Here is a 57,671-nt window from a genome sequence, read left to right on the forward strand (position 1 = left end):
CGACTCCTGAAAGCCGTGAAGGCGATTAGCTCCATTTTTGAACGTAACTGGGTGCTGATAAAGGGTGAGTCAGCCGCGAGATTCTATCCCAGCGGACACTTTCGATACTATTCAGATTTCGATATTGTCGTCGATGAGTATTTTTCTCGAAGTCTTTCTTCTGCCGATCGTATGCTCTTACGGACCGCGAATATCGATCTTCATTTCGGTCTCAGGCATCTAGATTCTTTGCCGTGGGAGAACTTTCTCGAAAGGTGTGAGGAAACTAATGTTCGCGGGGATCGAATTCGCCTTCCATGTCCCGAGGACCATCTCCGAATCATGGCTGTTCATTGGCTGACGGATGGCGGCGAATACAAGGAACGGCTTTGGGATATTTATTATGCGGTGGCAAACCGGCCGGCGGAGTTTGATTGGAACAAGTGTCTTGATGTCGTCAGCCCGACCCGGCGTAAATGGGTGATAACAACCATCGGCCTAGCACATAAGTATCTTGGGCTTGAGATCGACGACCTCCCGTTTGCCGAAGAGGCAAAGCAGATCCCGCAGTGGATCATCGATACTGTCGAGCGAGAATGGGCTCGTGATCTTCGTCTGATTCCGCTACGTGTTTCTTACCGCGACCCCAAAAAGCTCGTACAACAGATCCGAAAGCGCTTGCCCCCAAACCCCATCACGGCGACAATCGACATGGAAGGCGAGTTCGATGACCGCTCACGCGTTTGGTACCAACTTGGCAGCATCGCCAAGCGTATTCCGCCTGGGGTGAAGCGCTTCGTTGACCTCGCTAAAGCTCGATTGGGCCGCAAGAATGCCGATCAACCACGATAGAAATTTAACGCTCTGCCTTGAAAGCGGAATAGCCGGCGGAAGCATTGCCCTTTTTGACGGCGATCTAGTTGTTGCCGGCCGTGTGGGCGAGGGAAACACGTCACGAGCCGAAGCTCTACTGCCCTCGGTCGAGGGCCTGCTCTCCAATTCCGGCTCAACGCTCAGATCGATCGGCCGGATAGCAGTTTCGGTCGGCCCTGGAAGCTTCACCGGCCTTCGTATCGGCATTGCGTCCACACTCGGGCTCTCGCGGGCACTGGAATGCGAGGTGGTTGGCGTCCCTTTGCTGCCTGCAATGCTTGCTCTCGGCGATGGCTCGCAAAATGCCGCTGCCGTGGTTCCAATAGGGAAGACGGACCGAGCTTATCTCGTTGGCGTAAACTCGGTCCCGGCCGTCGTTGATATGCAGAAGATCCATTCAGCACTGTCGTCCGCGAGCTCAGTGGTGGCTCCGCTCGACATCGTATCCGAACTGCGAGACCTGGCGTGCGATCTTGTTGATACGGGATCTAATCTTGCTGTGATGATCGGAAAGGGCATTTGTTCGGGCTTTGCAACTACGGACCTAACGCCGATATATGTCCAGAACCCCGCGCGAACCCGCGGCCTTTATTGAATGTCTCAACTGAGCATAAAGCCCGCCAACGAAAGTGATCTCGCCGCGATCGTCGAACTCGCCGATCGGAGCGGCTTGGCGTTCTGGAGCCTTGGCGATTATGCCAATGCAGCTGCCTCAGACGTTCATCTTTTGTTAGCGTCGAAGGCCAAAACGGGTGAGACCATCGGCTTCATCCTGGTTCGGCTACTCGCCCGCCTCGATAAAACCAACGACGTAGAGATATTAAACATTGCGGTCAAGCCGAAGCATCGCCGTGCAGGGGTCGGTGCGGCTCTCATCCAGGCCGCGGTTCGGCGTTCTCACACCGGCCCTGAATCTAATGTGTTACTTGAAGTTAGGGAGTCAAATGTCTCGGCTATCGAGTTTTATCGCCGATTGGGATTTGAATTGCAGTCCATCCGGCGGTCTTACTATCGCGACCCGGTCGAGGATGCTCTTCTATTCGCTGCGACGGTTAGTAAGCTATTTCCGGACACAGCCAACGACCGATAGGCCGCCTTGCGGGCAACTCGGTTGAGAAAATTCTTTATCCTCTTACTTTTTCTAGACAAGATTTGAACTTTGTTCGAAAGGTGCTTCTTGTAAATTGAGAGCGAAGTGGGTTAAGATTCTGTTTACACCGCAGGCTTTGAGCGAAACAACAACGCCAACGGTGTAAATCTTTTGATAAGCGAGGAAAAGTGCCATGGACCTTTCAACTCCTGATCCGGTGCGTGATGAGCTTTTGAAGACGAACGCATCATTCCGGGATCTTGTGCACCAACACGAGAATTTCGAAAAACGCCTCAATGAACTTGCAGCGATCTCCTTTCCAAACGACGACGAACAATTCGAAGAATCGACCCTAAAGAAAAAGAAATTGATGATCAAGGATGAGATCCACGCGATCATGAACGAGTACGCGACGTCTCATTAAAACGTAAATTCAACTGCAAAGGGCGAGGAACATCCTCGCCCTTACTCATTTTTGCCGCAGCCCGCGGAGCTCGAATAAGCTCTCAGCCCGCGAGAAGTGAGGAGCGCCAAACCACCGGGCTGCGTCTCGAGCACACCGCCTGGCTGGACTTCTTCATTTTCCTCAAGCTGGATAAAATTCCGCACTTTTCCGTTGGAAAGGTCGATAATAAAGATCCGCTCCTCGCCAAGAACACCAATAGCAACGCTGTCATCTCGCAACACCCTTCCGGTTGAGGGCCGTCCGGGAAGCCGGCTCCGCCAGATCACGCTCCCATTTTGCTCTCCAAGTAAATAGAGAAAGTTATCGTTTGATGCGATCAGGATCTTTCCGTCGAAACTGTCGGCAAAAACGATCTCACCGCCGGTCTTAAATTTCCAAACACGTCCATTTACACCTAGCTGTTCCGAGCGTATCTCCCCTTTGCCGTTTCCGGTTATCAACCGGCCATTTGCTGTGATCAATGCACTTGCAACCAGTCGATCTGCCGTCGGTTGGTATGACGGCATAGTCGCAGCTACCCAAGAAACCACTCTGGAAATGCCGTTCGTCGATACTACAAGTAACTGGTCGTCGTCCGCGAAAAGGACCCGATCGCCCGTGGACCAAAAGGCGAAGCGCCCGGCTGGAGTGAGACCGGAGCTATCGAGCATTTGAGGCGCACCAGCCTCGGGGACGACAAGTACACTTTCGCCGGCTTTCTTGAGCAAATACGACTTGGAAAACTCGAGATCATAAGTGTTTCGGGTCAGGCCAGTGTTTAGGTTGATCTCGCGAAGCCTCGAAGCTGGCTCATCGGAATCGGTATTGGCCGTTACAAAAAGAGAGTCCCGCGAGAGAAGGAGATTTGAAACGATATTGCCGCCAACCTCCGCTGACCAGATGGTTTCGAGGGTTTTTTGATGCAGCAGGCGAACCCGGCCACCGGTCTCGGCAAGAAAAACACCCCGATGGTCGCCCACGGCTGAACCGATGTTGCCGGTCTGCGGAAAGTAAGACGAACAGAGCTTAAATGGCTCTCCGACAGTAACATTCGACTGTCCACTTGCATGCCAAAAGGAGAAAAGCATCCACCCGGCCAGAACTACGGTCCGAGTCCACGATAGAATCTTTGGACCCCGCAATAACTTTTGATCTGATCTCATTCAAACGCCAATACGCGAAAACGAAAATTCTAGCACGTGCACCTTGACCGCGATAGAATGATGAATGTAATATCCCGAAAGTTTCCAATTAAATTCTATTTGATTCCCAAGGAGGAACTCCACAGCACAATGTCTTTCAACAAAATCATCCTTGTCGGGAACCTGGGAAGGGATCCTGAACTCCGCTACACACCCCAGGGCGATGCCGTTTGCGACTTTTCAATGGCCACAAATGAGCGGAAAAGAGATAAATCGGGTGAATGGCAGGATGTCCCCACATGGTTTCGCGTAACGCTTTGGCGTAATCAAGCGGAGAATGCAGCGAAATATTTGAAGAAGGGAAGTCAGGTCTATATTGAAGGGCGCTTGAGCCTTGAAGAATGGACCGATCGGGAAGGCGCCACCCGGCAGACGCTTCAGGTATCAGGAACGGATATGCGTTTTATTGGTTCTCGTGGTGATGCTCCGGCTGATCGCGGAGGATCTGGTTCAGAACCAGAGTTTGCCGGGCCTTCGGACCAGGCGTCTTCGTCATCGTCCTCATCCGCGGCACCCGCCAAAGCGGCTTCGACCGACGACGATATACCGTTCTAAACTCGTCCAAATGGTAAAGTAGAAAAGGGCCGCGTCCGTGGACGCCGGCCCTTTTTTTATCCCAACCAGATGCCCATTTTTCTGAACTTCTGAAATCTTCGAAGGATGAGTTCGTCCGAACTGAGTGAGCGAAGTTCCTCCAAGTGGCGTTTTAAAACGGTTTTCAGCGATCTGCCGACCTCTTCAAAATTTGCCTTTTTAGCATCGTCACCGTCCATCTTCCAGGCTGTTTTCTCGGCAACGATCTCGTCGATCAATTCAAACCCGAGCAGGTCATTTGCCGTCAGCTTCAGGTTCTCTGCTGCACGATCCGCCATTGCTGAATCCTTCCAAAGAATCGCGGCGCAGCCCTCCGGCGAGATCACCGAATAGACCGCATTTTCCATCATCAGCACGCGGTCGCCAATTCCGATGGCAAGGGCACCTCCTGAGCCGCCTTCGCCGACGACTACCACAATTATCGGCACTTTAAGCCCTGCCATCTCGCGAAGATTGAAGGCAATAGCCTCGGCCTGGCCGCGTTCCTCGGCATCGATACCCGGATAAGCACCCGGTGTGTCGATGAAAGTAATGATCGTCCGGTTGAACTTTTCAGCTAGCCTCATTACCCGCAACGCTTTTCGGTAGCCTTCGGGTTTGGGCATTCCGAAGTTCCGCATCTGCCGCTGTTTCGTGTCTCGCCCTTTTTGCTGGCCAATGACCGCGACTTCGAGCCCATTTAACCGGGCAAACCCGCACACGAGTGCGTTGTCGTCGGCATAACGGCGGTCGCCGTGGACCTCAACAAAATCCTCGAAAACTCCGTTGAAGATATCCAGTGCATACGGCCGTTCCGGATCGCGAGCGTTGAGTACGCGAACAAATGCTGTAGTTGCAGCAGTGTTTTCTGCCATATCAAATTTTCCTTAGTGATTCCATGTTACCGCGCAACCGAGAGACCTCAGCTGTTCTTCGAGCTTTCGAGAGCCCTGCACTTGCAGAGCAGGAGCTTTGAGTGTCAAATCAAATCCATCGATCGGCAATATGAGGGTAACATCACACATCCCACGGTCAGAAGCGAGCAAAGCGTAGAGGTCGTTCATCAGTTCCTCATCGAGTGCCGATTTCGGCAACGTAACGACAAGATTGCGGGCCTGCCTCGAAATGACATCCGGTAGAGAACGGGCCTCGGCCGCAACTATCGTGATCTCTCCGCCGTCGTTGTTCTCGATCTTCCCATCAACTATTAGGAGAGCGTCATCCGCTAACATGTTAGCGATCCTCGTGTAGGTTTCGCTCCATACGAGAATTTTCACATTGCCCGCCCTGTCTTCGAGCCGGAACTGCGCGTAACGGTTTCCAGATTTGCTCCACCGCACTAGCAACCCCGAAACGATGCCTGCGATCGAGACCATATCCCCGATTCCAGCCTCTCCCAGTGCGTCTATCGAAGTAACGCCAATCCGGTCGACCCTTGTATCATAGGCATCAAGCGGATGCACGGAAAGATAAAAGCCGAGCGCTGCTTTCTCACGTGCAGCCATCTCTTCCCGGGTCCAGGGAGCGGCTTCTGCCAGATCAACCTCGAGTGTCGATCCCTCGCCGGCCGCCGCGAATAAGCCGGTCTGGCCCTGCAGCTTGTCGTTCCACGAACTCTGCCCATAGGCAAGAATGTCGTTGATTGATGTAAACAAACGAGAGCGCCAAGCGTTGGCTTCAACGCCGTCGGGGATCATTGAATCGAAAGCGCCTCCAGCGATGAGGCTCTCAAGCATTTTTCGATTCACGCCGTTTTGCCCGACGCGGCTGACGAAGTCGAAGATAGACTTGAACTTCTCGCTTCCGCGGGCTTCGATTATTGCACTAGCCGAAGAAGCGCCGAGTCCCTTGATCGCACTCAATCCGAACCGAACTGAATCGTCCGTCGGCGTAAAGCCTTCGTCGCTTTCGTTCACATCCGGCGGAAGCAACCGAAGCCCCATCGAACGCAGCTCGCTCGAATATTTGTAAACCTTCGAGCTGTTATCCGATTCGTGCGAGAGGACGGCTGCATAGAAATAGGCCGGATAATGTGCCTTTAGATAGGCGGTCTGAAAGGCCAGCATCGCATAGGCGATACTGTGGCTTCGGTTGAAACCGTAGTCGGCAAACTTTGCCATCAGGTCAAAGATCTCTCGAGCTGTTTTTTCCTTAATGCCTCGTTCGACCGCTCCGCCAATGAACTTCACCTCATGCGGGGCCATCTCTTCGGGCTTCTTTTTACCCATCGCCCGTCGCATCAGATCGGCTTCCCCGAGCGAGTAGCCGGCAAGCCGTTGAGCGATCTGCATGATCTGTTCCTGATAAACTAGAACGCCAAACGTGTTCTTTAGAATATCCTCCATTTCGGGAAGGATATATGTGACCTCTTTTTCGCCCCGATGCCGTTTGATGAAGTCCTCGACCATTCCTCCATCGAGCGGGCCCGGGCGATAGAGTGCGTTCAAGGCGGCCAGATCTTCAAGTTCCTTTGGCTTAAGTCGCCGGCAGATCTCCTGCATTCCTGAAGATTCGAACTGAAAGACTGCCTCGGTCTTCCCGTCGCCGAAGATCTTCATTGTCTTTTCGTCTCGGAGTGAGACAGTTTTCCATTCGACCTTTTTCCCGGTCCTTTCACGCAGACCTGCAAGGCAGTCGCTAATAATAGTGAGCGTCGTTAAGCCGAGGAAGTCCATCTTCAGCATCCCGAGCTTCTCGAGGTCGCCCATCGGATACTGGCTCGTCAATTCGTTCTTTGCCGAAATGGCGATCGGCACCATTTCATGAAGCGGTTTTGGCGAGATAACTACGCCCGCGGCATGGACGGAGGAATGCCGGGAACAGCCTTCGATCCTAAGAGCTAGTTCCAAGAGTTCGGCGACCTTCGGGTCCGACTTCTGTGCCGCTTTGAGTTCGGGAACGTCCTCAAGAGCCTTTGAGATGCTTGTTATTCTTCCACGGAACGGCGGCGGGATCATTTTCGCAACGCGTTCAACGTCGCCATACGGCATGTTCAGAGCCCGGCCGACGTCCTTGATCGCCGCTTTCGACGCCATCGTTCCAAACGTGATGATCTGGCAGACCGATTCACGGCCGTAAAGCTGCACGACGTGGTTAATGACCTCGCCCCGCCCGCGGATGCAGAAGTCGATGTCGATATCGGGCATCGAAACGCGTTCCGGATTCAGGAACCGCTCAAAAAAGAGATCGTACTGCAGCGGATCGACGTCGGTTATTTCGAGAGCATATGCGACAAGCGATCCCGCCGCAGAACCGCGGCCCGGCCCGACCGGAATTTTATGCTCCATTGCATAGCGAATAAAATCCCAGACGATCAGGAAATAGCCCGGGTAGCCCATACCCTCGATGGTGTCGATCTCAAGCTGGAGCCTTTCGTCATATTTCTCGAGCGGGTATTTCAACTCGCCTGCATCGCGTGAGGGGATTAGAACCTCGATCTTTCGGCGCTCGAGTCCCGCGCGTACAACCTTCTCGAAGTACTCTTCAATTGTTGAGCACCCTGATTCAGCAGGGATCGGAAACGTCGGTAGCGTTAGGTCACCGCCAATGGGAAGAACAACGTCACATTGTCCTGCGATCTTGACGGTATTTGAGAGAGCTTCCGGGAAGGACTCAGCGAAGAGGTCTCGCATCTCCTGCGTGCTTTTCAAATAATATGAATCATTCGGCAGGGAAGGTCGGCCTGGATCATTCAAGGTCGTTCCGGCGCCGATGCTTAGCAGCACTTCCTGAGCTTTCGCGTCCTCCTGTTCGAGATAGAAAACGTTGTTGGTAGCAACTAGAGGAAGCGAGGCCTTATTTGCCACGGCCATGACCTGTTCGCGGGTCGCAACATCCTCGGGTATTCCGTGGTCCTCGATCTGGACGTAGATGTTCGCACTACCGTAGATCTCCGTGAGCGTCGCTATGTGCCGCTCTGCACGATCAATATCGCCGCTTGAAACATAGTGCCAAAGAGCCGATCCCGGAGCCCCAGTCAAAACGAAGAGATCAGAACTTTTTTCTCCGAGAAGCTCTATATCCACCCGTGCCTTTCCATTGTTTGCCCCCTCGGTAAATGCTTTCGAGGCGATATAGGAGAGATTAAGGTAGCCTTGGTAATTTTTGGCCAAAAGCACCAGCTCGTAATACGCGAGTTCACCGGCCTCGAGCGCCAAAGACTTGTCAAAACGGCTTCCCGGAACGACCGAGGCCTCATATCCGATGATCGGCTTGATACCCGCATATTTCATTTCCCGATAGAACGACGCCGCACCGAACATATTTCCTTTATCGGTGATCGCGCAGGCCTTCATGCCGAGTGTTTTCAGCCGCTCGGCAAGGCGTTTTAGTTGGATTGTGCTCTGCAACAGGCTATAATCCGAGTGCAAATGAAGGTGGACAAAATCGTTCTTTTCGAGGGGTTGGTATTCCATTTTCGTGGTCGTTTATGAAGAAAGTCTACCTTGAAACTTTCGGCTGTCAAATGAATGTTTCGGATTCCGAGCGGGTCGCATCGTCGCTGGCCGCCGAGGGCTTAGAGCTCGTCCGAGACGAGCATTCGGCCGACCTAGTTTTGATAAATACTTGTTCTGTCAGGGAAAAAGCCGAGCAAAAACTCTACACGCGGGTCGGCAGGGTCAGGCACCGTGAAGGAGCCAAACCGGTCATCGGGGTTATGGGATGCGTTGCCCAATTGGAAGGTGAAACGCTTTTCAAAAAGATCGAAGGAATCGACTTTGTACTCGGCACACGAGCGGTCGGAAGGGTCAATGAGGCGATCCGTAGGGTTCTCTCGGATGGTCCTGGCTATTCCGATCTAGGCGAGAGGGAAGTTGACTATGATTGGTCGGTCGCTGATGCTCAGCGGCATTCCCGTTCGGTCGCATTTGTTCCCATAATCGAAGGGTGCAACAAATTTTGCACATACTGCATCGTCCCATTTTCTCGCGGCAGGGAAACGAGCCTTTCCGCTTCTGAGATCATCCGCCAGATACTCGAGCTAAAGCGAAATGGCGTCAAGGAAGTTCATTTGATCGGACAGAATGTCAATAGTTATCGACCGAAGACCGAATCCGGGCTGGAAGGCTTCAATGGCCGCACGCCTTTCTCGCGGTTGCTCAGGGCCGTTTCGGCCACAGGCATTGAAAGGATCAAATTTAACACTTCTTTTCCGCGTGATTTTGATTCAGATATCGTCGATGCGATCGAGGAGAACGAAAATCTCTGCAACTGGGTGCACCTTCCGGTGCAGTCCGGGAGCAACAAAGTGCTTAAAAATATGCGGCGGCTCCATACGGTCGAGAGTTACAAGAAAAAGATCGATCGAATTAAGTCATCGCCGAGAGAGATCGCTTTGACGACGGACATAATCGTCGGATTTCCGGGTGAGACGGAAGAAGATTTCAGGGATACGGTTGAACTCTTCGAGTATTGTGAATACTCAATGGCTTATATTTTTAAGTACTCGCCGCGGCCGGACACGCCTGCTTTCGATATGCCCGACGACGTGCCGCCCGAAGAGAAGACACGACGATTTCTTGCGCTCGAGCGGGTGCAGAAACGTCTCCAGGCAAAGGATCTCGCAGGATATACGGGAAGAACCGTCTCGGTTTTGGCCGAAAGGCGCTCGGCCAAATCGTCGTCCGACCTTACCGGACATTCGACGAGCCACAAGGTTGTGAATTTTCCGGGAACCGATGATATGCTAGGGAACATCGTCGATGTCCGCGTCACTAAGGCAAAGGCAAATTCGCTCTACGGAGAAGTGGTCTGATCTATCGTGAACGAAACTTCCGAACTAATTGAAATGCGAATCGGGGCCCTGATAATGGACCCGAACACGAACTCGCCGATCGTCGTGCTTAAGGGGATCGAAAGCGAGAGCGTTCTTCCGATCTGGGTCGGTGCGTTCGAGGCAAATGCGATAGCGCTCGAAATAGAAAAGATCGTCCCGCAGAGGCCGATGACGCACGACCTTCTTAAGAACTTAGTGTTGGCCTGTGGGTTAAAGCCAGGAAAGATCGTTGTTACGGACCTGATCGACAACACTTTCTTTGCCAGGATCGAGCTTGAAGATGACGAAGGTCAACCGATAGTCTTTGACGCTCGGCCTTCCGATGCTATAGCCCTAGCGTTAAGGCTCGACTGCCCGATATTTGTTGAGAGCCGTGTCTTGGAACTTTCCGCGACCTCGACCAAAGGCGACGAAAGCTCCACCGATGATGAAGAGAGTGGGCAGTCAGTCGAAGATTGGCCCGAAGTCATCGGTTAATCCCAATTTTTTAACTTTAATGATAATTGCTATCACCAACCAAAAAGGCGGTGTCGGTAAAACCACCACCGCGATAAATCTGGCAGCCGCATGTGCCGAAAAGGGAAAGCGCGTGCTTCTGATCGACCTCGATCCGCAAAGCAATACCTCCCTCTCGTTCATCGATCCCGCACGCGTCTCTCTGGGATCCTATGAATTCTTTACGGAAACGGATAAGTCGTCTGATGACTATATTTACGAGACCTCGGTTGAGAACTTACATTTGATACCAGCGCGTATTAACTTGGCGAAACTTGAGGCAAAGCTGATCGGCGATTTTGACTCCGCGTACAAACTGCGCGACCGGCTTGCCCCGGTCATCTCGTCGTACGATCTTATTTTGATCGACACCCCGCCAACGCTCGGCATCATTACGGTAAATGCTCTTGTAGCAGCGAACTACGTTCTGGTACCGATCCAGGCCTCATATTTTGCATTAGAGGGAACTGACGACCTGCTTGAGACTATCGATAAGGTTCGCTCGCGGCCGAATCCTGATCTCGACCTGCTCGGAGTGCTCGTTACGCTTTTTGACCGGCGGACGTCGTTATCAAAAGATGTCGAAGCACATATTCGTAAGGTTTTTGGAGCAAAGACGTTCAAGACCTTGATAGGACGAAGCGTCCGCCTCGAGGAATCGCCCGCTCACAAGCTTTCGATTCTTGATTACGCTCCGCGTTCTTCAGGCGCGACCGAATATAGAGAATTGGCTAAGGAGGTGCTTAAGCGTGTTGAAAAGAGGACTACCAACCGGCGTGCAAATGCGGCATGACGCACATTACGTGGATTCGCTCGGGGCACCTGTGTCCACGATCGGCCGCAAGATCGCGATAGATCTGATAGAGCCGAATCCCGAGCAGCCGCGTTCCGAATTCGGTGACCTAACTGACCTTACTGCTTCAATAAAGGAAAAAGGCGTTTTAGAGCCGCTTCTGGTCAAGCCAATCTCTAAGTCGGGCCGGTGGATGATCATCGCCGGCGAACGACGCTGGAGGTCAGCCAAACTTGCCGGACTAACTGAAGTGCCTTGCATCGAGATGGATCTTGATGAGCAAGGCGTCGCGGAGATCGCACTCATCGAAAACCTTCAGCGGAAAGACCTCAATCTTTGGGAGGAAGCGGACGGCCTTGCCGCACTTCAGCAAAGATATGGCTACACCCAGGAAGAGATCTCAAAAAAGATAAGCAAGAGCCGTACGACCGTAACAGAGTTTCTCACGATCGCCGGACTGCCGGCTGAGATCCGCGAGCGCTGCAAAGCGCTTAAAGTCACCACAAAATCCTCACTTCTCGAGGTCGCCCGCCAATTCGACGAGCCGGCAATGAACGAATATCTCGATACACTCGCAGGCGGTCCAAAGCGAACTACGAGCGATCCTAAACCTAAGCGTACCAAACTAGCTGAGACCCCGTCGGTTGAATCCTCGCCGTCAGAAGGCAAAGCTTCGGACTTCAAGTATCAATCGCCCGACGGGTCGTTTACGGTGTCTGTCTCATTTGCCGGCAAAGCCTCTGGCAAGCGAACTGAGGTGCTTAAAGCACTTAAAGCGGCCTTCGATGCTGTGAAGGGGTCCTGAGCCTGGGATTCCTACGCCTACCGCGTTATTACATAATCCTTATTATCAGACGCAGTATATTCGCGGCCATCGGGGCGGCTTTTACTATGTCCCCCTTTGTACGTCCTCGGTTCTTGTTATTCTTTCAGATCAGGAATTCAATCCGGTTCGACTCAACCACTTCTCTGTAGCAACACCGGTCGTGTCTGGTCGCTTACTCGCCCGGTTACGGTTCTTTGACACTTTTATCCAGAAAGCTTACACTTTTGAGTTTGTTGTTAGGACAGAAATTTATTCTAGTAAACGTTAAGGAGCTTCAATTTTGAGGAACGGAAACTTTCTATTTACTTCTGAATCTGTGACCGAGGGACACCCGGATAAGATCGCGGATAATATTTCCGATGCCATTCTCGATGCGATTTTCGAAGTGGACCCGATGGCCCGTGTCGCGTGCGAGACTCTCGTGACTACAGGTATGGCCGTAGTCGCCGGCGAGATCACGACCACTGCAGAGGTTGACTACAAAAAGATCATTCGCGACACGGTGCATGAGATCGGCTACAACGATGCCGAGTTCGGATTTGATTCGAACACCTGTGCGGTCATCGATGCCATCGGCAAGCAGTCGCCGGATATTTCCCAGGGCGTTGACACCGGCGGTGCGGGCGACCAGGGGCTGATGTTCGGTTTTGCCTGTGACGAAACCCCGGAGCTTATGCCGATGCCGATCCAGATGGCACATAACCTGACTCGCAGGCTTTCGCAGGTGCGTCGTGATGGGACTGTTCCCTATCTCCGTCCGGATGGAAAATCGCAGGTTTCTATCGAATACCGCGACGGCCGTCCATTCCGAGTTGAGGCTGTCGTTATTTCGACCCAGACAGCTGACCTTGAGATCGAGGACATTCGCCGCGATATCATGGAGCACGTCATCAAGCCGGTTATCCCGGCCGAACTCCTCGACGAAAACACAAAATACCACATCAACCCGACCGGCAAGTTCGTTATCGGCGGCCCGATGGGCGATGCCGGGTTGACCGGACGCAAGATCATTGTCGATACCTACGGCGGTTATGCACCGCATGGCGGCGGAGCTTTCTCGGGCAAGGATCCGACAAAGGTTGACCGTTCGGCGGCATATATGGCTCGTTATATTGCGAAGAACGTCGTCGCTGCAGGGCTTGCGAGCCGCTGTACGCTACAACTCGCCTATGCTATCGGCGTTGCGGAGCCTGTTTCGGTCCTTATTGATACCGAAGGAACCGGTAAGATCGATGACGAGCGGATCGCCGATATCGTCCGTGAGAATTTCACGCTGACGCCGAACGCGATCATTGAAACGCTCGACCTTCGCCGGCCGATCTACAAGGCAACCGCCCGCTTCGGCCACTTTGGCCGGACGAACGGCGAATTCACTTGGGAAAAGACTGACAAGGCGGAGGCCCTCCGGCTTGCTGCTGAAAAAGGAGCTGCAACAAATGGCTAACCCCGGAACCTCAATGCAACACGATATTAAGGACATAAATCTCGCCCCGCAGGGCAAACAGCGTATCGAATGGGCCGACCGCGAAATGCCGGTTCTCCGGCTTATTCGTGAGCGTTTTGAGCAGGAAAAGCCGCTTGAGGGCGTCCGCTTGGTTGCGTGTGCCCACATCACCACCGAAACTGCGAACCTCGCCCGTACGCTGCAGGCCGGCGGAGCCGAGGCACTTTTGATCGCTTCAAACCCGCTTTCGACACAGGATGACGTAGCGGCTTCGCTGGTTGCCGATTGGGGCATTCCGGTGATGGCGATAAAGGGTGAATCTACAGAGACTTACGTCAGCCACGTTAAGGCTGCACTTGAAACGAATCCGAACCTCATCATCGATGACGGATCCGACGTTGTGGCGACGATGATCAAGGAAAAGCCGGAGCTTATCGGCAACCTGATCGGCACCACCGAAGAGACCACGACCGGCATTGTTCGCCTTAACGCGATGGTGAAAGCCGGCGTGCTCACCTTCCCTTCTATCGCTGTAAATGACGCTCAGACCAAGCATTTCTTCGATAACCGCTACGGAACGGGCCAATCGACACTTGATGGCGTTATCCGTGCGACCAACATCCTGCTCGCGGGTAAAACGATCGTCGTCGTCGGCTACGGCTGGTGCGGAAAGGGCGTCGCGATGCGTGCCCGCGGAATGGGTGGCAACGTCGTCGTTTGCGAGATCGATCCGATCAAGGCGATCGAGGCCGTTATGGACGGAATGCGTGTGCTCCCGATGAAGGAAGCCGCCAAGATCGGCGATTTCTTCATCACCGTCACCGGCAATCGCCACGTGATCGACAAGGAACATTTCGAAGTGATGAAGGACGGAGCGATCGTCTGCAACAGCGGCCACTTCGACCTCGAGCTCAACCTCGATGCACTTCGCGAAATGAGCGAGCCGATGATCAAGCGTCGTCCGTTCGTTGACGAATACATCAGTCGCGATGGCGGAAAGAGCGTTATCGTTCTTGGCGAAGGCCGTCTTATCAACCTCGCCGCCGCCGAAGGCCATCCGGCTTCCGTGATGGATATGTCGTTCGCAAACCAGGCCCTTTCGGCTGAATATCTCGTTAAGCAGAAAGGAAAGCTCGGAGCAGGCGTCCATGTCCTCCCGGCCGAGGTCGATCAGGAGATCGCTTCCCTCAAACTCCGAGCAATGGGTATCAACATCGACGAACTGACCCCCGAAATGATCGAATACATGGGCAGTTGGGAAACCGGAACCTAGTGCGTGAATCGTAAATAGTAAATCGTGAATAGTGAAAAGGCTCGGCATTTTGCCGGGCCTTTTTCTATTTTGCCATTCGAGAGTGTGTGGAGCGGCGTGAGATTCGCGATCGTTGTGTCGCGTGTTTCACACGCTCGGGCAACCGGGTGTAAACTGTCTACACATTTCGCTTCGCTGCATGTGTAGCTAAAGTTATCGCCGCGCGCTCCGCACGCTTCGGAACGTAAATACGCCAGCCCGTAAGGGGTACACTCCTTCTAGAAACTACCAAATGGAAGCCCGAAGATCTCCATTGCCCGTGACTTGAGAAGTAAATAAATGAAAAAGGCAGCGATGGCGGCGTGGATGCCGATGATCCACCAGCCGGCTCGGTCAAAGCGTTTTGTCTCCATCCAGCCGTCCTGGGCGCTCTGCAGGAAGACCGAGAGAAAGAGGCCGGCGTATGGCACGAACCGCAGAAACATTAGCCATTGGCTCGCCCCGATGTTCCTGAGCCGCATAACGTCGAGCACGACACCGGCGACCGAGAGGATCAGCGCAAGATAGCGAAAGATCGAGCTTTCCGGCCCAAAATACATCACTGCGAAAACAGCAGTGAACATCATCATTACCCGCAAAGCAAAGTAACTGATCCGGTCCACGCCCGGATATTTGTTTTCGAAACTCTCTCCCGCCATACCTCAGGATTCTATCAGAAACTGGCTAACGCCGAAATATTTTTTTCTTAGTGCAAAATCCGTCACCAGCGTTTTCCCGGCATTGGTTTTGGGCCGAAATCGCTCCGGTTTCGGCGTTTTTCCGCCCGGCGACGCGCTTTTCGCCCGCGGGTGACGGGTAATTCTCAGCCGGAGAATATCGGAGCCCGGAGGCCGGCCATTCGTCAATGCTTTCAACTGAACTGCTTTCCCAGATCAGAGCCCGCGTCGAGGGTGGAAAATGTTGCGTCCAGGACCGGCCAAAATTGCAACAGACCGCCAAATTCCCGCATGCCCGATATCGACGAAATCCGCGTGCCACAGCCCCTCGACGCAACCACCGACAAACCCCATGAAAACCGCCGACGCAACCACAGACATTTCTAAGACCAGGCGATTCGGCAAGATGGGATCGAACGAAATAAGCCCTTCCCTGTAAACGGTGATCTAATGGTCGGGCCGATAAGTTGATACGGAGAGCGGGCGGAGCCTGCGGCATTAATGTAGCCCATAACGTGAGTTATGGGAAAAGCGTTTTTCGATGGGGTGAGTCGTCAGGAGACGACGTCATTAGCTCCATTTCCAATGCCACCGTCTTCGACGGTTTCGATTCGATTTGGCGACCACCCACATCTTGCGATGTGGGCTACATCAATCGCGTCGTCTTCGACGACTCCGGCATTTCGCGAATGCAGCGGACGCCCACGGTACCTGAAGACTATCTCGAAAGCGATTCGGCCCAAAACGTCTCGAATTCGGTTTGGCTGATCTCATCGCTATTTGTTAGGCCGATCTCCGACAACGGCTGATCCGCTAAACCTGGTCCGAGCTCAATGTGGTAATCATGCCGAGACGTGAACCACCTATCGCCGTAGATCTCGATCTGTCTCGTTGCCCACTCGCCTTCAAACTCAAAATACACGACCCCAGTGCCATACTGCGATTCCGCCGTGTGCTTAAAATACCTCTTCATTCGAATATTGAAAAACTTCTAATGCACTCAGCCGTTACTTGATTCCGGGATTTCCGGAAAACACCTTCCGATCGCCCAAAGCCAAAATCAAAGTTTGAGCTAACTCGAACGCCCGAAAAGTCTTACTTGTTCCTGAAACAGTAGATATATGTAGTGGCACGCCGCATCTTCTGATGCAAAAACCTTTGTGTCGCTCTTGTTGCCTCGTTCGTCTAGATCGAAGACAGTCCACGTTCCATACGATTCTTGCAGGACAATCCCCGCAATCGACAAATGTCCGTCAAGCGAATAGAAATTAGGATTGACGCCCAGCTCGTCTAGCTTCTTGCGTAGTGTGTTTCGGTTCATCCCTACTCAACTCAACAACGTGCGCAACTGACCGTGAACTGTCCCCTATTTCGCGGATTCTAGCCGCCGGCAGATTAGGGTGTAGTTGACGCCGCTGTGTGCGGGTTCGTGGGTAAAGCCCGCAGAAAAACCATCCTTTTGCCCCCGCACCGAGATGGTGTTTATACCGGACTGTTCGTAAACATCCGTCCATCCTTCGCGGTTGAAAAAATCGACGAAGATATCGCGTACCTTTTCGTACGGTTCATCGGCAAGATACCCATACTCAAGAAGGTCTACATCGGCACGAAAGCTGTTGCGCATGAGGATCAAGCGGAACGAATCAGTCTTCGGAAGCGACTCACAGACTCGGTTTACCTCATGCAGCGACGGCGATTTGCGGATCGCTTCCTTTGTCGCCTCGGTTTTTCGCCGCTCACTCTCCAAAGACTCTGTCGGGGGAAAGTAACCGCAACCGCTCAAAAAGACGACAAGCAGCAGAAAGCATCGAGGAGAACTTTTTCTGCCAAAATGTTTCAATTTCCGCCGCCACCACGGCTTGCGGCGTCGGGTACATTAGTCACGTCGTCTTCGACGACTCCGGCGTTTCGCGAATGCAGCGGCCGCAAAGGCGGAAACCGGATCGATATGAACGGTGATCTAAAAATGAGGCGCGACAAGGGCATTTCAGTTACGGAAAGAATTCTCTAATTCAAGTTGCGCAAAACTGTCCAGCAACTTACGACCGCCATCGCGCCGCCGGTAAGAACATAAGCAATTCTGTTGATCATAAGCATCTTTTTATGCTTCGACGTCGGATGATGTTTGAGCGTAGAAAGGGCCAATCGCTTATTGAAGATGATTGCATAAAGCCCAGCCAAACAGACGATTAGCCCCATTATAAGAATCATAGTTAATCAGGTTCCTAAGTCATCGGGGAAAGAGTTTGCAAAAACCGTCAGCGGTCGACCTCAAGGCTTAATTTTAGCAGGACTGTCAAGAGGACTACCAGATTCTGAATTTGGATACCACACCCTCCCTACAGGTCGGGTTTCCGCCTTAAGATTCCATATTCATGATTCCGCACGAATGTAGAGTGCTTGCAACGGTGTTGCATGTGTGCTACGTTTGTGGCTGGAGGTGGAACGAGCGTTTTATGGAACTTGAGTGGAAGATATTGCCGAGGGGAGATGTGGCGCCGCATTGGTCGGGGCTATATGTGACGATGAACGCCCGCGGGGCGATAGCGATGAGCCGCGTTACGCACGAGCGGATCGGGGCGCCGGAGGCGGTGCTGATAATGTACGACGCGATGCATTCCCTGCTCGCACTCCAGCCGGCGAAACCGGGCGCGGCAAATGCATATCCGGTGCGAAACTACGGCCGCCGCGGCGCGCGGATCGTCCGGGCGTATCGGCTGCTCACCGAGTTTGGCATACAGCCCGCCGATACCATCGAATTTATGAAACCGCGGATCGACGACGAATCCCGCCTTATCCTACCGCTAAGGGACATTCGCATCTCGCCAAAGGCTCATTCGCAGTGCAGGTGAGAGGCCAGTAGCCAGAAGTCAGAAGCCAGAAGCCAGAAGTCAGAAGTCAGAAGTCGAAAATCTGAAGGTGGAAGGCTTTGTGGTTAGAACGCGGTTCTTTGGCACATATATATTTTTGCCAATGTGGGACATCTAACATTCAGGACGTGAAAAGAAGAGTACGATTGTAACGGGTGACGCTCTGTGCGTCGCGGGAGATTCTTATGTCATTAATAAATTGTCCTGAATGCGGAAAGGAAGTTTCAACGACGCCGCCGCTTGTCCCAATTGTGCTCGTCCGTTGCACGCACCACCCGTCGAACGGAAGGTCTTCGTTACTCCGCCACCGGAGCGGGAGGAAGGCTTCCCGACCTGGGCTTTGATCCCGATCGGGTTGATGGCGGCGGTCCTTATATTCGTCGCGTATCTTGCCTTCCGCGATACGGACGATACGGCGAACAGATGTGAACTCGGTCCCGATAGGACAGGCGGTCACCAACGACCAGCAGTGTCCCGTCGACCTCGACCTCATCGGCCCCGGTAACGCAGTCGGCCGAGCCCCAGTCGCCCTCGCAGACGACGACGGTCCCCGGTTCATCGACCGATTCGCCATCAGCTCCGCCCGATAAAGGCAAGGTGGTTATAGGTGTAAAGACCGTGGCGGCAAACGGCTCGCCCCAGGCGGTCCGCGGAACAAGATTTTATTTGCTCGAACAGGACGTCGAGACCGTGCTTCGCGAAGCTCGGGTTGAGCCGATCGCCGGCAACTCTCTGGGGCCCGGGCTCTACTGTTTTCCCGAACTACGGCGATTTTCACCCGCTGCGGGGCGATCGCCGCTAATGCGAAATACTCAGGAACGACCGATGGAAGCGGCGGGGCAAACCTCTCGAGCGTGGACCCGAAGGGCTACTACCTCTTCGGAATCGCGAAGATCGGACGTGGCTTCGCACTCTGGAATGCACCCGTCTCCGTGATCGCCGGCGACAATATGCTCAACCTTAGCCCGCAAAGCGTGACCGAGATATCCGATCCAAACAGCTAGTTACAAAGCAACCGTCATCGACGGTTCCCAGGCTCTTGAATCATGAAGCCCACATCTCGCGGTGTGGGCTTTATCATTTTCATGGTCTCCCAGACCCCGAACTCCGAAACTCTGCAACTCTACAACTATGAAACTCGATCACGTTCGGACGCGGGAGAGGAGGAAGAGGCCGGCGGCGGCGAAAAGGAGCATTGGCGCCCAGATGGAGAGCAAAGCGGGGATCGAACCATTAAGCCCAAGCTGCTCAAAAGCGGCCGAAATCCCCATAAACACAAGCCAGACAGCGACGGCATATCCGACCGAGACGACCTTCCCTTTCCGGCCCAGCGAGATGGCAAACGGGGCCGTGAAAAAAGCGACGACAACCGGTAGAAAAAGCAGGCCGATGCGTTTGTGGTAGGCGACGGCGAGGCTCCGCTTTTCCGATTCGGCCCGCGACACTCCAGATTGCTGCGAGATCTCTGATAATGTCATCTCGCTCGGCTTTCGGACCGTGCCGAGCACCGGATCGACCAAAAGGCCAAAGCTTTCTGCCGAACTTCCCTGCCGGATCTGCCCATTGGCCCCAATCTCGAGAATCTTCCATTCACTCTGCGAAGAGAGCTCCGAGCCATTCCAGTTGGCCAAATCGGAACGGTACAGAGTTTGCGCTCCTCCTTCCTTACCACGAACCAGAAGAAACGCATCCGGCAGCGAGCGCGTGGAATTGCCATCATAGATTTCAGACACTCCGTTATCAGACGCACCTGTATTATGGCGAAAAGAAATAACCCGATCTTGATCGATCACCCAGACCCGGCCGGCGCTTACTACCCGAGTGCTGGTCTCGCGCAGTTGTCGACGGAGGTCTTCCTGAATTTTGTTAGCACGTGGCGTTATGTTGTCCGATAGAAGCAGTAGCAGGACACCTAGAAACAACGTGAAGATAATAGCCGGAAGTAATAGACGATAAATGCTTTGCCCCGATCCGATCCAGGCCACTATTTCGTTTTGCCGTGACTTGATGACGTACGTCGCGAGTATGGCGAGCATGGCGGCCGAGGGGGCGATTTGCAGGAAAACGAAGGGTGCGAGGAAGAAGAGATACTTCCCGAGAAGTAGAAACCCGCCCGACTTCCCTGCCGCAAACCGCCAGAGCTCGAATGCCGTGAATACGAAGAACAGGACGCTCAGAAATGCGAGCGTAATGCCGAAATACTTAAGCAGGTTCGAAAAGATGTCAAAATCGCGGAGTCCGGTGGTCAGGTCCATCAGGATGCTGCTCCGCTGGACGCCCTTTCGCTCGAAGATCCCAGTCGGCATAAGCTCGCCGAGCCGTTCAAAGCGAAGTCCCGAGCCCGCCATTCGCTGGCTTGCGAAGAGCCAGATCACAACGCCAATGCTCGCGAGTAGCGGCAAAAGCGACGCGCTTACAACCGGAAGCGTACCGGCACGAGCGAATTGCTCCGCGATCATTGAGAGCAAATAGAAGCCTAGTAGCGTGACCAACGCCAGAAAAATGCCGACTCCGCGGCCGCCGCGGTTGAAGCGGAGCACCATCCCTGCCCCGAGGAATGCAAAGATGAGCGGTGCAAAGGAAAGCAGCAATCGCCGTTGGACGAGTACCTCGGCCTCGCGCCGCTCGGCCCCATCGTTCGCGCTAGCATAATCGACCAGTTCCCCGATGCCGAGTTCCTGCGGCGAAAGCTCGGCACTGTTAAGCCGCTCGATCAATTCCGATCGACGCGTGCGGATCGCGATGCGGATATCGCCGAGATTCTCGGCCGTGACTTTTTCGCCTTCGGTTCCCTTTCCGAGCGTGATCGCCCGGGCCTCTTCGAGCACCAGTTCTGAGTTTTCATAACTGGAATCGATCCGGCCTCCGCTACTCGTTATCAGACGCACGTCTCCCGTCTTCGGGTCCTCGGCGTAAATGAAGAGGTCACGCCATTCGCCAGTGGCCGTGTCGCCGCGGCCGGCATATATCGTGAACCCGGCGAGCTCGGTGTTGAATGTGCCAGGCTCGATGGGCGACTCGAGTTTCAGGATAGCCGCCCGAATGGCGATGTTTCGTACTGCTCCCGCAGCCGCCGGAACCCCGTAAATATTGACGACGAGAGCGAAGATCGAAAGCCCGAGGCCGAGCAGAGCGATCGGTGCGACGATCTGCACGTTGCCAATTCCGGCTGCCCTCATGGCGACCAGTTCGCTATCGCCCTGCATTCGCGAAAGGCCGATGATCGTCCCGACCAGCACCGCCATCGGGCATGTGAAGGCAATGACGCTCGGCAGGAGAGCCGAAGCAAGCTGCCAGACCAAACCTGACGGCAGATTGACGCTGAAGAAGATCTCGTAGAACTTCCCTGCCTGTTGGATGAAGAGCACGACGCTGAGCAGTAGCCACGAAAAGAGGATGTAAGGGCCGATGGCCCCGAGAATGTAGCGTGCGATCTTTGGTCCGAATGACATCCTTATCTAAATATTCGGGCGGGCGGTGGCCTTTGCCTGGTTCGGGCCGGCCGCCTGCGAGAGCATTTTGAATACGATAGCAGAAAGCTCGCGGAGTATCTCGCGGTGGCTTTCGACGTCTGTTAAAAATTCAGCAGGCGATAGTCGCAGGATCCGCAGCAATGTATTCCGCACGCCCGGGGCGATCGGCCGCCTTCCCTTTACCGAGCAGCGCGTGCATTGAAGCCGGTCTTCGGCATCAAGCTCTGCGGCCTCGACCGGGTCGAATTCCCTTCCGCAGCGGGCGCATACGGACCAGTCTGGCAGGAAACCTTCGATCCTGAGCAGCCAAACCTCGAAGTAAAGCTCGATCGCCGTAAGATCCGCGTCCTTCTCGGCGGCAATAATAATAAGCGCCCGCAGCATGCGGTAAAGCAGCGGAGCGGGCAGGTTCGGCTGGGCAAATACGGTTATCAGATCGGCGAAGCGGGCGAAGACCCTTAGAAAGGGCGGCTCGCTTGCGGCCTCGAACGAAGAGACGACCAGCTCGGCCTTCTGGATCGAAACAAGCTCGCGTTCGTCCTTTTGAAAATACTCGAGATTGACTATCGAGAATGGCTCGAGCGAACTGCCGAACTTGCTGTGCAGCCGTCGCGAGCCCTTTGCGACGCCTCGGACGATCCCCGCCTCGCGGGTGAGAAAGAGCGCGATGCGGTCCGCTTCGGCGAGGTTATAGGTCTTGAGGACAATGCTTTCAGATTCGTGCAGAGGCATCCGGCATTGCACTCCTTAAATGTCCGACCTACCAGGGGATGAAATAGAGCAGCCAGGCGATCGCGAGACTGATCACGACAAACTGCAGGAACGACTTTGCTCCGTAGATCACACGTTCGCGAGCGGTCCCGTCCGAGAAAACGGCGAAGAGCACGGAGATGAAAAACGCGAAGATAAGCAGGAAAAGAAAATGTGTCATTTTTTCCTCCCGTAATAGATATCAAGTGCATCGACAATGGCCAAGAAGTTGAGCAGGCCGGCCGCCTCGAGCAATCGGCCGCCGTATTCAAAGGTCGCGCTTGCCGCCGCATCCGGCGAAGGCGTTACGGAAAAGAGAAAGGAGATGAAAGCCCCAAGGCCGTTGCCGAGCTTCGCAAAAGCGTTGAGCAAGTAAAGAAGCTGGCCGTCGCGATATTCGAATCCGGGGTAATAAGCGCCGCCGGTCGCTATCGCGATGATGAACATTATCCAGATCGAGGCCGCGATAATGATCCCCCGACGATTCTTCTTTTGAATAAAGTGGCCAGCACCCGGAAATATCCAGGAAACGATGCCGATGACGATTGGATTATCCATTTCTTAGCTGAACCAGCGCTTTAAGAGTCGGTACCCGACCCCTAAACAAACGCATGAACTCAAACTGCAACTCACTGTAAACACGACATTTGCCAGGCCCTTAAGGTGATGGCTGAAGCCCTAAAGTTTTACTTTAGGTGCCCGCTTCGAGCGTCCGCCCATGGCAAGCCTCGACAAATTGCTCAAATAGCTCCCGTGAGAACCGGTCAAACCCCCAACACAACTCAGGATGCCATTGCACGCCGATCTGAAATCTGGAACGGTCAGTTCCCTCGACCGCTTCGATAACTCCATCTGCCGCCCGGGCCGAGATCTGCAGTCCCGAGCCGACTGCCTTGACCGATTGATGATGGTGCGAATTTACTCGACGTTCGCCGTCTTCCGCCGACGCGATCTCGGCAAGCACGCTTCCATTCTCAATATCTATCCGATGCGAAAGCCGTTCGAGTGGCATTCCCTGCTCGTGCTTTAAAGCCTTCGGCACTTCACTTGGGATGTCCTGAACAAGCGAACCGCCGCGGACGACGTTCAATATCTGCATTCCAAAGCAAATGCCGAGTATCGGCAGCCCGAGTTGATCGGCGGCAAGGATCGCAAGCCGGTCAGTCTCGTCCTTCTCAAATATCACCTTCTTCAGCCCGATCGCAGGCTCCTCGCCGTAACGTGCCGGATCGGGGTCGGTATCGCTTCCGGGCAATAGCAGCCCGTCAAGTGTCGAGACGGCCGCGTCGATAAAACCCTTTTCTGCGATCAAAGGCAGCATCACAGGAACCCCACCGGCCGCCCATACAGCTTCGGAATAATGCCGCCCTAGATAAAATCTTCCGGTCTCAAGCTCGAGCCGTGTTGTTATTCCGATTCTTGGCCGCGATGCCATATAAACTTCAATGTTCAGATAAAACCTAAACAGTGTCAATTTGAGCATTTGGGTTTCAACTCTTATGATTCAAGATATGGTTCAAGGACGCGACGAGCGGATCCGCTCTACAACGATATTGCTTGTCCAACGCGAGGGTGCTGTTGCGATGGCCGGCGACGGTCAAGTCACGCTCGGCGATACGGTAATCAAGTCCTCCGCCCGCAAGGTCCGCAGGCTTCACGAGGGCACGATACTCGCTGGATTTGCCGGAGCAACCGCCGATGCTTTCACGCTGCTGACGCGGTTTGAGGCCAAGCTGAACGAGTTTCAGGGCCAGCTCGAACGAGCGGCGATCGAGCTAACAAAGGAATGGCGGACAGACCGATATCTGCGTCACCTTGAGGCTCTGATGATCGTTGCCGATAAGCGGACGGCGTTTCTGATCTCGGGCAAAGGCGACGTTATCGCATCGGATGACGGACTGCTCGCGGTCGGTTCCGGCAGCAGCTATGCGCTTGCGGCCGCACGGGCTTTGATTAAGCACACGCCGCTTTCGGCCCGCGAGATAGCCGAGGAATCGCTGCAGATCGCCGGTGATATCTGCATTTATACAAATTCGAGCGTGATAGTTGAGGAGCTTTGATCCGCAATACTTTTTAAGATGCCGATATATTTAAGCGGAGAAACAGACCTGAAAGAAGCGACGCCGAGGCTCGATGATATGACGCCGCGGCAGATAGTTGCCGAGCTGGATAAATACGTCGTCGGTCAGGCTGCGGCAAAGCGTGCCGTCGCGGTCGCATTGCGAAACCGGATCCGCAGGCAGAAACTACCGGCCGAGATCGCTCGCGATGTGCTGCCGAAAAACATCCTGATGATCGGCTCGACCGGCGTCGGCAAGACGGAGATCGCCCGAAGGCTTGCCCGCATTGCCGATTCGCCGTTCGTTAAGATCGAAGCCTCAAAATTTACCGAGGTCGGCTATGTCGGCCGCGATGTCGAAAGCATGATCCGCGACCTAGCGGACGCCGCCGTTGAAATGGCGAAGCAGGCTGCATATGACGACGTTCTGCCGCGGGCCGAGGAGAACACAGAAGAGGTTTTGCTTGATGTGCTTCTGCCGCGGACGGATCTTGGATATTCATCAACGCCGGACACAACCGACGCCGAAGCCCGCCACACCCGGACTCGAGAAAAGCTTCGCGAGCAGCTCCGCCGCGGCGACCTCGACGACCGGCTGATCGAAATGGACACGCAGGAGAAGCCGAACACGACCATTGATTTCATCGGCGGCCAGGGGATGGAAGAAATGGGTGTGAACATAAAAGACATGTTCGGCAACCTCTTTCCTAGCAAGACCGTCCGGCGAAAGATGAAGGTCGCAGAGGCCCGCAAATACGTGCTCCGCGAACAGCAGGAATTGCTCATTGATAGCGAACAGGTCACTCGCTCTGCCCTTGATAAAGCACAAAACTCGGGCATCGTTTTCCTTGACGAGATCGACAAGATCGCCGGACGCGAGGCCTCAAGCGGGCCCGACGTTTCTCGCGAGGGAGTCCAGCGCGACCTGTTGCCGATCGTAGAAGGAACGAATGTGAACACCCGCTACGGGATGATCAGCACCGAGCATATTCTGTTCATCGCGGCCGGAGCTTTTCACGTCGCAAAGCCCTCGGACCTGATCCCGGAGTTGCAGGGCCGTTTCCCGATCCGGGTCGAACTTGAAGCGCTGACGGTCGAGGACCTGGAACGCGTTTTGACGCAGCCTAAGAACTCGTTGATCAAGCAATATCAGGCACTCTTAAGCACTGAGGGCATTGAACTTAGCTTTACCGAAGACGCGGTCCGCAGGCTTGCCGAGATGACGGCCGAGATAAACAAGGTCACGGAAAATATCGGTGCCCGCCGGCTGCATACGCTGGTCGAAAAACTGCTCGAGGAGATAAGCTTTGAGGGCAGCGAGATAGAGGAAAAAGTACAGAACATCGATGCTGCTTATGTTGAAGCTCGGTTAAGCGGCCTGATCGCGAACGAGGATATTCAGAACTATATTCTTTAGATGAAAGCTCGAAACGCTGAAAGATCGATCTGCCTGAGACGCGAAAGACGCGGGCTTGTGGCCGTGGTCACGCTGCTCGCGGCGGTTGCTGTTTTTTCGGCGGCATGCGGTAAGCGTACGCCGCCGCTCCCGCCGAAGGAACGAGTTACGCAGCGAGCTGAGATCAACGGGTTTCAGCGTGGAAATGAAGTGATACTTTCGTGGCAAATGCCGGCCCGGAACGAATCGCCCTCGAGCGTGCTGAACATCAGCCGTATCGACGTTTACCGCCTGGCCGAGCCGCTCACCGCGCCGCAATCGATCAGCGAGGACGATTTTGCCTCGAGGGCGATCATCGTGGCGGCCCTAAAGATCGAAGACGGCGATTTTGGCCTTAAGCAGTTTACTTATCGCGATTCGCTGCAGTTCGCCGGTCAGCCGGTGCGGCTGCGTTATGCGGTGCGTTACGTTAATGCTTCCGGGCAGAAAGCTGCCTTTTCGAACTTCTTTCTGCTCGAACCCGCGTCAAAGGTCGCAAAGGCTCCGACCGTTCTGCAAACCGAACTATCTCAAGAGGATGTGCGGCTGACCTGGGAAGCCCCGGCGGCGAATATCGACGAGACCACGCCGCCTAACATTATCGGCTACAACGTTTACCGCTCTGAATCGCGGGAAGCGGCGGCCAAGCTTCTCAATCAGCGGCCGATAGCGGATCCGGATTTTCGAGACACGACCTTTGAATTTGAGAAGAGCTATTTTTACTTTGTCCGGACGGTCTCGCTCGGCACCGGCGGCGAATCGGTTGAAAGCTCGGCGTCAAGCATTATCGAGATAAGCCCGAAGGATACCTTCCCGCCGAGTGCTCCGCGGTCGATAACCATCGCGGCCTCGCCGGCCTCGATCTCGATCTTTTTCCCGGCGAACCCGGAGAACGATGTGGTAGGTTACACGATCTATCGCTCGGAAGATTCTAATGCACCGCTCGACCGCTGGACGCGTGTTTCGCCTGAATTACTTGAGAGGACGACGTTCGAGGACACGAGGGTCGAGAGCAGCAAGACCTATTATTACTACATTACCGCCACGGACCGATTTAAAAACATCAGCCAGCGGAGCGAGGTCGTAAGCGAGCGGGTTCCTTAAGCGGTTAAGCCTTGGTTGGATTTAATGCGCTTGCCTCTGCGTTATCAGACGCAGAGCGTACTTTAAGCACTTTGCTATATGAAGATCGAGATAAAAGAGGACTACTTACCGTCTAAGATCGTTTGCGTTGGCCGCAATTATGCCGATCATGCTGCCGAGCTTGGCAACGAGGTGCCCAAAGCACCGCTGCTATTCCTTAAAGCACCTTCCTCGCTTATCCGCGACGGCGAAGCGATCGTAATCCCGCCGCAATCCGAAAGGGTTGAGCATGAGGCGGAGCTGGCGATAGTGATGAAAGAACGGGCAAACGACCTATCGGACGATGACGACGTCCTCAAGTATATCCTCGGGTTTACTTGCTTAAATGATGTGACTGCGAGAGATATACAGCGGGCCGATGTTCAGTTCACACGGGGAAAATCGTTTGACACCTTTTGCCCGATCGGCCCGCAGATCGAGACCGAACTAGACGTTGCTGATATCGAGGTGCAGTGCCGCGTTAATGGTGAAGTGCGGCAAACTGGGCGAACTTCGCAGATGGTCTTCCCTGTCGAGTTCCTGGTCCGGTATATCTCGCGGCAGATGACGCTGATGCCCGGCGACGTGATCGCGACCGGAACACCAGCCGGTGTTTCCCAACTTCATCCGGGTGACGTCTGCGAGGTCATAATCGAAGGGATCGGAACACTCAGCAATCCCGTTATCGCAAAACCCGCACAGCCTTAACCCTCATCGTCATCCGCGACGCCGATATAGGCGATGAACTCGCTGTGGTGACCGGCGATCTCCGAACTTTGCTGAAGTGCCGATTGGTACTTTGCCGCGAAATACTCGTCCGACTCCATCTCCACAACGGCCTTGAGCCGCCCGAGATGCTCATCGACCACCTCGTCGCTAATTCCGTCCTTGGCCGCAAACAATTCATCGACCTCAACGATCGCCGTCGAAAACCGCCGGAGCCACTGAAAGTCCGGATCGTTAAGCAGCATCCCCAGGAACATATTGGGTGTGATCGGACCGTGAATTCCTTCCGCGAATTCCTTTTCGCGATCGATAAGCGATTTGTGGAGCCGGAGCAGTACTTGGCGTGCGGCTTTAAGCTTTTCTACGTTGTTCACGAAACAATCGTACACGATTCAATTATTTAAGCGTAGCCCGCTAACGTTTGATAATTAGCACGCTAATCAGTTATTATTAGCTCGCTAATTATCATTGATTAGCCAGCAAATATTATATAGTGAGGCTGCAAATCATTGTGTTTAAGGTGGCTAAATGAAATTTGAAGATACAGTAAGCCATTTGCTTTCGAGGGTCGCGACCGCACATAAAGCTCATCTCGAGAAGCGCCTTGCCGCCGTCGGACTCCACGGCGGGCAGCTCTCGGTGCTGTTTGAGCTATGGCGGCGCGATGGTCGTCGACAGGTGGACCTCGCCCGCGAGATCGGCCTGGCAACGCCGACGGTGAACAAGATCCTCGGCGGGATGATCGAGGTCGGGCTAGTTGACCGGACACGGCTTGAGGACGATGCCCGTGCGACCCGAATTTACTTGACCGATGAAGGGCATGCTATGCGGGCGAAGGTCGAGGAGGTCTGGCTTGAGGTGGAGGAGGAACTGCTCTCTGAGTTCACGGAGTCAGAGAGATTGATTCTTTTTTCCCTGCTTACGAAGGTCCGGAACTACTACTTCGGTATTGATCCCGACCAAGTGGACGATTGATTCTGGATTGCCGCGGCGATTCGGTATAGAATCGTGCTAATCGTACGGAACCTGCACTCCTCGGAGGAAAACAAAAAATGAAGATACTTTTAGCGACCGACGGCTCAAAGCAGAGCGAAGCCGCCATCGACATGCTCAAGAATTTCTCGTTCAAAGCGACTGACGAAATGAAGATCGTCAGCGTCGTCGATATGGCCGTCCCGATGGCCATCGACATTTATGGCGGCTATCTTCCGGATACGACCGAAATGGAAAAGACGGCCCGCGAACACGCTGAAAAGGTGCTTTCGGAAACCTGCGAGCGGCTTGAGGGCATCTGCACAAATCTAACTGTCACGAGCGATGTGCTATTTGGTTCGCCTGAAAGCCGTATTGTTGAAACGGCCGAAGAATGGGGCGCGGACCTGATCGTCGTAGGCTCGCACGGCTATAGCCGTTGGGAGCGGCTGCTTCTTGGCTCGGTTTCGCAGTCGGTCGTGCATCATGCGCCGTGTTCGGTGATGGTGGTTCGCCCGCCGGCGGAATAATGACGCCGGGAAGCACGATCGAGGTCGTTTCGCTTGAGTGGGACAGAAACGTCCGGCGACGGTGGCTTTGCGAACTGATCAAGGCAGAAAACGTCTTGATCGAGTTGAAAGGTGAATTTGATCGTGATGTCGAGCATCCGTCACTGGGCCTCATCGAGAAGGGTACGGTTTCGGCCGAGTATTTCTGGCTCGATCGGCCTTATAACATCTTCGCCTTCACCCGGCCCGACGGGAATTTCCGTAACTGGTATTGCAATGTCTCTTTACTGCCGCAATTTGAAGGCAGCACTTTAAGTTTTGTCGATCTTGAGCTGGATGTCCTGATCTGGCCAGGACAAGCACCACTTGTTCTTGACCGAGACGACTTAGAGGTATTGTCTAAGCGTTTAGACACGACCGGGACAATGAAGGTGCTGGCTGAAGACGGACTCGCTAATTTATTGCAGCATATAGAGTTTAAGCACTATCCATTTTCCCTGCTTGAGGGTAAACCTTAACTTCTCGGCTGTACTCTCAAAACGTAACTGCAGACAACGAGATTCGTTCCCGGTGTAAGCGGAACGAGTTGGCCTTCGGGCAGTTCATATCCTCCGATCGAAGCCGGATTCTTGCCCAGGTTTACGGCCCAGTACTTTCCTTGGCCATCCATTGCGACCTTGAGGTGCTGGCGGCTGACCTCAGCATCGCCGGTGAGTGCTACGTCTACCGGCCGGGACCGCGACCCGCGTCCGACGGTCACCTCCGGGCTATAGATCGGCAAAACGCTCTGTCGAACGCCGCCACGCCATATCTCAAGCTTATAAAGCTCCGTCGCCCGCGGCCGGACGTTTGTCATTACCTCGCCATCATCGGAGCGGACGACCGGCAGCTTCACTGCGGTCGGTTGCTGCGTCGGGTCGAACGGTTTGGGTTGCTGAGCTGGCTGCCGCGGCGGCACATATGCCGGCGCGGGCGGTGGTTGAGCCTGTTTCGGTTGGCGAGAAGATATTTGACCCAGTGACGGGTTCGTATCCAGAGCCTGAGGGCGTTTAAGCACCCCGGTTTTCGAGGATTCCGAATCCTCCCAACTATGCATCACTCGAACTTTGCCTTGCTCAAGAGTGCCATCAACCCTGAGTTGAATGACAAACGATCGCGTCTCGAGTTTCTTCTTTCCGGCGATCTCGCGGGCCCGCTCGGCGAGTATGTGGTAAAGGCCCTGCTCCAACCCCCGACGCTTTATGCCGTGCCATTCCTTATCATCGGCTTCGCTCAGGAATACATTGTATTCGGTCGGAATAATGGTCGTTCCCTGCGGGAGCGGCAGCATTTCACGCTGAATGATGGCCTCGATCTCGCGGGCGATGGTCACGACAAATTCCTCAGCCTCGCTCCGCGGTTTTACCTGCGCGTTGCGGGCCGCTTCCTCGAGGACGAGTTCGGCGGTTTCGCCGTCTATCCAACGCCTGACTTTTTCCAGTACTCCCAAGCTTTTACCTCTTCAAAGTTATTCTACATCGACAAAGCGGCCGTTCAACCAGCCCTTGCCGCTCGCGAGCTCCTCGCGGCGTTCCCTTCCCTGCTTCACTATCTCGACCTGATACCAATTATTGCTTTCGCGCTTCAGCACACGAACCTCTGAGCCGCGTGTTACAAGCCCGATGATCGGCGTATTCGCACTCGGCCCCTGGCGGAGGTTTACGTCGGTATTTGTAATTCCGACCGGAACCGAGGCCAGCGGATTTTGAAATGCCGGAATCAGCCCAAGACCCTGCAAATACACGCTCGTGCCATAAAGCCCAATGCCGAAAAACACAAGAACAACCGCGGCGAGAACGGCCTTTCTCAAGCGGCTTGACCGTCGGCGTGCGTGCCCGACCGGGTTCGCCGCCGGTGCGTCCAGATTAACAGAAAATCGGCCATTTCCCTGCTGCAGCGGATGGGCAACCCGCCCGCTGTGTCCGTTCGCCAGCGGCTCCTCGATCCGCGGCTGGTCGGCAACCGGTGCCGGCCCGCGACGCTCGGGCATCAGCGGCATTCGCAGACGAAGGTCTCGCGAGGTGTCGAACTCAGGCTTCGTCGGTGCGTTCGGCGAATAACCAAGTGCGATCTGCGGCTGCGGTATCGTATGCAGTTTCGGCCGAACGTGAGTCTCGGTCTCGCCACCGGAGATCAGACGCCGTACAGGCTCGAGGTCTGCCCAAAATTCATCCACGCTCTGATGCCGAACCGTCTCGTCCTCATCCGTTGCACGGCGGAACACGCGTTTGAGTTCGTTGGCCCACGGCTCGTTCCTCACCTGCATCGGCAGGTCGGTAAGCGGTTCGTTCGCGTAAAATCGCGGAGCCTCGCCGGTCGCAAGTGTGTAAAGCGTTTTGGCAAGCGAATAGACGTCAGCAGCAGGCGTCAGGCTTGAAGCCGGCCGGTTCGCTTCTTTGCCCGCAAAGAACGGGCTGTGCTCGGGCGGTGCGTAGATGTTGGTGCCGACGCGGGTTATCGGGGCATCTGTCGCATGGACGCGGGCCACGCCGAAATCGGCGATCTTGACCACCTTAAGGTCGCCGCTCAGCAGCAGATTTTGCGGCTTGATGTCGCGGTGGATGACGCCCTTGGCGTGGGCATGCCGGAGCCCGGCCGAGACCTGCTCAAGATAGCCGATCGCCTCGGAAAGCTCGAGCGTCCGCTCGCGGCAGACCTTGTGCAGGTCGCCGCCGGGCATATATTCGAGGACGAGGTAATGGAACATTCGGCCATCGAGGTCGCGGGCCGTTCCGTGGCCGAGTCGGCTGATGATATTCGGATGGCGGACGCGGTCGAGAGCTATCGCCTCGTTCTGAAAGTTCTCGACCAATGTCCGCTCGAGGTCATCATCTACGTCATCTTGAAGAAAGACGTTGAGGACCTTTATGACGACCTGCCGGTGCGGTGAATTCGGGGCCGCGATCGTATCCGTCGCCAAAAAGATCTCGGCATAGCTACCGCGGCCGAGCCGTTCGGTGATCTCGTAACGTTTATCGAGCCTTGAGTTTACTAGCCTGAGTTCTGACATTCTTCCCGGTGCAAGCCGATCGGATGAAAGAACGCGGTTACACCATCACAAAATATTACGACATTATATGCCCAAAGTTCGCTTCCATTCTAGAACGAAAAACGGCGGCTCCCTTGCGGAACCGCCGCTTTTCGATTGGTGGCCTAGGCACTTCTGCCTAGTTTCTCCGTTCGAATCCGGTGATCTGGATCGATTGGAAGAAGGGTGTTCCCGGCGGAATTCGGTCCGCATTGAGGAACGTTGTATCAAAGACCCAGTTTCGATTTGGCGGGCCGTACACCTTATCGCAGCATTTGAACGCACCATTGTTGTTCGCTGCGTTGAACAGATTGATCAGCGAACCGCTGTAGTTTAACCGGTCACCTCCCCAATCTTCGAGGAATCGCTTGAAGTTGTGGACACCTCCGCTCATCCTCGGGTCGCCGCCCCCCTGATTTGGCGTGCCGTTAAGGCTCGAAAGCGAGTCACCTGTCAAGAGTGCAAATCGGACGGTCGTCTCTGAGGCCGACCTGTTACCCTTTGAGAAAGGATATCTAAAGCTCCGGGCGTCAGACCAAGCATTAGACAAGATCATTACCGCGTCGGCCGCAATAGACGCAGGAATGTGTTCCGATGTGTTCTGCGGAAGGTAGTCGCTTGCCGGCGTAGGTGTTCCGTACGATGCGACCCCAGTAGCATTGTAGTTTCCTTGAACGTAAACCGCGTTCTCAGATGCCACGGTAAACCCGCGTGTGTTGTTTGGCGAGGTGCTGTCATAGAAGCCCGGCAGGCGGGTCCCGTTGATCAGGCGAAGGCCGCGCCGATAATACTTGTGGTCAAAGACGGCCGCGATGTCCGGAGACTCCGAGGCACTCGATCCCGTGTAACCGATCGCCTCGCCGGTCGTAAGGCCGGCCCGGTCGAGTACTCCGTTGAAATTGGCATCTTCGCCCGGCTGCAAAACGCCATCCGTATTACCATAGATGTCTTCCATGTCGTATTCGCCGTCGAAGTCAAAGTCGCCGCGGCGATCTGAAAAATAAAGCACCCAACCATTGGCACTCGGAATGTCGGTCGAGCGAAGAGGCCGTCCGGCTATCGCAGCAAAAGGGGTTGATGCCGGAAGTCCAGGAACTCCTACACCGCCGTCGAAGTCTCCGCGGAGAAATCGGCGAAGATTATTAACATCGACGTCAACGATGCTCATTACACCTGCCCACGGCACCTTTGCCGGGCCATAATTGGCGGTTGCCGTCGGGTTGAATACCGAGTTCGTGTCGTTGAACAGCCCCTCGCGTGTGTCAAACATCTTGATCGGGAACGGGACCATACATCCGTATGTTCCACTGCCGTCCGAGACGTTCGCGGTCTTCATATGAGCGACCTGGTTCGCTTGTGCCGCCGCGTCGAAACCGTGACCGTTGGCGGTGAATAACCCGCCATTCCGGACCGTACGGGCCGCGGTCGCACAGGTGTTAGAAGAAGGAGAATTCGAAACCCGGGCCGCTAGTACATAGTTGTTAGAGCCCGAAACATACATGTAGTTGTTCGGGGCCGAGAATGCATGGGCGGGATTGATCCCAACGCCGCCCATTACGAATCGCTGGAGCTTGATTATTGATCGCCCATCGGAGCCGTCACTTCCGGTCGTATAGCCATCGCGAAGTAAGCCGGTCGGAGCTTGTTCTGTGACTCCGAGCGCCAGGATGTCTGCCGTAATGTCGTTCGTAACGTACGTTTGTGTCGTCGCGTCGTAAACTACGGTATCGATCTTGATCCAAACCTCACGTCCGGGGATATGGACTCTCTCTCCATTGAGCCGGGTAACGTCGTATGTCGGGCCGGTCATCGCTAGTGGTTGATAGCCGCGAGCCTGTCCGACTGCCGGATTTGAGCCATCTCCGGCCGCAGAGCCATCGAGTCGGACACCACACGGCGTCGTCACAGCAGCTCCGCTGCCCGTAGCGCATCCTGGAAGCTTTGCCTTGCTGTCGGCGAGGTGGACACGAAATCCTGTCTTGTTGGCATATCTCTCGCTTGCGGTAACCAGATCATCTTTCGTTGTAGTAGTTACTGCGACTATGTTCGGTGACGTATCCGTTCCGCTGCCGTCGTTCCAGAGATCGCCGACTGACTTGGTTCGCTTTACAATCTCGCGAAGCGAGACCGGATTTCCATTGATATTTGCATTAAGCTTGATCGGCAATTCAAGCGTTTTCTGATAAGCCAGCAAATTGCCTTGATAGCGAGCCTGCACCGTTTCCCAGTTTGCGTTTCGATATGTCGTTGGAAGCGGGCTGTTCGTTACAGGCGCACCGTTAGGAACGGTTTCAAGTACGGATCCCTCGCTCGAAAACAAACGGCGGAATACACCCGAAGCGTCTTTGATGTACACCTGATCACTCCAATTGGTCCACGGGAATCCGTTCTTCTGGACATCGGTAAAAATATGATCGTGCGCAGTAACTTTTGAAGAGAAGTTGAGACGTGTATTAGCGGCCAGAAAGATACTGCCGTTCGAGTGGACACGGCCACCGAAATCAAACCGGGGGCCGGGGTGAAACTCAAGGTCATCCTCGTAGAAAATACCGAACTGAAAGATCGGAATGCGGTTGTTAAAGAAGCGGCGGCTTAGAGTAACCTGAACGCCTGTTGCTCGGTGGATGGCAGGAGAATCAAGCCGCCAACCGTCACGCAAAGCGGTCAGGCCCTGGAACTGTCCTTCGGTCATAACAACCGATTGTGTAGCATCCGTTCGAATGATTCGCTGTCCTGCAAAATCATAGTCGTCGAACCCAGGAGGAGCCTGTGATTCAACGTTTGCAAGGTCAGCAGGGTCCGGATTAAGTTTGACCTCAAAAATCTTGTTGAAATTCCGCGTCATCACCTCAAGGCTCGCGTGACTCGCGTCAAAGGCCTTCGTTTCCGCAGCGTCATTCGCCGCGGAGATAGTTTCGCTGTTCGTCCGGGGAGATGGCGAGTACAACAAAGCCCATTAGTAATACCATCACCAATAGCGCGATCACGATCGCTGATCCGTCCTCGCGTCCGGTTAAATTTTGCAGCGTTCTTAGTCTCTTTGACACGAAAATTTTCATAGTCACCTCTATTCTCAGCAAATACCGGCTGTTACCCGGCATCGTATTCCATGTTTCGGGTTGCAAACGTAGCATTAAGAGTGATCACTTCCGGGAGCCCTGTCCGTTCGTCGTTTTCCGAAGACTGAACGGAGATACGTACGGTGATCTGGCGAATCATATTGAAACCCTCGGTAAAGTCATCGACAGTGCCGACGATCCCGTCAGGCCCTGCATTCGGTGTCGGGGTCACAGTTCCGTCTTTAAGTACATACTCGATCTGCATGTCCTGGACGTTATATGCCAGCGGTTGTTCCTGGATCTGATCCGCTGCGGCTGCCCCGACGTTGTTGCCAAAAACTCGCCTGACAAGCGTACCGTCCGGGTTCACCCGATACTGTACGAGAAAAAAGCGCTTCATCGATGCTACATACGTAGTGCAGTTCTCATCATTCTGATCGATGCATTGTCGCAGCACACTGCCTTCCGCGCCTGACCCGTTCAACGGTTGGTTAAGGCCAAGCGGATCGCCCGTGGCCGCATCTATCTGATTCGTACCCTGCACATTTGTTGCCATGACTGCGACCTGGGTCGTGTCAGACTCGACAAGGTAAAGATGGAAAGGACGAGCCACCGCCGCACCATTTGCTGCGAGCGTGCGGACCCGCGGAGTCTCAGGACTCCCGGACGGGTTTGTTACATTCTGGAGCATCACCAGACGACCGACTTGCTCGTCCGCGGGGAGCGCCGTATCCGGGTTGAAGTCCATATCCCGAAACGCGAACGAGATCGAATCCGTCCTTGTGGAGGTGTCGGGATTGATATTGTTGGTATAGACGTTGTTTCCAGCGACTATCGAAGTGAGAAGATCTCTTTCATCATCGACATCGGGCGGAACTTCGAGAAGGGTCGAAACAAAGTCGTCCGGCGTCACCGCACCAGCCCGATGGAAACTGAGCCCTGCGTTAAGAGCATCGCGCCCGATAAGGTGAACTGCCACGCGCGCGTTCTTTTGAATGTCTGCTCGTCGGCTTGCTCGATTTCTGTCGATCCTTCCGATCTCCATCAATCCGTAGATCGCTCCCGTTATGATCAAAAAGATGACCATCGCAACAAGAAGTTCAATTAGGCTGAAACCGTCTTGTCGCTTTGGCGCGGTGAGATTAAGTTCATTAACTGATCGATGAAGTTTTTTCATTAGTCGGTGACCTCGTATCTCGTCAAAATGGTTGAAACCGTCTCACGTCGGGTTGCTTGATTGATGAAGTAGTCAACATGAACGTCTATCCGCCGACGCGTGATCGGGTATGTTGGCGACGGACGTTCAGGGTCTTCAACGTCAGTGATCACTATCGTTCGAGCGTATCCATTGATGACAGGGCTCGCGTTCGTCGGTCGGCCACTAACAGCGCAAGGGCCCGTTTCGGCACATGCATCGTCTACAGTCCCGGCAACTCCGTCCCACCCTAGTTCTTCTCGGATCGGCCTCGACCCGGGAAGGAATACGCCTCCGGGTGGAAGAGCATCACTGTTCCGGATCGAGTCCCACCCCTCGAACACTCCGGCCCGACGGATCTCTTTTGCCGAGATTATCGATTCGATCGTCGATAGGGCGATCTGCTTGGCTACGACTCGCTTTTCCGATTCCATTGCACGGGCCAAATTGGCCGTAAGGGCCGAAAGCATCGCGAGAATTCCAACCATCAAGATGACGATAGCGATCATCACATCGATATATGAAAATCCTTGTTGAGTTTTCCGTTCTTTCATTTTTCCTCCACGCTCTGCCCTAGTTGCCGGTAAAGCCGCCGTATGTGCCGGAACGTCGTGAGTCTTTCCATTTGTTGGTCGTTGTCAGGCTGCGGTCATATTCCCAAAGCCTGACCGAACCTGACGAACCAATCACAGTGATCGAACGTGCGATGTCAGCATTGGCCTGTTCTGTCGCATTAGGCGACCAAATGTGGACGGTTCCACCGGTCACGACCGCTCCGTTACCCGTGGCGGTATTTCCACCGTTCGTCACAGTTCCGTTTGCCATAAACCTATATGTCGCGACCGAGTCACCAACGCTGGTCGGATAGTTGCTCGGAAGGAAAACCGCATCCGGAACCGGAAGCGGTTCGGGGGGATTAACGTCAATGTTCCCCGGCTTGACCCCAACAGAGACAACCGAGTCTTCAAGTAGGTTCATCTCTCTGATCACTGCGTCGTCATCTACGGTGGCGGGAGTGTTTTCGTCGATCAAACGAACTGTCTTCCGAGTACGATTGATCTCAATTCGATGTGTCTCCCGTTGGGTTAGGGATTTCTGTCTCGCCTCTTGAAAAATGTCGGTTATCAACAGAGCCTGCTCGTCCGGTTTGTACAGGGTCTGATGTGCCGTAAGATAAAAGAGCGAGACGCTGGAGAGCACAAGAATGATGGCAAGAACCATCAGGAGTTCCATCATCGAGAATCCACTTTCGCTCGATATTTTTGAATGTTTATAGTCCATAAGGCTCCGGAACCGGAAAAGAGTGGCTTGTTTTCGTAAGTGAACGAGGTTAATGCCCAGTAGTAGGAAAGGCAGAATGTGAGAAACATTCCAACCTTATTTTACACAGCACAACATTGTTATGCAATCTCTTTTTTGTGATTTCGGCCCGAAGGCGACACTGTTATTACCTCCGAACCCGGATGTAGCCTAGTTCGTAGATGTTTAAATGCCTGAATTGGTCAAGAAAAAGGGGATAGAATCAGTCATTCAAGGAATCCTTACACGTTCTGGTAGCGTGATTGATAAGCTGACGGGGCGAGGATGGCGGCCTTCGAGTTCGCTTGCGACGAGCGAGCTTGCTGATAAATTGCGGCTTTTGCTCGATGAACACGCCACGACGGGCACGGGCGGCCGAAGGGTTGTGCCTCATTTCATCGAACTTAGAATGCAATGGGACAAGTTCTCGACCGATGCTGAAGAGTCGATCAAAAAGCTGACAGATGAGCTAACTGTGGCGGCCATAGATCACATCAACGATCGGCACTATTACACGGCCGCACCGCTTTCGGTGCAGGTCCGGCCGGACTATTTCACATCGGGCGTTCGGCTGGTCGTGAGCTTTGAGAAATTTGACCCCGAGGAAGGCGAGCGGGCGGCGACCATCGTGGGCGAAGAGAACGTCGTTGCGGTCGATGGCGATTCGGAAGCGCTCGAGACGCCGTCGCAAACTGCGACACTTGTAATGACCATTTCGATCGACGGTTCGACTTCTACAAAACGCGCTGCGATCTCCTCCGGGAGCCGCCTTTCGATCGGACGCACCGGCGAGAACGATATCGCGCTTGGCCACACGAGCGTCTCAAAATTTCATGCCGCACTTGTGTGCGACGCGGAGATGAACCTCTCGATAGCCGATACGGGCTCGACGAACGGAACTTTCGTTAACGGCTCGCGTATTTCTTATGGCAAGGCAACAGCGGTGAAGCCGGGTGATGAACTGGGTTTTGGATCAGTAAAAGCCACCATTTCGCTGCTTGATAAGCCCGTTGAAAATAAACCTGTTGCCAGCGAGGCTCCGGCCGTAACCGAAGCATTTAGTTTAGAGACAGGCGTTGAACAGAAAACCTAAGAACCGGAATTTGCCCTAAGATGTTTTTAATATTCTTACTTCAATTCGACCTCGGTTCTCTCTCGTGGGAGTCGCTCTTCGGCTCGCAGGTGCTCGAGCGGACACCGGCCGGGCTGACCCTGATCTACATCATCGGCGTCGGCGTTCTCATCGGCTTCCTCGTTCTTACGTTCATCGATCATTTTCGCCGCCGCGAGCTGCCGTTCGAGATCGGCCTGCCGCGTGAGGTCGTCCGCAGACTGACGACGACGCTTGCGAACCGAAGCATCATCATCTGGCAGGTCGTTTTCTTTTCGCTTGCTTTCGGTGTTTTCGGGTTTCAGGCTTACTGGACCTATTTCGCAGGTGATGCGAACGAGCAGTATCAGGCACTCGCTTACAAAGATCTCCGCAACCGCCGAACATCTGCCGCAAATCTCCGCGGCTGGATGTTCGACCGCACCGGCGAGCTTTCGAATGCCCTCGCCTATTACAAGACCGGCCCGAATGGCGAGATCCGGCGGGCGTTTTCGCTCGAACGCGAGATGGCCCATCTGCTTGGCACCGAACGCGGCACTCCGGGTCTTGAACGTACCATCTATCAGCGGACGATCGACCCGATGCCGGAAACTTTCGAGGTTTTCACAAAGATCAAGTTCAAAGAGGACGAGAATAAAGATGTTCGGCTGACCATCGACCGCGAACTGCAGGAGTTCATCGCTCGCCAGTTGGATGGCCGCAACGGAGCGATCGTCGTCCTGAATCCGCAGAATGGCGACATCCTGGCGATGTATTCGAATCCTTCGTACAGCCTGGCGGAAACTCAAGACCTTGAGACCTATCTTAAGCTCGAAGGCGACAAGCGGAACAAGCCTTTGCTGAACCGTGCGACCCGCGAATATTACGTGCCGGGCTCGACATTTAAGCTTTTTACCGTGATCTCGGCCTTTCGTGCCGGCAAGCAGAATGCGGTTTTTCCGAGCTTTGCCGATGGCTTTCGGCCGACACGCGGATCGCTTCCGATCGTCGATTCGAGCCAGAAGCGTGACGGAATGAACGTCAGCGGTGCATGTGCCGGCGGCTGCCAGGAAAAGGACATCATCAACGCGTTCAAGGTCTCAAGCAACCAATACTTCGCCCAGCTTGCGATCTCGCTTGGCCGCGAGCGGATCGCCGAAACGGCCCGTGCGGTCGGCATCGAACCTGTAGATACGCCGCAACAGGCTCTTATCGCTGAGTTTTTCCCGGCGGTTTTCAACACAAGTAATGCCGCGATCGCCAACGCCATCGCTCCCACCCGTTCGACAATTGTTACCGGGAAGGAAGCCTCGGCATTCGATATCGGCCTCGAAGGCATCGGACAGGGCTACGCGGGCCAGATGACGCCGCTCCAAATGGCGATGATCGCGGCTGTCGCCGGGAACATGGAAGGCAAGCTGATGAAGCCGCGGATCGAGTATGACCGCGAGCCGGAAATGTTCTCGCAGGTCGTCTCGCCGCAGCAGGCGGCCGCACTTCGTCAGATCATGGCGACCGTGACTGAAGAGCCGGGCGGCACAGGAACGGTCATTTCATCAAAGCTTTCGGGCACCGGAATTCGTACAGGTGGAAAGACCGGCACGGCAGAAAAAGAAACGCCGCTTTACGACGAAAAGACCGGAAAGCTTCGCACGATCAAGAAGCAGCGGCGGAACGCGGCCGGCGAGCTTGAGGAATACGAAGTACCGGTCACATATACACGCTCAGACAGCTGGTTCATAAGCATCGCCCCCCTCGAACGCCCGACACTCGCTATCGCGGTCGTGGTTGAAGGCGGCGGTTACGGCTCGCGGACGGCGGCTCCCATAGCGGCAAATGTGATCCTGAAGGCTCGCGATCGCGGGCTGCTCGGCGACCAATATAAGCCAAAGGCCCCGCCAAAACCTCCGGCGAAGCCCGCTCCAACGCGAAGGAGGCAGCAATGAAGAACAGGACATCGTCACACGTTTTCATACTGTTGCTGATCGCGGCGGTGACGGCCATCTCGCATTATTCGATCTACTATGGCGGGCTGATCCGCGGCTATGAGACGTCGTTTTATTCGGGCGTTAGGAACATTGGCCTCCTGCTGATCCTGGCACTCTTGCCGATCGTGCTTAAGCACGCCATGAAATTCAGCGGAAACTGGACGATCTACACCTCGGCCGTTCTGCTTTTCTCGATCGGGCTGACGGTCCAATACAGGCTCTTCAGCGACCCCGAATACATATCGCGACAGGACCGAGCTGCGGCCCGCGAGGCGAAGATCCGTACTCTGCAAATGCACTATATTCAGGAGAATTATAGTGCAGAAAAGAAGCAGCAAATGGGACTTCCGGCGACGCCGCCCTCGCCGGTGGACCTCTCGGCCGAAACGCCGCGGCCATCGGAGGAGACCTTGCCGGCCGTGCTCCTTTCGGGCAAGACGATCAATCCGCTGCTTGGCATCTTCGGCCTGATCGCGGCGTTAATGCTGCTCAGGCGTGAGAAGGTGCTTGAGTTTCTGCAGAACAACGGGTTTTTGATCGTGCTGCTGACGCTCGGGCCGCTGATCATCGCAGCCGTCACCTCGCGGGCAGGCAAATCCATCGGCAACATGACGCCCTGGGAACCGGCCAAGATCCCGTTTCTGATCGGGTTCGCGGCAATACTAGCCGTGCTTTACAAGAATTTGGCGCGTACTTACTGGGGGCTTCCGCGGGCGAAGGACGTCGTTCCGCTTGTCTTTATGGCGGCACTTCCCTTTGTTCCGTTCTTTCTACTCAAGGATTTTGGGCAGATGATGGTCTTTTCGGCTGTCTATGCAACGCTTTACCTGATCGCAGTCCGGCGGTTTACGCAGAGATCGGTCTTTGTCGGAACGGTGCTTCTTGTTGTCAGCATTCTGGTCGTAGGAGCCTTGCCGCTTTCGACTCAGGAGCGAATTCCGCTTCTCCCGACCGTCGCGGCCCCTGTAAAATCTGTGCTTCCGGACCGCATACAGCAGCGATTCCATCTCTGGCTGGACGGCTTTAACCCGCCGACGCCGGAAACGTCATGGTGGAAATCGGACTACGACAACTATTACAAACGGTTGGTCGAACGCGACCCGAGCCTTCCGCAGCTGCTTGAGCAGGATCCGAATCTGCAGCGGTCGATAAATGTCGACGCCTGGTTCGACGTCCTTGCCTTTCAACCGGCTCAGGCCACTTTCGGGCTCGCATCGGGCGGCACTACCGGCCGCGGACTGGGCCTCGGTTACCCCGAATTGATACCGGTCGCGGACTCGGATTATATCTTTGCCGCGCTTGCAGAAGAACTTGGACTTTTTGGGGGTTTGTTGTTAACCTTGGCGTTACTTGTTCTGGTCAGCGCCGGGGTCAGAACTGCTTTAGATTCAAGAGATATGTTCAGTAAGCTGTGCTGCATCGGGCTGACGGCTTTCATCGGGTTTCAGGCCCTCGTCAATATCGGCGGCATCACGCGGGCACTGCCGATGACGGGCATCACGCTACCGTTCGTCAGCCATGGCGGGTTCTCACTGATCACAAGCTTTGTGATGCTCGGAATGCTGATGGCCTTTTCGCACCGAAACGCATTGGACCGCGGGCCCGAGGAAATTAAACTATTACCTTAGAGTTACGGCTCTAACTTATTGCACGATAACCGCTTCAGGTTACGGCATTTGCCCCCGAATAAAGAATATGGACAACAATTTTGCGGTGATCTCAGCAACGGTGAGTGATCGGGGATTGAGCGAAAAGCGGCCCGAGAATGAAGATTCGTTCGTCGCGATGGACGCAGCCGGGCTTTATGCCGTCGCAGATGGCGTCGGCGGGGCTCAGGCAGGCGATGTTGCTTCGCAAATGGCGGTCGAGATCCTTGGCGAGGCGTTCACGCATTACGGCGATTCTGTCGATCCCGAAGACATAATGCAGGTCGCTCTCGAGCGTGCGAACGAAGCGATCTACCGGATGTCCACCGAGCTTCCGCAACTTTCGACAATGGCGACGACCATCGCCGCGGTCCATATTTCCGGAAACATCGTGACCATCGCCCACGTCGGCGATTCACGTGTCTATCGGGTCGACCCCGACGGTGTTCTCCATCGCGAAACGAACGATCATTCGCTAGTGGAAGAGGAAGTTCGTGCGGGCCGGATGACGCCCGAGCAGGCCGCGAACCACCCGAGCAAGAACGTTATCAGCCGAGCACTGGGAGCGGAAGCTACTGTCGCTGTTGAACTTAAGACCATAATGGTCGATCCGGGAACGAGTTTTCTCGTGTGTTCGGACGGGATAACGCGTCACCTGGAGGACCCCGAGCTTGAGCATCTGATGACGACCGGAATGGCCCCGGATATGCTTGTCACGCAGATGAAGGATATCTGCTACGACCGCGGGGCTGAGGATAACCTGACCGCGATCGTCATAAAGATACTGCCGACCGTCCTTGAGAACCGCGAGGACGGCGTCGGGGCCGCAGCGGTTACAGGCCCGATCGAATTCCCTGCCACACAGGATCTTGCGGAGGAAGAAACGATAGCAACAGCCCGTTCGCCTTTTGACGCTCCGGTGGCTGATGAAGCCGCCGAGGAAAACAATGCCCTCGACGATCTGCGTCGTGAAATGTCGGATGACGATGACGCCGAAACGCCGGTGAACGATGATGAATTTCTGGGCGGGCTTGATGATAACGGCCAGATCATCGAGACACCAAAGAAAGACTATGCCTCTTCCGGTTTCGTCGTTCCGGCCGATGAGCCGAGGCCACAACCGCCCAAAGAGGATTTCAAGATGTTCGGCGCCAATGGTGATGCCGAGGTAGAAACTACGCGCTCAGGCGGCAGCTTCCTTTCTAAATTGCTTTCTGCCGTTGTTTGGCTTGTGCTCGGCGGGATAATCGGCGTGGCAGGTTACTATTACTGGCACCTCAACAATCCGATAGTACAGCAATCCCCGCCGCAGCTCATTGAGCGATCGTCGGATGTGCAGGTATCTTCGCTCGAAGAGTCTCGTAGGCTGGTCGATGCCGACCCGAAGGGTTATCTGGAGAAAAATTCCGCCACGCCGCAGGACGCTGTGGACCATTATCTGTTGGGTCGGGCGTTGTTGCTGGATGGAAAATATTTTGAATCACAGCGGCAACTTCGAATGGCGAAAGAAAAGCTCGGAGAGGCCGACCAGAAGGATCGGGCGACGATCGCTGCTGAGATCGCACTCGCAAATGCGATAATCTCAAGCGGACCTGCGACCGAGGCTTTCAAACGGGAGCTAGAAACAGCCCCGCCGGTAAATTCGAATGCTAACGCCAATGCCTCTTTGATCCAGAGCGGCAACACGGCCGCGAACACCGCCCCGGCGAACGCTAACGCTCAACCCTGAACCTGCCTGCGGGCTTCGAACAGGATAATGCCGGCCGAGACCGCCAGATTGAGGCTCTCGACCGGCTTTTCCATTTCGATCGCAATGCGTTCGTCGAGTTGGGCCTCGATCTCCGGCGAGATCCCGTACGCTTCCGAACCAAAAACGAGCAGACGCGGCCGCGTCCAATCAACCGCGGTATGAGCGACCGCCCCATCCATCGTAGTGCCCGAAAGGGCCCATCCCAATTCTCTGGCCCGACCCGCGACCAAACCTTCGTCGGCTTTCTCAATTATCTGCAGCCGAAACGAGGAGCCCATCGATGCCCTCAGTGCCTTTGGCGAAAATGCGTCCGTCGAGCCTACGGTTGTTATAACTATTCGGACCCCGGCGGCCTCTGCCGTGCGAAGTATCGCTCCGAGATTTGCGGGATTATTCACACGGCTCAGCATCAGAACGAGCGGCAGCCCGCCCGATTCTTGCGAGCCAAATACATCCTCAATTTCTGTCATTGGCCGCATTGCGATCAGGATCACGCCCTGCGGAGATTCCGTATCAGCGATCGAGGCAAACAGCTTGTTTGGAAGTTCGTAGATCGGGACGCGGGAACGCTCGAGAGCCGTACGGGTCGCTCCATCATCCTCGCGAGCGAGAAATTCGTTCGACACAAATCCGTGGCTGATCACGAGGCCCGAACCTAGCGCTTCGAGAGCAAGCCGCTTCCCTTCGATGAAGATCTTGCCCGGCTCTTTGCCGCTCCTAACACGCAATGCGTGCTTGATCTTTTCGTTGTCGCGGCTGGTTATTCTCTCCATATCGGCGGCGGAGTGTTAGTTTGCGAACGTTTATACGCTAGAATCGGAATTTACGGATAAATACTGCAAACGCTATGAAACCAGAAACCCAGGCGATTAACAAACTTGACGAACTGCTCGAACTTAACGAGCGTGCCGAGCTCGGCGGCGGCGAGGCCCGGCTTGAAAAGCAGCGGGCCGCGGGCAAAATGACCGCCCGCGAGCGGATCGAGTTCTTGCTGGATGAAGGCACTTTTGAAGAGTTTGATAAGTTCGTCGTCCATCGCTCGACCGACTTTGGGCTGGATAAGCAGCGGTTCCCTGGCGACGGCGTCTTGACCGGGCACGGAAAGATCGACGGGCGGCACGTCTTTGTTTTTGCTCAGGACTTCACCGTTTTCGGTGGTTCGCTTTCGGAAACACACGCTCAGAAGATCTGCAAGATAATGGACCTTGCGATGAAGACCGGTGCTCCGGTTATCGGGCTGAACGACAGCGGCGGAGCCAGAATTCAGGAAGGCGTCGTCTCGCTCGGCGGTTATGCCGACATCTTTTTGCGGAACACGCTGGCGAGCGGTGTGGTGCCGCAGATCAGCTGCATTCTTGGCCCTTGTGCGGGCGGAGCGGTCTATTCGCCGGCGATCACGGACTTTAACGTGATGGTAAAGGATACGTCCTATATGTTCATCACCGGGCCGGATGTGATCAGGACCGTGACGCACGAAGAGGTGACAAAGGACGAGCTTGGCGGTGCCTTGACGCATAACTCGAAGTCGGGCGTCGCACATTTTGCCGCGGATTCGGACGAGCACGCCCTCAGGATCACACGCGAGCTGATCTCGTTCATACCGTCAAACAACATGGAAGATCCGCCATTTGTGGCCTCCGCCGACCCCGCAACGCGGATCGACAAGGAACTGAACACGCTCGTCCCCGAAAACGCGAATATGCCTTACGACATTCGCGACATCATCACGCGGGTGGTTGACGACGGCTATTTCTTTGAGGTGCAGGATCTTTTTGCACAGAATATCGTCATCGGCTTTGCCAGGCTCGGCGGGCATTCGGTCGGGATAGTCGCCAACCAGCCGGCCTTTCTTGCAGGCGTTTTGGATATCGATGCCTCGGTAAAAGCCGCACGCTTCGTCCGCTTTTGCGATTGTTTTAACATCCCACTGATCACGTTTGAGGACGTTCCCGGATTTCTTCCGGGCGTCGATCAGGAGCACCACGGGATAATCCGCCACGGTGCGAAGCTGCTTTATGCCTTTGCCGAAGCGACCGTGCCGAAGATCACCGTGATCACAAGAAAAGCCTACGGCGGTGCGTACTGCGTTATGGCCTCGAAGCACATTCGGACGGACGTCAATTTCGCGTATCCGACGGCTGAGATTGCCGTAATGGGAGCGGAAGGTGCGGTCGGAATACTGTATAGGAAGGAGCTGGCGGAGGCGGAAAATTCCGAGACGGCGAGGCAGGAAAAGATCGCCGAGTTTCAGAATAAGCTCGCGAATCCCTATGTGGCGGCGGAAAAGGGGTTTGTCGACGAGGTGATCGAGCCGGCATTTACACGGCCAAAGCTGATAAGGGCACTGGAGATGACCCGGAACAAGCGCGACACCAATCCGCCGAAGAAACATGGCAATATTCCGCTTTAGGCGTAGCTTTAGCTGTCGGATCGCGACAGTTAACCTTGACTCTATTGTTTAGCCGTAACTTGTTGACTCTACACAGTTTGAGTATTTATTGATCAAACACTTTAATGCCAGAAATATTCCCCAGCCGGCCAACCAAAGCCATTATTGATCACGCCGCACTCGTCGAGAACGTGCGGTCGATCCGTGAGTTCATCGGCCCGGGCCCGAAATTCATGGCGGTCGTCAAGGCAAATGCTTATGGCCACGGGGCTATCGAGTGCTCGCAAACACTTGAGAAAGCAGGGGTTGATTGGTTCGGCGTCGCAACACTTGAGGAAGCACATGAACTTCGCAAGAACGGGATAGCGAGCCCGATAACGTGCTTTGGATCCGTATGGCCGGGCCAGGAAACCGCATTTTTTGAGCATTTCGTTATTCCGGCCATATTTTCACTGGAAACGGCTAAACGATTAGACGAAACAGCTGCAAAATGCGGAGTCGAAGCCCGGGTCCACTTGAAATTGGATACAGGAATGGGCCGTGTCGGGCTGCGTTTTGATGAGCTCGAAGGATTTCTGCAAGAGATCGCGGAACTGCGACACCTTAGAATCACGGGGCTAATGACCCATTTTGCCGCTGCCGATGACCTCTCGCAGGCCGATTTTACGGGGCTGCAGATAGCTCGATTTAAGAGCTCACTTGAACTATTGAGAAAGGCAGGCCTTGAGCCGGAAGTTGTCGATCTTGCGAATTCGCCCGGTGCGGTCGTTTATCCCGAATCGAGGGGAAAGATGGTCCGCATCGGCGGGATAATGTACGGCCTCGGCGATGACGTCCTTCCCCGCGATGTTCCAGGCCCCAAGCTTAAACCAGTTCTCTCGCTGGTCACAAAGGTCGCCATGGTGAAACGCATAAACGTTGGTGAGTCAATAGGATACGGGCGATCGTATACGGCAGAACGCGAGGTTACAGCGGCTGTTTTGCCCATTGGTTACAATGATGGATACTGTCGAGCTCTTTCCGGGCTCTCAGACGTTCTTATCCGCGGCATACGCTGCCGTGTCCTAGGCCGAATTTCGATGGACTGGATCACCGTTGACGCGACCGCGATACCAAATATAGAGGCCGGCGAGGAGGTCGTATTGATCGGAAGTTCGGGCGATGAAACGATCACTGCCGCCGAGCTCGCCGGAATTTCGGGTTCTATCTCGTACGAGATCACCTGCGGAATCGGGTCACGGGTACCTAGAATTCACACTAAGTAAGCTAGATACGACCTAAATAAACAGATGGTATCTGTTATGAATACGCGGGTTAGTATGTTGTGTATAAATCACTTTTAAGGTACTACAATAGGTTAATTTCCACAGGTGCCTTCGAGCGGTCGGCCGAGGTCGCCTTCTATTTCGTATTTGCATTCTTCCCGCTCTTGTATTGCCTGGTCAATATCGCAGGACTACTTCTCGGCTCGACCACCGAGATGAGGGCCGAGCTCTTCAGCTACCTTTACCGGATAATGCCGGATACAGCGTTCGAACTCGTCCGCGTTACGGTCGCGGAGATCATAGAGAGCAGCAGCCCAGGCAAGCTCATCCTCGGGCTAGGCGTCACACTCTGGTCTGCCTCTGCTGGCATTGACGGCCTCCGAGCCGCGCTCAACGCCGCCTATGGCGTCCGCGAGCGGCGGCAGATATGGACGACCCGTGGGCTTTCGATCGGAGTTACTCTGCTTTTGATAACTCTGATGCTTTTTTCGTCCTATCTCGTCTATGTTATTTGGGGCTACACGGGGGGTTCTCATCCCGAAGAGAACGCCGCTGCTCGATCGCTCATCGTTCTTCGCTGGGCCTCGATAGTTGCTGTGGTTTTTGCTCAGTGCATGATCCTCTATCGGCTTTTGCCAGATATTGACGATCATTCGTGGAAGCGAACGATGCCCGGGGCGATCGCGGCCGTCATGATCTGGTTGATCCTTACCTTTATCTTCCGGCTTTATATTCAGAATTTTAACACTTACAATCGAGCCTACGGTTCGCTCGGAGCGGTGATGATATTGATGTTCTGGCTTTACCTCGCGGCTCTTGCGTTAATGCTCGGCGGCGTGATCAACGCCGAATTTATGCATCACCGAAAGAGCCGAGGCCAAGAGCCCTCACCGCCGGCCGATGCCGACTGATCAAATATGTCGATAATGATCGAAGAGATCTTTGAGCAGCCTCAAGTTCTCGAACAAACCCTCACAGAAGAAAGGCCGAAGGCCGAGGCTCTTCGCCGCCGGTTAAACGACCGAGACATCGACCTGATAGTCCTCGTCGCCCGCGGAAGCTCGGACAATGCCGCTCTTTTTGGCCGCTATCTGCTGGAGGTAACGACCGGTATTCCCGTTTCGCTTTCGGCACCCTCGGTCTTTACTTTATATAACGCAAAGCTTGATCTCTCGCGTGCATTGGTCGTCGGCGTTTCGCAGTCGGGCGAAGGCACGGACATCAATCTCGTGCTCGAGAAGGCGAAGGCCTCGGGAGCATTTACGCTCGCCATAACGAACGAGGCAGATTCTGCGATGGCCTCGCTTGCAGATGAAACGCTGCTAATCCATGCTGGCCGCGAGCGTTCTGTCGCCGCAACTAAAACCTACACCGGCCAGATGTTGCTGTTTTATCTGCTGTCGGAGGCCCTCGGCGGCCGGAAGCTCAGCATTGAGAAGATCCCTGAACTTACATCGGGAAGCCTCAAGACGGCGGAGACCATCCGCGGATATGTCGAGCGATACGCGTTTATGGAGCAGTGCGTTGTTGTCGGCCGTGGGCTTAACTACGGCAATGCTTACGAACTTGCTCTCAAGTTGATGGAAACGTGCTATGTTGTGGCCGAGCGGTTCTCGTCGGCCGATTTTTTCCACGGTCCGCTGGCCATTGTCGAACGCCGCTTCCCTGTCATTATGTTCGCCCCCGAGGGAGCCGTTACACAGGGCAACGTCGATCTGCTTGAACGGCTCGGCGAGCTTCGCGCGGATTCGCTTTCTATCACAAACAGCCGCCGCGTCGCCGAGCTTTCGTCGCGTTCGGTGATGCTTGATGAAACCATCGACGAGTTTCTTTCGCCAATTCCCTTCGTTGTGCCGGGCCAACTCTTTGCAGCACATCTTTCGGCTGCGAAGGGCCTTGATGCGGACGCTCCGCGATCGCTCAAGAAGGTGACACAGACCATTTGATGACAGTAAACAGCGAAAGCGAACAGGTTTCTGCCGCCCGTTCGGGGCTTGAGACCGTCGTTTTCGTTGTTTTCCTTCTGCTCATAATTTCGCTGGGATTTATGCAGCCGAATGTCCGCTTTTCCGGAATGCGGCTGCAGGTCACGGACCTTCTTTTTCCTCTCTTTTTTATTGGTTGTGTTGCTGTCGCTTTGAAGGAGCGGTTCGCGATTCGGCCTGATCGCACCTACATTTTCATCGCCATCTATTTCTTAGTTCTTGCGGTCTCAGCCGCTTTTTCCGTTCAGCCGACGTCGAGCCTTCTGCGGCTTGCGGGCGAGCTTTTTCTCGTGCTTTTGGCCGTCGGTACCGCATTTATCGTTCGATCGGAGAGCGAACTGCGAGCGGCAATTTTTGCCTGGATCGCGGCTAGCTCACTCGTCTGCCTGATCGCATTTCTGACCGCCGCATTGTTCTATATTGACCGTGACAACCTATTGCTGAACTACACGCTCCATCATTACGGCTCGCTGCCGCCCGGTAATTATCCGCGGGTTCATAGTACTTTCGTTTACCCTGCAATGCTCGCAAATTACCTGACCGTCTCGGTCGTTTTCCTATTGTTCGGCAAGGTGAAGGAATGGTTCCGGCGCTCGTTCTGGCCATTGTTTATTCTGCACCTCGCGGGCGCGGGTTTTACTGTGACGCCCGGGCTCGGCGGCCTCATTCTCGGAATTGGGCTTTTCGTTTGGGTATTTCGAGATCCGGCGAATTCGTCGCGGCTGGCGTTCGCGGCCCTGACGATCGGCATTCTGGCCGCGATTGGTTCGGTCGTTGTATCTGCCGTTACGACACGCCCGATCCCAAGCTCCCCGTTCTGGTTTGACGCCTTTGGTTACCGGATCGACCCGACCCAGCGATTGCTTACTTGGATCGGTGCTTGGCAGACGATGCTCGAGTATCCACTGACCGGCCGCGGCCTCGGGCTTGACGTTGCTCGCGTATATTTCGAAGCACCGTCAGGGCAAAAGCAGATGCTCACGGATGCCCATAACACATGGCTTAACATCGGCGGACAGGCAGGCGTTCCGGGCTTTCTTGCCTCGATAATGTTGACCCTGGCGCTTATCGGACGCAGCTTGCCGCTTAGCGCGACCCGTGCGCCATCTTATCTAGCGATGTTCGGCGTTGCGTTCATCGCCGCTTTTATCGCACAGGGATTTGTCGGATCCTTTGAGAATGCACGGCATCTCTGGGTATTGATCGGGCTTTTGATCGCCGCGGCAAGGCTGCACGAGGCCGATGCGGAGCTTTAGTTTTGATCGAAAACTGATATACTTTTTTGAGTCCTGCCTAGCGACGATTTTTTTCAACCAAACTCGGAGGTATCCGTTGAAGAGCTATTTACGTTTTCTTCTTTTAGCGGTGTGCGTTTTCACCGCCGCGGGAATTGCATATCTAACCATCGCACCGAACGGCGGAGCGATCGCCGACAAACCGGTCTATTGGATAACTGTGGACCAATCGGAGATCGGCCACCTGATCGAGAAGGACCTGTCGCTTTCGGGTTCTACAAAATTTGAGGTCGTCGAGACCCGCGGCGGCCTCGCCATAATCAAGCTCGATGAACTCGGCTCGCAAGATCTGAGCGGGCGGATGCATGAGGAGTATCACAAGTGCTCCGGTTTTCTGCGGCACGAGACCTACGAAGAAGCACAGCGTTCGATCGATGCCTCACTTTCTGCCAACCCGGCCGCCGAGTTTGTATCGTATACGATCAACAATCAAACTGCCGTCGTGCCGATGCTTGCCGAAGCGGCCGAACCGAACATTCGCCAGACCATTACCGATCTTTCGTCGCTTTTCACCCGTCGCCATGACCAGCAGGGTGGACTCGACGGGGCGAACATGATCCTGACCAAGTGGCGGCAACTTGCTCTCGCCTCCGGCCGGACGGATGTTTCGGTGATGCCGTACGCTCACCTTTCGCCGACAAATCCGGACACATTCTTGACGCCGCAGCCGTCGATCATTCTCACCATCACGGGCACAGAGTTTCCCGAGGAGATCGTAGTCGTCGGTGGGCATCAGGATTCGATTCGCTCAGGACAGACGACAGGTGCGGCTCCGGGTGCGGATGATGACGCCTCCGGCATTGCGAGTATTACCGAGACGATCCGGGTTTTGCTCGAAAAGGACTTCCGGCCGAAACGGACGATCCAATTCATGGCCTATGCAGCCGAAGAAGTTGGACTCGTCGGATCAAAAAACATTGCCCAAAACTATCGCGCCCAGAACAAGAACGTCATCGGAGCACTCCAGCTTGATATGACGAACTATGGGGGCAACTGGGCGGATATCGTTATTATTACGGATAATACGAATGCTGCCCAAAATCAATTTCTCCGCGATCTGGTCACCGAATATCAGCCGACGCTCGTCGTGAAGAACGACCAGTGCGGTTATGGGTGTTCGGACCATAAGTCGTGGTTCGATCAGAACTACCCGGCATCGATGCCCTTTGAAGCTAAGTTCAGCGGCACCTCTCTCGACGGGATCGGATCGCAGTACAACACGGCACTCCACACCGCGAATGACACCATCTCGCGGAGCAACGGCAACGCAAATCATGCTCTGAAGTTCACCAAACTCGCGATCTCATATGTTGGCGAGCTGGCAAAAGGAAACATTGCTCAGCCGGCCCCGAACCGGACGCCATTCGACTTTGATGCGGACGGCCGAGCGGACCCCTCGGTCTTCCGGCCGGCAGATGGCATATGGCACATCGATGGTTCGACGGGCGGATATTCGGCCTCTCAGTTTGGTATCGCAAGCGACACGATCGTACCGGCAGACTTTGATGGCGATGGTAAGACCGATCTCGCTGTTTTCCGCGAGGGTGTTTGGCATATGCTGCGAAGCCTGGACGGCTATTCTGCCATCCAATGGGGCGTTGCGGGCGACATTCCGCAGCCCCAGGATTTCGACGGCGACGGCAAGGCAGACATCGCTGTCTTCCGGCCTTCGAATGGCGTTTGGTACGTGCTGAACAGCAACGGCGGAAACTCGATCGTCCAGTTCGGCCAGCAAGGCGATGAGCCTATCGCCGGGGATTTTGATGGCGATGGCGAAGCCGACCTTGCCGTCTTTCGCGATGGAGTTTGGCACATCAAGGGCTCTGCGAACGGCTACACCGCATACCAGTTCGGCATCGCGACCGATACCGCGATCGCGGCGGATTTTGACGGCGACGGTAAAGCCGATCCGGCGATCTTCCGCGATGGTGTTTGGTACATTTTGCGATCTGCGGGCGGCGTGACCATCTTCCAGTGGGGCGTGGGCGGCGATATCCCGACTGCTGCTGACTATGACGGCGACGGCAACGCGGACATCGCGGTCTATCGCGGCGGAACGTGGTACATCTACAACAGCGGGAATTCGAGTGTCAGCTATCGCTCGTTTGGAATAACCGGCGACCTACCGGCGGCAAATGCCTTCGTAAAGTAGGCTTAGCTAAAAAACTGAACGGGCCGTGATCATTGTCGATCGCGGCCCGCTTTTTTATTTTACCTTAGATCTCTATCTAAGAAAATTCGGAAGCGGCCCGCAGGAGAGCTTCGCGCATCTCGCCTGATGTTCGCCAGCGAAGCTCGACCTGTTTGGCAAGCGCGGTCTCGATGACAGCCGATATTCGCAACGGAACTTCCGGCACTCGATTCGCGATCGGGATGATCGGCTTTTCAAAGATCGCCTTTACCGTCTCTGAGATGCCGGCTTTGGGGCTGATGTCGAGCGCGTGTGCTCCCGTTAGCAGACTATAAGCGGTCATCCCCAGAGCATAAATATCCGAAGGCGGCCGGACTTCTTTGAAGTCTTTCACCTGCTCGGGCGGCATGTAAGCGATCGTGCCGGCGACGTCGCCGACCATTGTCACGCCGCTCATGCCGGTTTGCTTGTAGCTTTTTGAAAGGCCAAAATCGGTCAGCTTCGCAATGTAGTTTGGGAACGTGCCGTCAACAAGGATGTTCTGCTCCTTGATGTCGCGGTGAACGAAGCCCTTACCGTGTGCAAATTCCAGCGCGGCGAGGGTTTGTTCGATGATCTTGACGACCTCACGGTAGTTCAGCTTGCCGCCGCGGGTTTTCGCCAGCTTTGCGGCATCCGGCCCGCTGACGAACTCAGATACCAAATAAACGATGCCATTGTGAGTTCCGTGGTCGATGTAGCTGACAACGTTCGGGTGCTGAAGTGATGCAGCAACTTCGATCTCCCGCATGAACCGCTTCAGCGACTGATCGCTGACGGCCACCTCGGGCAAAAGTGTCTTGATCGCCACAGCACGGCCGTCCTTGGTCGAGCGGGCGAGCATTACGCTTCCCATTCCGCCTTGGCCGAGAATTCTGATCATCTGATAGCCGGGGATCGGCTGCGGATTGTTGCGGAGCACCTCGCGGCATTCTTCGCAAACATACGAATATTTTGCATCCGGCCGCGAGCTTTCAGCCTTTGATAATTTGCCGCAATTCAGGCAAGCGACCGTGATGATCGAAGGCTCGGTGTTCTCTGACTGATAAAGCGGCGTCGCGGCTTTCATCGAGTCCGCCGATACCTCGACCTCAAGAACGGTCTCACCGCCCTGGATCCGGTCGCCGTGTTTCAGATAAGCCGTTTCGACACGCAGCCCGTTTACAAACGTACCGTTGGTCGAACCGAGATCGCGAAGGAAGCACTGCGGCGGAGCTATCTCAATGATGCAATGATGGCGTGAGAAAAAACGGTCCTGCGGCAGGCAGAAGTGCGCGTCCTCGCTTCGCCCGATCATGAACGTATCGTGTTGGTCAAATGTAAATTTTCGTCCGGTTTGGGGACCGGCGATGACATTCAGAGTAACGCGCATCGCTATGAGTATAAGGAATTTAGGATATCTGTGCCACTATGCCGAGGAAGATGAAAAGCATTGAGATAATAAATGTAACGATCCCGATGATGAGGCCGGCGATCGCAAGCCCGCTGCCGCCATATCGGTCAGGATCACGGTCCGCATTTCTCATCGCCATAAATCCGACGGCCGCCGCCGGGAGCCCGAGCCAAATGCCGCCGTAACAGCAAACCAGGATCAGCGACGCCACACCGAGAGCCATCGAGACTATCGGCAGCGTTTGATCTTTGCTTTGCGAGATCGGCGAAAGGGCCGAATGCTGCGGAAACTGAACAACCGGCGAGCTGTACGGCATGATGGGGTCCATCGTCGGCCAGTTGGTCTCGCGGGTAGCACGCGGCGAATCCATGATCATCGTCGGCGGCTGATCGTCGGCGAAAAGCGAGGGATCACGGCTCTCCTGAAGATGCGAAAGCAACTCGCCATCCTCCAGGCAGAAGTTTATTCCGGGCTCTGTGTATTGTTTGCCGCAACGCGGGCAGGTCTTCATTCGCTTTCGTCCGGCTAACGCCTAATTTCGAGGTCTTTGAAAGCGATCCGCACGCCGTCACCCGAGTAGAGCCCGACAACGCCGCCCTGATAGCCGTGCACGTTGCGGATCGACGTCACCTTCTCGCTGTTTATATAGAGGTCGATGTTATCACCTCTGTGATCAGCCTCGAGCGTGTTCGAGGCCGAACCGGGCCGGATCAGATCGCTCTTAGCCCAGTTAACGACCGGAAGCTCTTTGCCCGGCTCGTGCCGGACAACGCGATAACGCCTCGTCTTGCTATCGATGACAAAGGCATACCCTTTCACGAGCGGTGTCGGATTGCTGAGAAATATCAAGCCGTAGCCAAGGCTCGAAGGGGCATCATTCATGTTGCGGAGCGTGACCGAAGCCCTCGCATTTTCGCTGGTGCTCTCTGCCGGAGCCACCAGAACATAGTAATAGCCACGCTGACGTGCGGCCATAAGGAATTCGCCGCCGGTAAACTCGGTCGTTCCGAAGGATGAGGAATCGCGAACCCATTTCGAAAGATCGAGCTTTTCTACATTGGCACTATCATTCCTCGTTGGAGAATTGTTCGGCGCGGGCGTCGGATCAGTAGAAACGACCTGCGTTCCGGGATCCTCGTTCATTATCCCGATGAGAAACAATCCGCCGATCCCTCCGCCGCAGAGCACAAGGCCGATACCGAGGATGCCGACGATCCACATCCAAGCACGTGATTTCTTTGGCTGGAGCGAATAGTTCGGCTTGGCATCCCAGCTGGTCTGCATTGTCGGCGGCGCCGGAATCTGTCCGCCGGGATTGGTCGGCGGGGTGTTCATCACCATCGTCGCAGGCGGATCATCCGCTGCGAGCACAAGCGGCGTTCCATCCTCAAGACAGAAGTTAAGTCCTTGGTCCGGATATGTTCGGCGGCAAGTCGGGCAGATCTTCATTCTTATTTTCCTGAATAGAGGCTCAGCCTCGGGAGTTTGCTCATTATACGCAATTTCCTTCCGAAACTGAATTTACGACGCAGATCGCGAAAAGTTCGTTTGCCGTAGCAACGAAAAAATGTCGGGTTATGCCATTGTTCCGCCGCATTTACCGCAAAAGCGGATCTCGGGCGGAAAGGATGAGCCGCAGTTTCGGCAGGCTCTCAGGCTTGGCGTCGGCGTTGCAGAGGCGACGGTCCGCAGCGGCGAGGTCGCGATCGTTTGGCTAATGCTCAGGCCGCAGCGGCCGCAGAAACGAGCGCCGGCCGCAAGCATATTCGAGCATCGCGGACACGGAAAGCCACCCGGTACGTCGCCCGGCGAAACGAGCGTAAATGACCTGTTCCCGCAGCGGCCGCAGAACTTCACGCCATCGGCAAAACGGGCGTCGCATTGCGTACACGCAACGATGCCGGGCATCATGCTCGAGTCGCCGCTGCTGCTCATTCCCTGCGATGGCGATGGCTGGCTGCCGCCCTCACGAGGAGCCCGAAGCTGTGCCTGGATCACCTGCTCGTCGCCGCCTTCGCGGACCTCGATGACGCGTTCGTCATCTCGTTCGCCCGGCTTCGAAACACGAAGGATGTGCTGTCCCGGCGGCACGCCCGCAAGTATCACCCTGCCCGAGCGTCCGACGCTTCCCTTTCGCTCGTCGTCAATATAAACCTCGGCACCGGCTGGAGCCATCACAACCACGCGACTGCCTCCATCGGCCCGGCTCTCGCCGATCGAGAGTGCTGCGTTCTCAAGGTCCTCGATCCATTCCTCGACGGTCGCGTGGCGCTCCGCCGCTTCGATCGCAAGCGAGCGCATTATTACCGCCTCGACCGCACTCGAAAGGTCGGTCCGCAGGGTCGAAAGTGCCGGCGGCTTGTGCATTATCTTCTGCATCACAAGCTGCATCATGTCGCCGGCGAAAGGCGTTCGCCCGCCGAGCATTAGGTATGCGATGGTCGAGAGCGCGTAGATATCGGCCCGGACGTCAACGCCCGTCTCCGGCTGCATTTGCTCGGGTGCCATAAATTCCGGCGTGCCGATTATGCCGCGTGAAGACGGCGTGGCGTTCGAGCTAATGTCCGTAACGGTCTGGCTGATTATCTTGGCGAGGCCAAAGTCGCCGACCTTGATGAACCCGTCGCCTTTGCTCCGCTGCATTATGAAGATGTTGGCCGGCTTTAGGTCGCGATGGAGGATGCCGATCTCGTGTGCCGC

General features: G+C 55.0%; 55 protein-coding genes (2 of these 55 cut by a window edge). 30 read left to right on the top strand and 25 right to left on the bottom strand.

The features are described 5' to 3' along the window. The 4 genes from IPM21_17225 to IPM21_17240 form a co-directional block, all read left to right on the top strand. A protein-coding gene (locus IPM21_17225) for a nucleotidyltransferase family protein (GenBank protein MBK9165613.1) crosses the window boundary here: on the top strand, positions 1-831 show its 3' portion. 54 nt of this gene lie to the left of the window's left edge; 831 of the gene's 885 nt are visible here — the last part of the coding sequence; its start codon lies beyond the left edge, outside the window; the stop codon is at positions 829-831. Then, positions 812-1,447 carry a tRNA (adenosine(37)-N6)-threonylcarbamoyltransferase complex dimerization subunit type 1 TsaB gene (gene tsaB, locus IPM21_17230; protein ID MBK9165614.1) on the top strand — a complete coding sequence of 212 codons (636 nt, stop codon included), beginning with the start codon at positions 812-814 and terminating at the stop codon, positions 1,445-1,447. The genes IPM21_17225 and tsaB overlap by 20 nt, the downstream gene beginning before the upstream one ends. Then, entirely contained in the window at positions 1,448-1,942 is a 495-nt protein-coding gene (locus tag IPM21_17235; protein ID MBK9165615.1) for a GNAT family N-acetyltransferase, read from the top strand. It begins immediately after the preceding gene. Positions 1,943-2,135: 193 nt separating this feature from the next. Continuing rightward, on the top strand, positions 2,136-2,366 hold the full coding sequence (locus IPM21_17240) for a YdcH family protein (protein MBK9165616.1): 231 nt from the start codon (positions 2,136-2,138) through the stop codon (positions 2,364-2,366). 41 nt (positions 2,367-2,407) lie between these two features. On the opposite strand, the gene IPM21_17245 is transcribed toward IPM21_17240, so the two are convergent. After that, positions 2,408-3,475 (bottom strand): hypothetical protein, encoded by a 1,068-nt coding sequence (locus tag IPM21_17245; GenBank protein ID MBK9165617.1) that lies wholly within the window; start codon positions 3,473-3,475, stop codon positions 2,408-2,410. 204 nt (positions 3,476-3,679) lie between these two features. On the opposite strand from IPM21_17245, the gene IPM21_17250 reads away from it, so the two are divergent. Further along, complete coding sequence (locus tag IPM21_17250; protein ID MBK9165618.1) at positions 3,680-4,144, top strand: single-stranded DNA-binding protein; 465 nt, start codon at positions 3,680-3,682, stop codon at positions 4,142-4,144. A 56-nt stretch (positions 4,145-4,200) separates the two neighbouring features. Here the strand turns inward: IPM21_17250 and IPM21_17255 are convergent, their stop codons facing one another. Then, positions 4,201-5,037, bottom strand: a complete 837-nt coding sequence (locus IPM21_17255) for an acetyl-CoA carboxylase carboxyltransferase subunit alpha (GenBank protein MBK9165619.1) — start codon at positions 5,035-5,037, stop codon at positions 4,201-4,203. A gap of 12 nt (positions 5,038-5,049) precedes the next feature. Further along, positions 5,050-8,577, bottom strand: a complete 3,528-nt coding sequence (dnaE, locus tag IPM21_17260; GenBank protein MBK9165620.1) for a DNA polymerase III subunit alpha — start codon at positions 8,575-8,577, stop codon at positions 5,050-5,052. A gap of 14 nt (positions 8,578-8,591) precedes the next feature. On the opposite strand from dnaE, the gene miaB reads away from it, so the two are divergent. From miaB to IPM21_17290, 6 genes are all read left to right on the top strand, one after another. Then, positions 8,592-9,917, top strand: a complete 1,326-nt coding sequence (miaB, locus tag IPM21_17265; GenBank protein MBK9165621.1) for a tRNA (N6-isopentenyl adenosine(37)-C2)-methylthiotransferase MiaB — start codon at positions 8,592-8,594, stop codon at positions 9,915-9,917. Between the two features lie 33 nt (positions 9,918-9,950). After that, positions 9,951-10,415, top strand: a complete 465-nt coding sequence (locus tag IPM21_17270; protein MBK9165622.1) for a bifunctional nuclease family protein — start codon at positions 9,951-9,953, stop codon at positions 10,413-10,415. Positions 10,416-10,434: 19 nt separating this feature from the next. Further along, positions 10,435-11,226 carry a ParA family protein gene (locus IPM21_17275; protein ID MBK9165623.1) on the top strand — a complete coding sequence of 264 codons (792 nt, stop codon included), beginning with the start codon at positions 10,435-10,437 and terminating at the stop codon, positions 11,224-11,226. Next, a complete protein-coding gene (locus IPM21_17280) occupies positions 11,186-12,031 on the top strand; it encodes a ParB/RepB/Spo0J family partition protein (protein ID MBK9165624.1) in 846 nt (281 codons plus the stop codon). Before IPM21_17275 ends, IPM21_17280 begins: the two co-directional genes overlap by 41 nt. A 301-nt stretch (positions 12,032-12,332) precedes the next feature. Continuing rightward, entirely contained in the window at positions 12,333-13,496 is a 1,164-nt protein-coding gene (locus IPM21_17285) for a methionine adenosyltransferase (GenBank protein ID MBK9165625.1), read from the top strand. Then, on the top strand, positions 13,489-14,769 hold the full coding sequence (locus tag IPM21_17290; GenBank protein MBK9165626.1) for an adenosylhomocysteinase: 1,281 nt from the start codon (positions 13,489-13,491) through the stop codon (positions 14,767-14,769). Before IPM21_17285 ends, IPM21_17290 begins: the two co-directional genes overlap by 8 nt. Before the next feature lie 257 nt (positions 14,770-15,026). On the opposite strand, the gene IPM21_17295 is transcribed toward IPM21_17290, so the two are convergent. The 3 genes from IPM21_17295 to IPM21_17305 all read right to left on the bottom strand — a co-directional run bounded on the left by IPM21_17295 (position 15,027) and on the right by IPM21_17305 (position 17,211). Beyond that, on the bottom strand, positions 15,027-15,446 hold the full coding sequence (locus IPM21_17295; protein MBK9165627.1) for a hypothetical protein: 420 nt from the start codon (positions 15,444-15,446) through the stop codon (positions 15,027-15,029). 736 nt (positions 15,447-16,182) lie between these two features. Further along, the gene (locus IPM21_17300; protein ID MBK9165628.1) at positions 16,183-16,437 is read right to left on the bottom strand and encodes a hypothetical protein; all 255 of its coding nucleotides are present in this window, start codon (positions 16,435-16,437) and stop codon (positions 16,183-16,185) included. 393 nt (positions 16,438-16,830) lie between these two features. Beyond that, entirely contained in the window at positions 16,831-17,211 is a 381-nt protein-coding gene (locus IPM21_17305; GenBank protein ID MBK9165629.1) for a hypothetical protein, read from the bottom strand. A 709-nt stretch (positions 17,212-17,920) separates the two neighbouring features. On the opposite strand from IPM21_17305, the gene IPM21_17310 reads away from it, so the two are divergent. Continuing rightward, positions 17,921-18,316, top strand: coding sequence for a hypothetical protein (locus IPM21_17310; GenBank protein MBK9165630.1), 396 nt, complete (start codon positions 17,921-17,923; stop codon positions 18,314-18,316). Between the two features lie 389 nt (positions 18,317-18,705). On the opposite strand, the gene IPM21_17315 is transcribed toward IPM21_17310, so the two are convergent. After that, positions 18,706-18,930 (bottom strand): hypothetical protein, encoded by a 225-nt coding sequence (locus IPM21_17315; GenBank protein ID MBK9165631.1) that lies wholly within the window; start codon positions 18,928-18,930, stop codon positions 18,706-18,708. A 258-nt stretch (positions 18,931-19,188) separates the two neighbouring features. On the opposite strand from IPM21_17315, the gene IPM21_17320 reads away from it, so the two are divergent. After that, a complete protein-coding gene (locus IPM21_17320) occupies positions 19,189-19,338 on the top strand; it encodes a hypothetical protein (GenBank protein MBK9165632.1) in 150 nt (49 codons plus the stop codon). 138 nt (positions 19,339-19,476) lie between these two features. Here IPM21_17320 and IPM21_17325 read toward each other — a convergent pair whose 3' ends face one another. From IPM21_17325 to IPM21_17345, 5 genes are all read right to left on the bottom strand, one after another. After that, the gene (locus tag IPM21_17325; GenBank protein ID MBK9165633.1) at positions 19,477-21,786 is read right to left on the bottom strand and encodes an LptF/LptG family permease; all 2,310 of its coding nucleotides are present in this window, start codon (positions 21,784-21,786) and stop codon (positions 19,477-19,479) included. Positions 21,787-21,792: 6 nt separating this feature from the next. Then, positions 21,793-22,539, bottom strand: coding sequence for a DNA repair protein RecO (recO, locus tag IPM21_17330; GenBank protein MBK9165634.1), 747 nt, complete (start codon positions 22,537-22,539; stop codon positions 21,793-21,795). 28 nt (positions 22,540-22,567) lie between these two features. Further along, entirely contained in the window at positions 22,568-22,738 is a 171-nt protein-coding gene (locus IPM21_17335) for a hypothetical protein (GenBank protein MBK9165635.1), read from the bottom strand. Continuing rightward, the gene (locus IPM21_17340; protein MBK9165636.1) at positions 22,735-23,115 is read right to left on the bottom strand and encodes a hypothetical protein; all 381 of its coding nucleotides are present in this window, start codon (positions 23,113-23,115) and stop codon (positions 22,735-22,737) included. Before IPM21_17340 ends, IPM21_17335 begins: the two co-directional genes overlap by 4 nt. A gap of 133 nt (positions 23,116-23,248) precedes the next feature. Further along, entirely contained in the window at positions 23,249-23,992 is a 744-nt protein-coding gene (locus tag IPM21_17345; protein ID MBK9165637.1) for a gamma-glutamyl-gamma-aminobutyrate hydrolase family protein, read from the bottom strand. Between the two features lie 76 nt (positions 23,993-24,068). On the opposite strand from IPM21_17345, the gene hslV reads away from it, so the two are divergent. The 4 genes from hslV to IPM21_17365 all read left to right on the top strand — a co-directional run bounded on the left by hslV (position 24,069) and on the right by IPM21_17365 (position 27,881). Continuing rightward, positions 24,069-24,617 carry an ATP-dependent protease subunit HslV gene (hslV, locus tag IPM21_17350; protein ID MBK9165638.1) on the top strand — a complete coding sequence of 183 codons (549 nt, stop codon included), beginning with the start codon at positions 24,069-24,071 and terminating at the stop codon, positions 24,615-24,617. Between the two features lie 18 nt (positions 24,618-24,635). Then, a complete protein-coding gene (gene hslU, locus IPM21_17355) occupies positions 24,636-26,033 on the top strand; it encodes an ATP-dependent protease ATPase subunit HslU (protein ID MBK9165639.1) in 1,398 nt (465 codons plus the stop codon). After that, positions 26,034-27,155: a fibronectin type III domain-containing protein gene (locus IPM21_17360; GenBank protein MBK9165640.1), complete on the top strand. Its 1,122-nt coding sequence runs from the start codon at positions 26,034-26,036 to the stop codon at positions 27,153-27,155. Positions 27,156-27,233: 78 nt separating this feature from the next. Further along, positions 27,234-27,881, top strand: coding sequence for a fumarylacetoacetate hydrolase family protein (locus tag IPM21_17365; protein MBK9165641.1), 648 nt, complete (start codon positions 27,234-27,236; stop codon positions 27,879-27,881). Here the strand turns inward: IPM21_17365 and IPM21_17370 are convergent. Beyond that, positions 27,878-28,273 (bottom strand): hypothetical protein, encoded by a 396-nt coding sequence (locus IPM21_17370; protein MBK9165642.1) that lies wholly within the window; start codon positions 28,271-28,273, stop codon positions 27,878-27,880. The two genes, IPM21_17365 and IPM21_17370, sit on opposite strands and share 4 nt — an antisense overlap. Before the next feature lie 154 nt (positions 28,274-28,427). Between IPM21_17370 and IPM21_17375 the strand changes: the two genes are divergently transcribed. The 3 genes from IPM21_17375 to IPM21_17385 all read left to right on the top strand — a co-directional run bounded on the left by IPM21_17375 (position 28,428) and on the right by IPM21_17385 (position 29,898). After that, the gene (locus tag IPM21_17375) at positions 28,428-28,874 is read left to right on the top strand and encodes a winged helix-turn-helix transcriptional regulator (protein MBK9165643.1); all 447 of its coding nucleotides are present in this window, start codon (positions 28,428-28,430) and stop codon (positions 28,872-28,874) included. Positions 28,875-28,951: 77 nt separating this feature from the next. After that, entirely contained in the window at positions 28,952-29,401 is a 450-nt protein-coding gene (locus IPM21_17380; GenBank protein MBK9165644.1) for a universal stress protein, read from the top strand. Then, positions 29,401-29,898 (top strand): DUF402 domain-containing protein, encoded by a 498-nt coding sequence (locus IPM21_17385; GenBank protein ID MBK9165645.1) that lies wholly within the window; start codon positions 29,401-29,403, stop codon positions 29,896-29,898. Before IPM21_17380 ends, IPM21_17385 begins: the two co-directional genes overlap by 1 nt. Here IPM21_17385 and IPM21_17390 read toward each other — a convergent pair. The 7 genes from IPM21_17390 to IPM21_17420 all read right to left on the bottom strand — a co-directional run bounded on the left by IPM21_17390 (position 29,895) and on the right by IPM21_17420 (position 37,982). Beyond that, on the bottom strand, positions 29,895-30,869 hold the full coding sequence (locus IPM21_17390) for an FHA domain-containing protein (GenBank protein MBK9165646.1): 975 nt from the start codon (positions 30,867-30,869) through the stop codon (positions 29,895-29,897). The genes IPM21_17385 and IPM21_17390 overlap by 4 nt on opposite strands. Positions 30,870-30,887: 18 nt before the next feature. Beyond that, positions 30,888-32,429, bottom strand: coding sequence for a protein kinase (locus tag IPM21_17395; GenBank protein MBK9165647.1), 1,542 nt, complete (start codon positions 32,427-32,429; stop codon positions 30,888-30,890). Positions 32,430-32,586: 157 nt separating this feature from the next. After that, positions 32,587-35,139 carry a hypothetical protein gene (locus IPM21_17400; GenBank protein ID MBK9165648.1) on the bottom strand — a complete coding sequence of 851 codons (2,553 nt, stop codon included), beginning with the start codon at positions 35,137-35,139 and terminating at the stop codon, positions 32,587-32,589. 202 nt (positions 35,140-35,341) lie between these two features. Further along, positions 35,342-35,506: a hypothetical protein gene (locus IPM21_17405; protein ID MBK9165649.1), complete on the bottom strand. Its 165-nt coding sequence runs from the start codon at positions 35,504-35,506 to the stop codon at positions 35,342-35,344. Positions 35,507-35,537: 31 nt separating this feature from the next. Then, on the bottom strand, positions 35,538-36,683 hold the full coding sequence (locus IPM21_17410; GenBank protein ID MBK9165650.1) for a prepilin-type N-terminal cleavage/methylation domain-containing protein: 1,146 nt from the start codon (positions 36,681-36,683) through the stop codon (positions 35,538-35,540). Further along, positions 36,683-37,255, bottom strand: coding sequence for a hypothetical protein (locus IPM21_17415; protein MBK9165651.1), 573 nt, complete (start codon positions 37,253-37,255; stop codon positions 36,683-36,685). Before IPM21_17415 ends, IPM21_17410 begins: the two co-directional genes overlap by 1 nt. A gap of 19 nt (positions 37,256-37,274) precedes the next feature. Beyond that, positions 37,275-37,982 (bottom strand): prepilin-type N-terminal cleavage/methylation domain-containing protein, encoded by a 708-nt coding sequence (locus IPM21_17420; protein ID MBK9165652.1) that lies wholly within the window; start codon positions 37,980-37,982, stop codon positions 37,275-37,277. Between the two features lie 208 nt (positions 37,983-38,190). On the opposite strand from IPM21_17420, the gene IPM21_17425 reads away from it, so the two are divergent. From IPM21_17425 to IPM21_17440, 4 genes are all read left to right on the top strand, one after another. After that, a complete protein-coding gene (locus IPM21_17425) occupies positions 38,191-39,093 on the top strand; it encodes an FHA domain-containing protein (protein MBK9165653.1) in 903 nt (300 codons plus the stop codon). 20 nt (positions 39,094-39,113) lie between these two features. Further along, positions 39,114-41,036 (top strand): hypothetical protein, encoded by a 1,923-nt coding sequence (locus IPM21_17430; protein MBK9165654.1) that lies wholly within the window; start codon positions 39,114-39,116, stop codon positions 41,034-41,036. Further along, on the top strand, positions 41,033-42,706 hold the full coding sequence (locus IPM21_17435) for an FtsW/RodA/SpoVE family cell cycle protein (protein ID MBK9165655.1): 1,674 nt from the start codon (positions 41,033-41,035) through the stop codon (positions 42,704-42,706). The genes IPM21_17430 and IPM21_17435 overlap by 4 nt, the downstream gene beginning before the upstream one ends. A gap of 67 nt (positions 42,707-42,773) precedes the next feature. Continuing rightward, the gene (locus IPM21_17440) at positions 42,774-44,453 is read left to right on the top strand and encodes a serine/threonine-protein phosphatase (protein MBK9165656.1); all 1,680 of its coding nucleotides are present in this window, start codon (positions 42,774-42,776) and stop codon (positions 44,451-44,453) included. Here IPM21_17440 and IPM21_17445 read toward each other — a convergent pair. Beyond that, positions 44,444-45,247, bottom strand: coding sequence for an RNA methyltransferase (locus IPM21_17445; GenBank protein ID MBK9165657.1), 804 nt, complete (start codon positions 45,245-45,247; stop codon positions 44,444-44,446). The genes IPM21_17440 and IPM21_17445 overlap by 10 nt on opposite strands. Before the next feature lie 74 nt (positions 45,248-45,321). Between IPM21_17445 and IPM21_17450 the strand changes: the two genes are divergently transcribed. The 6 genes from IPM21_17450 to IPM21_17475 all read left to right on the top strand — a co-directional run bounded on the left by IPM21_17450 (position 45,322) and on the right by IPM21_17475 (position 53,560). Next, positions 45,322-46,884 (top strand): acyl-CoA carboxylase subunit beta, encoded by a 1,563-nt coding sequence (locus IPM21_17450; protein MBK9165658.1) that lies wholly within the window; start codon positions 45,322-45,324, stop codon positions 46,882-46,884. Between the two features lie 104 nt (positions 46,885-46,988). Then, positions 46,989-48,128: an alanine racemase gene (gene alr / locus IPM21_17455; GenBank protein MBK9165659.1), complete on the top strand. Its 1,140-nt coding sequence runs from the start codon at positions 46,989-46,991 to the stop codon at positions 48,126-48,128. A gap of 59 nt (positions 48,129-48,187) precedes the next feature. Next, positions 48,188-49,039: a YihY/virulence factor BrkB family protein gene (locus tag IPM21_17460; GenBank protein MBK9165660.1), complete on the top strand. Its 852-nt coding sequence runs from the start codon at positions 48,188-48,190 to the stop codon at positions 49,037-49,039. Positions 49,040-49,045: 6 nt separating this feature from the next. Then, positions 49,046-50,074: an SIS domain-containing protein gene (locus IPM21_17465; GenBank protein ID MBK9165661.1), complete on the top strand. Its 1,029-nt coding sequence runs from the start codon at positions 49,046-49,048 to the stop codon at positions 50,072-50,074. Beyond that, positions 50,074-51,369, top strand: coding sequence for a hypothetical protein (locus tag IPM21_17470; protein MBK9165662.1), 1,296 nt, complete (start codon positions 50,074-50,076; stop codon positions 51,367-51,369). The genes IPM21_17465 and IPM21_17470 overlap by 1 nt, the downstream gene beginning before the upstream one ends. Before the next feature lie 76 nt (positions 51,370-51,445). Beyond that, positions 51,446-53,560 carry a M20/M25/M40 family metallo-hydrolase gene (locus IPM21_17475; GenBank protein ID MBK9165663.1) on the top strand — a complete coding sequence of 705 codons (2,115 nt, stop codon included), beginning with the start codon at positions 51,446-51,448 and terminating at the stop codon, positions 53,558-53,560. A 76-nt stretch (positions 53,561-53,636) separates the two neighbouring features. On the opposite strand, the gene IPM21_17480 is transcribed toward IPM21_17475, so the two are convergent. The 4 genes from IPM21_17480 to IPM21_17495 all read right to left on the bottom strand — a co-directional run. Beyond that, complete coding sequence (locus tag IPM21_17480; GenBank protein ID MBK9165664.1) at positions 53,637-54,950, bottom strand: protein kinase; 1,314 nt, start codon at positions 54,948-54,950, stop codon at positions 53,637-53,639. A 19-nt stretch (positions 54,951-54,969) separates the two neighbouring features. Continuing rightward, positions 54,970-55,482 carry a DUF4190 domain-containing protein gene (locus tag IPM21_17485; GenBank protein ID MBK9165665.1) on the bottom strand — a complete coding sequence of 171 codons (513 nt, stop codon included), beginning with the start codon at positions 55,480-55,482 and terminating at the stop codon, positions 54,970-54,972. A gap of 14 nt (positions 55,483-55,496) precedes the next feature. Then, positions 55,497-56,420 carry a hypothetical protein gene (locus tag IPM21_17490; GenBank protein ID MBK9165666.1) on the bottom strand — a complete coding sequence of 308 codons (924 nt, stop codon included), beginning with the start codon at positions 56,418-56,420 and terminating at the stop codon, positions 55,497-55,499. A gap of 126 nt (positions 56,421-56,546) precedes the next feature. Beyond that, a protein-coding gene (locus IPM21_17495; protein ID MBK9165667.1) for a protein kinase crosses the window boundary here: on the bottom strand, positions 56,547-57,671 show its 3' portion. Its footprint extends 474 nt past the window's final position; the window shows 1,125 of its 1,599 coding nt (coding positions 475-1,599); its start codon lies beyond the right edge, outside the window; it ends in the stop codon at positions 56,547-56,549.

The organism is Acidobacteriota bacterium, assembly GCA_016716435.1.
Classification (GTDB): domain Bacteria; phylum Acidobacteriota; class Blastocatellia; order Pyrinomonadales; family Pyrinomonadaceae; genus OLB17.

Excerpts from the sequence above, each read along its gene's own strand:
- tsaB (MBK9165614.1), top strand. The coding sequence starts at position 812 with ATGCCGATCAACCACGATAGAAATTTAACGCTCTGCCTTGAAAGCGGA.
- IPM21_17235 (MBK9165615.1), top strand. The coding sequence starts at position 1,448 with ATGTCTCAACTGAGCATAAAGCCCGCCAACGAAAGTGATCTCGCCGCG.
- IPM21_17240 (MBK9165616.1), top strand. The coding sequence starts at position 2,136 with ATGGACCTTTCAACTCCTGATCCGGTGCGTGATGAGCTTTTGAAGACG.
- IPM21_17245 (MBK9165617.1), bottom strand. The coding sequence starts at position 3,475 with ATGCTTTTCTCCTTTTGGCATGCAAGTGGACAGTCGAATGTTACTGTC.
- IPM21_17250 (MBK9165618.1), top strand. The coding sequence starts at position 3,680 with ATGTCTTTCAACAAAATCATCCTTGTCGGGAACCTGGGAAGGGATCCT.
- IPM21_17255 (MBK9165619.1), bottom strand. The coding sequence starts at position 5,037 with ATGGCAGAAAACACTGCTGCAACTACAGCATTTGTTCGCGTACTCAAC.
- dnaE (MBK9165620.1), bottom strand. The coding sequence starts at position 8,577 with ATGGAATACCAACCCCTCGAAAAGAACGATTTTGTCCACCTTCATTTG.
- miaB (MBK9165621.1), top strand. The coding sequence starts at position 8,592 with ATGAAGAAAGTCTACCTTGAAACTTTCGGCTGTCAAATGAATGTTTCG.
- IPM21_17270 (MBK9165622.1), top strand. The coding sequence starts at position 9,951 with ATGCGAATCGGGGCCCTGATAATGGACCCGAACACGAACTCGCCGATC.
- IPM21_17275 (MBK9165623.1), top strand. The coding sequence starts at position 10,435 with ATGATAATTGCTATCACCAACCAAAAAGGCGGTGTCGGTAAAACCACC.
- IPM21_17290 (MBK9165626.1), top strand. The coding sequence starts at position 13,489 with ATGGCTAACCCCGGAACCTCAATGCAACACGATATTAAGGACATAAAT.
- IPM21_17295 (MBK9165627.1), bottom strand. The coding sequence starts at position 15,446 with ATGGCGGGAGAGAGTTTCGAAAACAAATATCCGGGCGTGGACCGGATC.
- IPM21_17300 (MBK9165628.1), bottom strand. The coding sequence starts at position 16,437 with ATGAAGAGGTATTTTAAGCACACGGCGGAATCGCAGTATGGCACTGGG.
- IPM21_17310 (MBK9165630.1), top strand. The coding sequence starts at position 17,921 with ATGGAACTTGAGTGGAAGATATTGCCGAGGGGAGATGTGGCGCCGCAT.
- IPM21_17325 (MBK9165633.1), bottom strand. The coding sequence starts at position 21,786 with ATGTCATTCGGACCAAAGATCGCACGCTACATTCTCGGGGCCATCGGC.
- recO (MBK9165634.1), bottom strand. The coding sequence starts at position 22,539 with ATGCCTCTGCACGAATCTGAAAGCATTGTCCTCAAGACCTATAACCTC.
- IPM21_17335 (MBK9165635.1), bottom strand. The coding sequence starts at position 22,738 with ATGACACATTTTCTTTTCCTGCTTATCTTCGCGTTTTTCATCTCCGTG.
- IPM21_17340 (MBK9165636.1), bottom strand. The coding sequence starts at position 23,115 with ATGGATAATCCAATCGTCATCGGCATCGTTTCCTGGATATTTCCGGGT.
- IPM21_17345 (MBK9165637.1), bottom strand. The coding sequence starts at position 23,992 with ATGGCATCGCGGCCAAGAATCGGAATAACAACACGGCTCGAGCTTGAG.
- hslV (MBK9165638.1), top strand. The coding sequence starts at position 24,069 with ATGGTTCAAGGACGCGACGAGCGGATCCGCTCTACAACGATATTGCTT.
- hslU (MBK9165639.1), top strand. The coding sequence starts at position 24,636 with ATGCCGATATATTTAAGCGGAGAAACAGACCTGAAAGAAGCGACGCCG.
- IPM21_17360 (MBK9165640.1), top strand. The coding sequence starts at position 26,034 with ATGAAAGCTCGAAACGCTGAAAGATCGATCTGCCTGAGACGCGAAAGA.
- IPM21_17365 (MBK9165641.1), top strand. The coding sequence starts at position 27,234 with ATGAAGATCGAGATAAAAGAGGACTACTTACCGTCTAAGATCGTTTGC.
- IPM21_17375 (MBK9165643.1), top strand. The coding sequence starts at position 28,428 with ATGAAATTTGAAGATACAGTAAGCCATTTGCTTTCGAGGGTCGCGACC.
- IPM21_17380 (MBK9165644.1), top strand. The coding sequence starts at position 28,952 with ATGAAGATACTTTTAGCGACCGACGGCTCAAAGCAGAGCGAAGCCGCC.
- IPM21_17385 (MBK9165645.1), top strand. The coding sequence starts at position 29,401 with ATGACGCCGGGAAGCACGATCGAGGTCGTTTCGCTTGAGTGGGACAGA.
- IPM21_17395 (MBK9165647.1), bottom strand. The coding sequence starts at position 32,429 with ATGTCAGAACTCAGGCTAGTAAACTCAAGGCTCGATAAACGTTACGAG.
- IPM21_17400 (MBK9165648.1), bottom strand. The coding sequence starts at position 35,139 with ATGACCGAAGGACAGTTCCAGGGCCTGACCGCTTTGCGTGACGGTTGG.
- IPM21_17405 (MBK9165649.1), bottom strand. The coding sequence starts at position 35,506 with ATGAAAATTTTCGTGTCAAAGAGACTAAGAACGCTGCAAAATTTAACC.
- IPM21_17410 (MBK9165650.1), bottom strand. The coding sequence starts at position 36,683 with ATGAAAAAACTTCATCGATCAGTTAATGAACTTAATCTCACCGCGCCA.
- IPM21_17415 (MBK9165651.1), bottom strand. The coding sequence starts at position 37,255 with ATGAAAGAACGGAAAACTCAACAAGGATTTTCATATATCGATGTGATG.
- IPM21_17420 (MBK9165652.1), bottom strand. The coding sequence starts at position 37,982 with ATGGACTATAAACATTCAAAAATATCGAGCGAAAGTGGATTCTCGATG.
- IPM21_17425 (MBK9165653.1), top strand. The coding sequence starts at position 38,191 with ATGCCTGAATTGGTCAAGAAAAAGGGGATAGAATCAGTCATTCAAGGA.
- IPM21_17430 (MBK9165654.1), top strand. The coding sequence starts at position 39,114 with ATGTTTTTAATATTCTTACTTCAATTCGACCTCGGTTCTCTCTCGTGG.
- IPM21_17435 (MBK9165655.1), top strand. The coding sequence starts at position 41,033 with ATGAAGAACAGGACATCGTCACACGTTTTCATACTGTTGCTGATCGCG.
- IPM21_17440 (MBK9165656.1), top strand. The coding sequence starts at position 42,774 with ATGGACAACAATTTTGCGGTGATCTCAGCAACGGTGAGTGATCGGGGA.
- IPM21_17445 (MBK9165657.1), bottom strand. The coding sequence starts at position 45,247 with ATGGAGAGAATAACCAGCCGCGACAACGAAAAGATCAAGCACGCATTG.
- IPM21_17450 (MBK9165658.1), top strand. The coding sequence starts at position 45,322 with ATGAAACCAGAAACCCAGGCGATTAACAAACTTGACGAACTGCTCGAA.
- alr (MBK9165659.1), top strand. The coding sequence starts at position 46,989 with ATGCCAGAAATATTCCCCAGCCGGCCAACCAAAGCCATTATTGATCAC.
- IPM21_17465 (MBK9165661.1), top strand. The coding sequence starts at position 49,046 with ATGTCGATAATGATCGAAGAGATCTTTGAGCAGCCTCAAGTTCTCGAA.
- IPM21_17470 (MBK9165662.1), top strand. The coding sequence starts at position 50,074 with ATGACAGTAAACAGCGAAAGCGAACAGGTTTCTGCCGCCCGTTCGGGG.
- IPM21_17480 (MBK9165664.1), bottom strand. The coding sequence starts at position 54,950 with ATGCGCGTTACTCTGAATGTCATCGCCGGTCCCCAAACCGGACGAAAA.
- IPM21_17485 (MBK9165665.1), bottom strand. The coding sequence starts at position 55,482 with ATGAAGACCTGCCCGCGTTGCGGCAAACAATACACAGAGCCCGGAATA.
- IPM21_17490 (MBK9165666.1), bottom strand. The coding sequence starts at position 56,420 with ATGAAGATCTGCCCGACTTGCCGCCGAACATATCCGGACCAAGGACTT.